The following is a 57,114-nucleotide window of genomic DNA, read 5'->3' as shown; positions in this document are numbered from 1 at the left end:
CGGCAGCCGTCCGTCGCCATTCGCTCTCTGGCCCCGTCCCGTGCCGCACCAACCGAAGGGCCGGAGCAAACGTGGTCACCACCTCGTGGAGCTCGTTGCCAAAGTCCCGCTCGCTGCGTGTCCTCCGGCTCGCGAGCGTTGCGGATGCGCCACAGGATCAGCCGAACGGTACGGCCACGCCACAAACGCACCGCGAAAAAAGAATGCTCCACGTGGAACATCGTTCTCTCGCCCAAAAAGAAACCCGGCAATGCCGGGCTTCTCAGAACCACTCGGTTCCACGTGGAACCTACACCTCGCAGGTCACAGACGCAGCGGCATCACCACGTGACGTGACTTCTCGCTGCTGGCCTCACGGACCAGGGCAGAGGAGTTCGAATCGCGTAGCTGGATCACGACGTGCTCGTCGCGCAGTGCGGACAACGCGTCCAGCAGGTAGTTCACGTTGAAGCCAATGGCCAGATCGCTGACCGTGGTATCGGCCTCGATCTCTTCCTGGGCTTCTTCCTGCTCCGGGTTGTGCGCGCTGATTTTCAGGTTGCCCGGCGAGACTTCCACGCGGATGCCGCGGTACTTCTCGTTGGACAGAATCGCAGCGCGCTGCAGCGAGGCACGCAGGGCTTCGCGATCCACCTTCACTTCGCGGTCGGCACCGATCGGAATCACAGCCTCGTAATCCGGGAACCGGCCGTCGATCAGCTTGGAGGTGAAGGTCACATCGTCGCGCTTGACGCGAACGTGGCTGCGGCCGACTTCCAGCTCGATCTCACGATCGCCGCTTTCCAGCAGACGCTGCAGCTCGGTCACGCCCTTGCGCGGCACGATGATCTGACGCTTGGCGCCGCTGGCTTTTTCCAGCTCGGTTTCGCACAGCGCCAGGCGGTGACCGTCGGTCGCCACGGTACGCAGGGCATCGCCACGCAGGTCGAACAGCAGGCCGTTGAGGTAGTACCGCACGTCCTGCTGGGCCATCGCGAACGCGGTGCGTTCGATCAGTTCCTTCAGGGTCGCTTCGCCGATGGCCACGCGTTCGGTCGCTTCGACTTCGTCGACAGACGGGAAGTCGTTGGCCGGCAGCGTTGCCAGGGTGAAGCGGCTGCGCCCGGCCTGCACGGTGATCTTGTCACCGGTCTGCGAGACGGTGATCCGGCTGCCGTCGGGCAGGGCGCGGATGATCTCGAACAACTTGCGGGCGGGGATGGTGGTCTCGCCGTCCTGGGCATCTTCCACCGCGATCCGCGACACCATTTCCACTTCCAGGTCCGTACCGGTCAGCGACAGCTGCCCGTTCTGGACCTGAACCAGGAAATTAGCCAGAACCGGCAGGGTCTGGCGGCGTTCGACCACGTTGACGACTTGTGCCAACGGCTTGAGAAAGGCTTCGCGCTGCAGTGTGAAACGCATGTGGTTCCGTGCCCCTATGCTTTAAAAAAATGTGGAATAAATCAAAAGCTTGGTGGTGCTGGTAGGGCCAGAATCGCGGGAAAACACGACTAAGCCTTTGTAAACAAAAGGATTTCTGACCTCGAAACCCTCTGCATTACTAGCCCCCAAGGGGTGGGGAAAGGTGTGGATAACTTTGCCGTCGAATCGAGCGGCTTTTTTATCCACAACCTATCCCGCGCTTACTACCGGATTCTGCACCGTTTTATGCGATGACGCCTTAGCGGCGTACATGCATCATTCGCTCAACTTCCGGATCAGCTTGTCCCAGTCTTCCCGCAACTTGCCGTCTGCTTCCATCAACGTCCGGATCTGCCGGCAGGCATGCAGCACCGTGGTGTGGTCCCGGCCGGCAAAGGCGTCGCCGATTTCCGGCAGGCTGTGTTCGGTCAGTTCCTTGGTCAGGGCCATGGCAACCTGACGGGGACGGGCCAGCGACCGGGTCCGACGCTTGGACAGCAGATCCTTGATCTGCAGCCCGTAGTAGTCGGCCACGGTTTTCTGGATGTTGGGAATGCTGATCGCCTGCTGCTGGGCGCGAAGCAGGTCGCGCAGGGTTTCCTGGGCGAAATCAGTGGTGATCGCACGGCCGGTGAAGTTGGCGCGTGCGGCCAGGGTATTCAACGCACCTTCGAGGTCGCGGACATTGGAGCGCATCTTCTTGGCAATCAGAAACGCCACATCGTCGGGGATATCGGTGCCACGCTCGCGGGCCTTGGCCAGCACGATCGCTGCGCGCGTCTCGAAGTCCGGCGGTTCGATCGCCACCGACAGGCCCCAGGCCAGGCGCGACTTCAGCCGTGCTTCCAGGCCTTCGACTTCGCGCGGGTACCGGTCGCAGGTCAGGATGATCTGCTGCTTGCCGTCGAACAGGGCGTTGAACGTATGGAAGAACTCTTCCTGGGTACGGTCCTTGCCGGCGAAGAACTGGATGTCATCGATCAGCAGCGCGTCCACCTGCTGGAACTGGCGCTTGAACTGGTCCATGGTTTTTTCCTGCAGCGCACGGATCATCGCGCTGAAGAACTGTTCCGAACGCAGGTACAGCACCTTGGCCGCCGGATTGGCCTGACGCATCGCATTGCCGGCCGCGAACATCAGGTGGGTCTTGCCCAGGCCGGTCCCGCCGTACAGCAGCAACGGGTTGTGGGCCCGGTCGCCCGGTTTCTGCGCCGCCTGGAACGCCGCGGCCAGGCCCAGCTGATTGCTGCGGCCTTCCACGAAGTTGGCGAAGGTGTAGTGCGAATCCATGTTGCCGGCGAACGGCACCAGGGGTTCGGCCGGCGCCGCGGGTGCGGACAGGCCCGGAATCGGCGCGATCTGCGCCTCTACCGGACGCGGACGCGAGCCGATTTCAAGAAAAACGTCGCCGAACCCGGCGAAGTGCGCCAGCAGTTCCTTGATGCGCGGCAGATACAGCTCGCGCACCTGGTCGACGATGAAGGCGTTTGGCGCATAAAGCACCAGGCTGTCCGCGCGCAGATCTGCCTGCAGCGGCTTCAACCAGGTGTGAACATCCTCGGGCGGAAACTCCGCTTCGAGGCGTTCGAGAGAACGAGACCAGGCATCCATCGGCAATAATCGTCTGGGGCCAGCGGATAGGCGAACAAAAGCGCCGCACCGCAGGCCGGAAGGGGGGGAAGAATGGATGGCGCAGACTACCACCGACGAGGGGGGCCGGGAATGGTTGTCCCAAAGTTATTCACAAAACGATCCACAGCTATTGCACAGCCCGGTGAATTCCCGTAGTGACAGACACTTGACGGGACCTCGATGAGGTCTATAGAATTTCCGGTTCTTTCCGTCCCCTTCATATAGAGGCCCGCATGGCCACCAAGCGCACTTTCCAACCCAGCAACCTCAAGCGTAAGCGCGACCATGGCTTCCGTGCCCGTATGAAGACCGCTGACGGCCGCAAGATCCTGTCGCGTCGCCGCGCCAAGGGCCGTAAAGTCCTGAGCGCTTGATTGCAATGCCGCTTTCCGCGGCAGACGCAATCCTGACTGTGAGCAGTTCCGACCCGCGCAAGCGATTTCCTCGCTCTGCGCGGGTTCGTACGCGTGCCGAATATACAACGGTCTTCAACGGCGCCCGCCGTGTGTCCGATCCGCTGATGACCCTGCACTGGCTGAAGAGCGATACGCCAGCCAGGTTGGGTCTTGCGGTGTCGCGCAAAGTCGATCCCCGAGCCGTGGGTCGCAACCGAGTGAAGCGTGTGTTGCGCGATGCCACACGCCACGTACGGCCGTGGATGAGTGCCGGCGATTACGTCGTCGTTGCCCGCAGTGCCGCCCGTACCGCCAGCAATTCAGAACTCCGCCAGGCCTTTGAACGCCTGTTGCGCCGCCTTGGCGCATTGCCCATGCCGGGCGCGGACGGCACAATGCCGCCGCCCCTGGGCGTTGCACCCCTTTCCCAGTCCGAGCCGGCATTGCGTGCCGGCCCCGTCGAGCCTGCACGCTGATGAACCAGACCCGCGTTTTCCTGATTTTTGCCTGGCTGATGGTGGCCGTGTTGCTGTGGATGGAGTGGGGCCGCGATAAAGCCGCGCCGCCGACCCCGGCCGTGGCCACCCAGACTACCCAGGCCAGCGTGCCGGGTGCGGCTGCCGGCAGCATCCCCGGTGCGCCCGTGCCCCAGGCGGACGGTTCCCTGCCGGCGGCACAGCCGGCCGCACAGACCGAGGCCGGTCCGGCCCGCGTGACCATCACCACCGACGTCCTGCGTCTGGTGCTGGACGGTGGCACGGTGCTGGATGCCGAGCTGCTGCAGTTCCCGCAGACCAAGGAAGAAGGCAGCCCGCCGGTCCGCCTGCTGACCGAAGAAGCGACCCACCCGTACCGCGCGGTGAGTGGCTGGATCAGCGAAGACAAGACCATGCCGGTGCCGGCCGCCAACGGCTTCAAGCTGGTCGGCGACAACCACGACTTCGTGCTGGCCAAGGGCCAGGACGAGGTCACGGTGCCTTTCGAATGGACCGGCCCGAACGGCGTGACCATCCGCCGCACCTACTCGCTGGGTCGCAACGAGTACGCGATCACGGTGAAGGATGAAGTGGTCAACGGTGGCAGCGCCCCGTGGAGCGGCTACGTGTTCCGCACCCTGGACCGCACCCCGACCATCCTCTCGCGCAGCATGACCAACCCGGACTCGTTCAGCTTCAACGGCGCGACCTGGTTCAGCCCGCAGGACGGTTACGAGCGTCGCGCGTTCAAGGATTACCTGGACGACGGCCACCTCAACCGCACCATCACCGGCGGCTGGCTGGCGATGCTGCAGCACCACTTCTTCACCGCGTGGATTCCGCAGGCCGACCAGGCCGCGCAGTACTCGCTGGCGCAGAACAACGGCCGCGACCAGATCGAAGCGCGTGGCCCGGCCTTCACCGTGGCCCCGGGCCAGCAGGTCAGCACCGAAGCCCGCCTGTGGGTCGGCCCGAAGCTGGTCAACCTGATCGCCAAGGAAGACGTGAAGGGCCTGGACCGCGTGGTCGACTACAGCCGCTTCTCGCTGATGGCGATCATCGGCCAGGGCCTGTTCTGGGTCCTCAACCAGGTCCACAAGGTCGTCAACAACTGGGGCTGGGCGATCGTCGGCCTGGTGGTGCTGCTGAAGCTGGTGCTGTATCCGCTCTCGGCCGTGCAGTACAAGTCCGGCGCCAAGATGCGTCGCTTCCAGCCGCGCATCGCGCAGCTCAAGGAACGCTATGGCGATGACCGCCAGAAGTTCCAGACCGCGATGATGGAGCTGTACAAGAAAGAGAAGATCAACCCGATGGGCGGCTGTCTGCCGATCCTCATCCAGATGCCGATCTTCTTCGCGCTGTACTGGGTGCTGGTGGAATCGGTGGAACTGCGCCAGGCCCCGTGGCTGGGCTGGATCCAGGATCTGACCGCACGTGACCCGTACTTCATCCTGCCGGTGATCAACGTGGCGGTGATGTGGGCCACCCAGAAGCTGACCCCGGCACCGGGCATGGACCCGATGCAGGCCAAGATGATGCAGCTGATGCCGCTGGTGTTCGGCGTCATGATGGCCTTCATGCCGTCCGGTCTGGTGCTGTACTGGGTCGTCAACGGTGGCCTGGGCCTGCTCCAGCAGTGGTGGATGACCAAGCGTCATGGCAGCGATCCGCTGCCGGTCGTCACCGCCAAGAAGTAAGCCACACAGGAGACCCGCCGCAAGGCGGGTTTCCTGCATCTGCGGTCCGGCCAACCGTGCGGTCCGTAGAATGCCCCCTGATTCCCCGCACCCTGCAGTGAGCCCGACATGACCCATGCCCCCGACACCATCGTGGCCATCGCCACCGCGCCCGGCGCTGGCGGCGTCGGCATGCTGCGGCTGTCCGGCCCGCAGGCGCGGCCCATCGCCGAGGCGATCGGCGTGCGCGCGATGCAGCCACGGCATGCACACTACGCGCGCTTCCGCGATGCGGGCGACGAGGTGATCGACGACGGCATCGCGCTGTGGTTCCCGGCGCCGAACAGCTTCACCGGCGAAGAGGTGGTGGAACTGCAGGGGCACGGCAGCCCGGTGGTGCTGCAGCAGCTGGTCGCGCGCTGCATTGCCTTGGGCGCACGCCAGGCACGACCCGGTGAGTTCAGCGAGCGCGCCTTCCTCAACGGCAAGCTCGACCTGGCCCAGGCCGAGGCGATCGCCGACCTGATCGCTGCCAGCGATACCCGCGCAGCGCGCGCGGCGCGCCGCTCGCTGGACGGCGTGTTCTCGCGCCGTGTGGACGAGGTCGCAGAACAGCTTGTTCTGCTGCGGATCCACGTGGAGGCGGCAATCGATTTCGCCGACGAACCGCTCGATACCCTCGGCGGGGCGCAGGTGCGCAGTGGCCTGGTCACCGCCCTGCAGGCGTTGATCCGGCTCCGCGAGGATGCCGAACGCGGCCGCAAACTGCGCGACGGCCTGCACGCCGTGCTGGTCGGGCCGCCGAACGCCGGCAAGAGTTCGTTGCTCAATGCGCTGGCCGGCAGTGAACGGGCGATCGTCACCGACATCGCCGGGACCACCCGCGACACCCTGCGCGAGACCATCCGCATCGACGGTCTTGAGCTCACGCTGGTCGACACCGCCGGCCTGCGCGACGGCGGCGACGCGATCGAGCGCGAAGGCATGCGCCGGGCGCGCGTGGAGATGCAGCGCACCGACCTGGCCATCGTGGTGGTCGATGCACGCGATCCGCAGGCCGGCCGCGACGCGGTGGGCGACAGCATCGACGATGTGCCGCAGCAGCTGTGGATCCACAACAAGAGCGATCTGCTGGCCGCGATGCCGTCCGACGCTCGTGCAGACGTGGTGCATGTCTCGGCCGCGACCGGCCTCGGCCTGGATCAGCTGCACGCACGCCTGCGCGCGCTGGCCAGCGGCAGTGCCGGCGACAGCGTGGACGGTGAGTTCTCCGCGCGCGCCCGCCACGTCGAGGCGATCAGCCAGGCCATCGGCCATGCCGAGCGCGCCGAATCGGAGCTGGTCCACGAGCATCTGGAGCTGGCGGCGGAGGAACTGCGCCTGGCCCATGAGGCGCTGGGCGAGATTACCGGGCGGATGAGCGCCGATGACCTGCTGGGGCGGATTTTCTCGAGCTTCTGTATCGGGAAGTAGGCACGCGGCCTTTCTTCGCGCTGTCACAGCCTTGCAGCAGACTGACCGGGTTCTTTATCGACAGGGGTTTGCAGTGTCCAAGCAGTTGTGGGGAGGTGTGTTGCTGGTGTCGCTGGCCGTGGCACCATCGGTGGCCATGAGCGCTGAATCGTCTTCCTCCACGCCGGCCAGGGCCGCCGTCTACGGCCACCGCGGCGCCAGTGCGCTGCTGCCTGAGCACACGCTCGCCGCGTACGCGCAGGCCATCGCCGATGGCGCCGACTATATCGAGCCGGACCTGGTGATGACCAAGGACGGCGTGCTGGTATCGCGGCACGAGAACGAGATCGGCGGCACCACCGATGTGGCCGCGCACCCCGAATTCGCCAGCCGCAAGACCGTCAAGACCATCGACGGCGAGCGCATCGAAGGCTGGTTCACCGAAGACTTCAGCCTGGCCGAACTGAAGACGCTGTACGCCCGCGAGCGCCTGCCGCAGCTGCGCAGCACCGCGTTCGACGGCCAGTTCCGCATCGCCACGCTGGACGAAATCATCGCCTTCCTGGTGCAGCAGGCCGGCCGCGCCAACCGCGGCATCGGGCTGGTGCCCGAGATCAAACACGGCACCTACTTCAAGGGCATCGGCCTGCCGATGGAAGACAAGGTGCTGGCCACGCTGCAGGGCAACGCCTATACCCGCGTGGCGCCGGTGACGATCCAGTCCTTCGAGGTCGGCAACCTGCGTTACCTGCGCGGCAAGCTCGGCCGCGACAGCAATATCCGCCTGCTGCAGCTGCTCGGCGATCCCAAGCAGCAGCCCGGTGATGTACTCGCGGCCAAGGGCAGCCAGCGCTATGCCGACCTGATCACCCCGGCCGGGCTGCGCGACGTGGCCACCTACGCCGACGGCATCGGCCCAAGCCTGCGCATGGTCATTCCGCTGGACGCCCAGGGGAAGCTCGGCACCCCGACTTCCCTGGTGCGTGATGCGCATGCGGCCGGCTTGATGGTGGTGCCGTATACGTTCCGGCCGGAAAACTACTTCCAGGCCGCGGAGTTCCGCAGCGGCGAGCCGAATACCCGCAACGCGGAAGGTTCGGTCGCCGAGATGCGGGCCTATCTGGCCACCGGCATCGATGCCTTCTTCACCGATGACCCGGCGCTGGGCAGGCGTGCGGTGGATGGGGATGGCGCACCGGCGAGCCGGTAGGTACCGACCGTTGGTCGGTACGCTCGTGATCGGCGCGATATCGGAATGTCCGGCGCACGGCAGCCACGCATGGCGTGGCTCTACCCCGGCATGCCATCAGATGGCGTCGCCGGTCAATCCAGCGATGACCCTTCATCGCGCCGCCGGAACGGCAGCACCACGAAGTCGCGGCCCTCGCGCGGTTGCCACAGCACCGGCACGCGGGTCGGGGAGGGCGGCTCCAGATCGGCGTCGCGCGCTGCCTCGATGTCGTCCTCTTCCTCATCCTCCCAGCTGTAGCGTTTGCGCGGCGCCATCGGGTCGGAGAGGCGGAACAGCAGCGCGCTGATGATGCCGGCAAAGGCACCGCCCATATGCGATTGCCAGGACACGCCCGGCTCGTGCGGCAGGATGGTCAGCAGCATGCTGCCGTAGAACAGGAAGGCGATCAGCCCGGCAGCGATCGCTGGCCGGTCGCGGCGCAGCAGGCCGAGCACGAACACCAGGAACATCAGGCCGTGGGTGATGCCACTGGCGCCCAGATGGCGGCTGCCCAGATCGCCGAGCAACCAGGCACCCAGGCCCGAGCCGAGCCACAGCAGGGGCAGCGCGCGCAGCGTTGCTTTGGGATACACGCTGCCGGCCAGGGTGCCGAGGATCAGCAGGGCTGCCGCGTTGGCACCCAGATGCTGGATCGAGCCGTGCAGCAGCGGTGCACCGAGAAGGCCGAGCAGGCCGGCCTTGTCCAGCGGGGCCACGGCCCACGGACGCCAGTCGAAGTGGCCCTGGGCGGTATACACCGCGACCAGCAGCACCACGAAGGCCAGGCTCAGGTTGAACGCCCGCAGTACACCACCACGGTCGTTGCGGGACGGAACCGGCGGCGCGCCGGTGGGCTGGGGCAGGTTGGCGTTCATACCCTTAGGGATGGCGTCGCCCCGGATGAACACAAGGGCAACGTCGTGGGAGAGAGAGGTACCGCCTGCGGGACAATCCCGCAGGCGGCACGGTCGGTCAGGCGTGGCCGCCTTCTTTCGGCGGGTTCTTCAGGCTCAACACCACGGTCGCGGCGATGATCACCGCCACCACGCCCAGCGAGATCGGGGTGGGGATCTTGAAGAGGTCGATCAGCATCATCTTGATGCCGATGAAGGCCAGCACCAGGGCCAGGCCGTACGGCAACAGGTGGAAGCGATCGGCCATGCCGGCCAGCAGGAAGAACATCGCGCGCAGGCCCAGCACCGCGAAGACGTTGGAGGTCAGCACGATGAACGGGTCGGTGGTGATGGCAAAGATCGCCGGGATGCTGTCCACCGCGAAGATCACGTCGGTGACCGCGATCAGGATCAGCACCACGAACAGCGGCGTGAACCAGCGCTTGCCATCGCGCATGACGCTCATGGCGTTGCCGGCATAGTCGGGCAGCAGGCGCAGGTGCTTGCGCATCCAGCGCAGGGCGGGGTTGGTCTCTAGATCCGGCTCGCTGCCGGCCGAGAACCACATCTTCCAGCCGGTGAAGAGCAGGAACGCGCCGAACACGTAGAGCAGCCAGTGGAACTTGGTCAGCAGCACGCTGCCGGCGAAGATCATGATCGTACGCAGCACGATCGCGCCCAGGATGCCGATGATCAATACCTTCTGACGCTGTTCCTCGGGCACTGCGAAGTAGCCCATGATCATCAGGAACACGAAGATGTTGTCCACCGCCAGGGCTTTCTCGACCAGGTAACCGGTCAGGAACTCCAGGCCGACCTTGTTGGCCACCACCTGGCCGGCAGTCTCGTTCAGGTAATACCAGAGGCCACCGTTGAAGGCCAGGGCCAGGGCGACCCAGCCGATGGACCACCACAGGGCCTCCTTGAAGGTGACCTTGTGGGGGCCGCCGTGTCGCATCAAGACGAGGTCGACCAGCAGCGCGATGATCACCACCGCGCCGAAGCCGCCCCACAACCACACATTACCGATCGTCTGCATTGGGTTTATCCGTTGGAAAAATAGATTGCCTCAAGCCGGATGGCGAGGATCTGCAACGGAGGATCGGGGGGATCCAGGGACAGAGCTTCGCCATACGGCGAAGGTCTCGCTCGCAGTCCCGATGGGTGGGACTGCCGTTGCACCGGAGCCTGCGGGCTCGAATTGACGGCGACAACGTCTGGGAGCTACTCCCCTTCTGGGGCCGATTCTGCGGGGTGCCGGGGCCGGCGTCAAATCCTTTCCATGCCCCGGTGCGGCTGAACGAAACGCCCCAACCGGTAGTGACGGCCGCTGGCCATCAACCACGTAGCGGCCGGGTTTAGCGCGCTGACGGCCAGCGGCCGTCACCACCAGAGCGCCAGCGGCGTCGCTCCCAGCGCCGAGGGCTGCAGGCTTCCCGTTTACAATACGCCCATGAATACCCCTGCCCCCGTTGTCCGCCTCAAGAACGCCTGGCGCTCCAGCCACCCGTGGATATTCCAGAAACTGGTCGAAAAGCCGGCCGTCCGTCCCAAACCCGGTGCCATCGTCGACGTTGTCGGCGTGGACGGCGAGTGGATCGGGCGTGGCTTCTACAACGGTCATTCGCGCATTGCCGTGCGCATCCTGGAGACCGATCAGGGCATCCCGGTCGACGCCGGCTGGTTCTCGCGCAAGATCGCCCAGGCGGTGTCGCTGCGCCGTGAGGTGCTCAAGCTGGACGAGATCTCCGATGCCTGGCGCGTGGTCCACAGCGAAGGTGACGGTCTGTCCGGCCTGGTCGTGGATCGCTATGGCGACCTGGTCGTGGTCGAATTCTTCGCCGCCGGCATGTTCCGCCACCGCGAGTGGGTGTATGAAGCCCTGCGCGAACAATTCCCGGGCTGCCGTTTCCACAGCTTCGCCGACGAACACGTGCAGAAGCAGGAAAGCTTCGACTTCCACGGCAACACCACCACCGAAGCCTCGGTGATCACCGAGTACGGCGTGAAGTTCCGCGCCGACCCGGCCGGTGCGCACAAGACCGGCTTCTTCGCCGATCAGCGTGAGAACCGCCAATGGCTGAGCCAGCAGGTGGAAGGCAAGACCGTGCTGGACCTGTGCTGCAACACCGGTGGCTTTGCGGTGTACGCCGCCGCGCGCGGTGCGGCCGAGGTGGTCGGCATCGACATCGATGAAGACGTGATCGCCATCGCCAAGGGCAACGCCAAGCTCAACAACGTGCGCCCGAAGTTCATCCAGTCCGACATCTTCCCGTGGCTGCGCGATGCTTCCAACCGCGGCGAGCAGTTCGACGTGGTGATCCTGGACCCGGCCAAGATGACCCGCGACCGCGATCAGGTCATCACCGCGCTGAAGAAGTATCTGGACATGAACAAGCTGGCGCTGGGGGTGGTCAAGCCCGGTGGCCTGCTCGCCACGTTCTCGTGCACCGGCCTGGTGGCCGAAGATCAGTTCCTGGACATGCTGCGCCGCGCCGCCTTCTACGCCGGCCGCACCATCCAGATCCTGAAGGTGGCCGGCGCCGGTCCGGATCACCCGTTCATGGCCCACGTGCAGGAATCGCGGTATCTCAAGGCGGTGTTCTGCCGCGTGGTGGATTGAGGTCTGACCGGGCCAGACCCGTTGAACCCGGGACCGTAGAGCCACGCCATGCGTGGCTTCGCGGGCCAGATCAAGCCCAGCCACGCATGGCGTGGCTCTACAACCCAAGGTGAGGCGTCATGACGTTGCGCAGTCTGTCTTTGCTGGTCTCGCTGGCGTTGTGCACGCCACTGGCCGCCCACGCGGTCGACTTCACCCCGCAGGAACTGGCCAGGGCGTCCACGCTGCAGCAGCGGCTGCTCACCCTGGACAGCCATCTGGATACGCCGGCCAACTTCCACCGCGCCGGCTTCGACATCACCCAGCGGCACGACCACAACGCACTGTCGCAGGTGGACTACCCGCGCATGGTCGAAGGCGCGCTCGACGGCGGCTTCTGGGCGATCTACACCGATCAGGGCGACCGCAGCGCGCAGGCGCACCAGCATGACCGCGATGCCGGCCTGCTGCGGCTGACCGAGATCCGCGAGATGCTCGCCGCGCATCCGGACACCTTCCAGCTCGCGCTGACCGCCGCCGATGCCGCGCGCATCAAGGCCGCCGGCAAGCGCGTGGTCTACATCAGCATGGAGAACGCCAGCCCGCTGGTCGACGATCCCACGCTGCTCAGCTACTACCACCTGGCCGGCCTGCGCCTGCTCAGCACGGTGCATTTCGCCAACAACGAGTTCGCCGATTCGGCCACCGATCCCAAGGGCGCCGAGTGGAAGGGCCTGAGTCCGGCCGGCAAGGCGCTGGTGGATGAAGCGGTGCGGCTGGGCATCGTGATCGATCAGTCGCATGCCGCCGATGCGGTGTTCGATGATCTGATCGAGCGCATGCCGGTGCCGTTCGTGCTCTCGCACAGCTCGGCCAAGGCGATCTACAACCATCCGCGCAACCTCGACGATGCGCGTCTGAAGCGGCTGGCCAAGGCCGGCGGCGTGATCCAGGTCAACGCCTATGGTGGTTATCTGATCGACACCGCCAAGAGTGAGGCGCGCAAGGCGGCCGAGACGGCGCTGATGGCGCAGCTGGGCACCGATTACGACGGCATGAGCATCCAGCAGGGTGTCGCGCTGAAGAAGGGATTGGAGGAAATCGACCAGCGCATTCCGCTGCGCAAGGCCACGCTCGACGATTTCTTCGCGCATTTCGAGCACATCCTCACGGTGGTCGGCCCCGAACACGTGGGCATCGGGCTGGACTGGGATGGCGGCGGCGGCCTGGCTGATCTGCCCGACGTGAGCCAGCTGCCGAAGATCACCGCGTGGCTGCTGCGCAAGGGCTACAGCGAGAAACAGATCGCCGGTATCTGGGGCGGCAACCTGCTGCGCGTCATGCAGCAGGCGCAGGATCACGCGGCCAAGGTCGCCGCCGCGAAACCCTGAGGCCAGTGGCGCGTCGCGCGCTGCGCGGCAGGGTGGCGTCACCGCTGCCAACAACGAAAAAGGCAGGCCCTGGGCCTGCCTTTTTCATCCCCGCTCATCGCCGGCCCGGTGGCCGGCGCGATAGCTCAGCGTTTGCCCAGGACCGCATTGCGACGCCCGTAGGCGAAGTAGGCGATCAGGCCCAGAACGTTCCACGCCAGGAAGTACAACTGCGTGGTGCTCGGCAGGCTGAAGAACAGGTACACACAGCCGATCACCGCCAGCGGGCCGACCACGTAGGCCAGCGGCGTGCGGAACTTGCGCACGCGGTTCGGCTCGCGCTTGCGCAGCACCACCAGGCACAGGCCCACCGCGGTGAACGCGGCCAGCGTGCCGGCGTTGGCCAGCGCGGCGATCTCGTCCAGACGTGCCACGCCGGCCAGCGCGGCCACCAGCACCGCGGTGAACAGCGTGGTGGCGACCGGCGTGCCGGTGCGCGCGCTGACCTTGGAAAGACCGCGCGGCAGCAGGCCATCGCGCGACATGACGAAGAAGATGCGGCTCTGGCCGTACAGGAAGGCCAGCAGCACGGTCGGCAGCGCGATCACGGCGGCAGCGCCGATCCACTTGGCCGCACCCGGGCTGCCCAGCTCGCGCAGGATCAGCGCCAGCGGCTCGGCGCTCTGGCCGAAGATCGTGTAGCTCATCGCACCCACGGCGGCCAGCGCCACCAGCACGTAGATGATGGTGCAACCGACCATCGAGCCGATGATGCCGATCGCCAGGTCGCGCTCGGGCTTCTTGGTTTCTTCAGCGGCGGTGGAGATCGCATCGAAGCCGTAGAACGCGAAGAAGATGATCGCGGCGGCCGCCATCACCCCGCGTTCCACGCCATCGGCGCCCAGCGACTTGACGAAGCCGAACGGCATGAACGGCTCCATGTGGCCGGTATCGAAGTGCGGCAGGGCGATCGCCACGAACACGGTCAGCGCGATGATCTTGATCACCACCAGGACTGCGTTGAGGGTCGCGCTTTCCTTGGTGCCGGCCATCAGCATGCCGGCCACCAGGAAGGTGATCAGCACCGCCGGCAGGTTGATGAAGCCGCCTTCCACGTGGGGGCCGGCGGTCAGCATCAAGGGCAGGTCGATCCCGAAGCCGTGCAGGAAGCCGACCGCGTAGCCGGACCACCCGACCGCGACCGTGCTCACCACCAGCGAGTACTCCAGGATCAGGCTCCAGCCGACCACCCAGGCCACCACCTCGCCCAGGGCGGTGTAGCTGTAGGTGTAGGCGCTGCCGGCGGCCGGCATCATCGTCGACAGCTCGGCATAGGACAGGGCCGCGCAGGCGCAGACCGCGCCGGCGATGGCGAAGGAAATCAGCACCGCGGGGCCGGCCAGGTTCGCGCCGACACCGATCAGGGTGTAGATGCCGGTGCCGACGATGGCGCCGATGCCCAGCGCGATCAGGTGCGGCCAACTCAGGGTCGGGATCAGTTGCCTGCCGGCTTCATGGACGGTGACAGTGTCTAGGGACTTGCGCCGGAGCAATGACATGGGGCCTCGCGGTGGATGACTGTGAACGACAAGTCTGCGAGTTTTACCGAACGCGGCGCAGCATTACTACTGCCAAGCGTCGTAAGCGGCTGCACGGCCCGCATGACTGAGGCGAAGGTGACGAAACCGGCACAAAGGCCGGACGCTCATTCCCAGTGGCAGCCCGTGTCGGTCATCGCACCGACGTCTTCACCGAACACGGTCTGCTGGCCCGTCCGCGCGTTGGTGTAGGAGAAGCCATAGATGCGCGCGCCCTGGGTGCTGATCGCATAGTGGCCGATGACCTTGCCGTCCAGGTGCTCGTCCCACACCGTATCGAACTGCCAAGGGCGATCCTCGGCCAGTACGGTGCTCTCCTGCGAGGCCAGGGTCAGCCGCAGCCACGCGGTCTTGCCGGCGTAACGCACATGGCTGACCCGCTCACCGTCGGCAGTGCCCTCGGGGAGTTTCCATTCAAGGTGGATCTGTTGGCGGCTGCCGCCGGTCAGGCAGCGGATCTCATCGGCGTGTGCCGGCGCGATGGCCAGCAGCAGCAACAGCGGGGCGAGCCAGCGCATGGGGCAGGGTCCAACCAGGCAGAAAGAGGGCCATTGTCCTCCCCCGCGCACGCTGTCGGCAGCCTCGGCCGGATCGAGCATGCCGATCCGGCCGGTGGAGGTCAGCGGTTCAACGTTGCCATGGCCGCAGGGGCATAACGCGGGCCGGCGGCGGCATGGGCCGGGAAGATCGCATCGATCCGGGCCAGCGCGTCGGCGCTCAGCTGCACCTGCAGCGCGCCGAGGTTCTCTTCCAGATAGGCCAGCCGCTTGGTGCCCGGGATCGGCACCAGGTCTTCGCCCTGCGCCAGCACCCAGGCCAGGGCCAGCTGCCCGGGGCTCACGCCCTGGGTCTTGGCCATCGCGGTGACCGCGTCGACCAGCGCCAGGTTGCGGTCGAAGTTCTCGCCCTGGAAACGCGGCGATTGGCGGCGGTAGTCATCGGCGTCGAAATCGGCCGGGCTGCGGATCGCGCCGGTCAGGAAGCCACGGCCCAGCGGCGAGTAGGGCACGAAGCCGATGCCGAGCTCGCGCACCGTCGCCAGCACACCGTTGGCTTCCGGATCGCGCGACCACAGCGAGTACTCGGTCTGCACCGCGGTGATCGGATGCACCGCATGGGCGCGGCGGATCGTGCTTGCCGAGGCTTCGGAGAGGCCGAGGAAGCGCACCTTGCCCTGTTCGACCAGCCGCGCCATCGCCCCCACGGTGTCCTCGATCGGCACCGTGCCGTCCACGCGGTGCTGGTAGTACAGGTCGATGTGGTCCACGCCCAGCCGCTGCAGGCTGGCCTCGCAGGCGGCGATCACGTACTCGGGGCGGCCATCGACGCTGCGCGCGGCGGTGTCGCTCGGCTCCAGCCTGATCCCGAACTTGGTGGCGAGGAACACCTGGTCGCGGCGGCCGGCGATCGCCTTGCCGACCAGCACCTCGTTGGTGTGCGGGCCGTACATGTCGGCGGTGTCGAGCAGGGTGACGCCGCGTTCCAGCGCGCGGTGGATGACCGCGATCGCGTCGGCATCGCTGCCGCGGCCGCCATAGAAGGCGCTCATGCCCATGCAGCCCAGGCCGAGCGCGGAAACGGTGGGGCCATCACGGCCAAGGGTGCGGGTCTGCATGAAGTACTCCGGGGAAGGGAAGGAACAGGACCAGCATCCTCCTGCGGACTATGTGGATAAACTGGCCGCTCCTGCATCATCTTTGAAGCAAGCCTTCACAATGAGCGCTCAGCATCCCCTGCCCGCCGTGGTTGCCTTCGCCCGCGTCGCGCACCATGCCAGCTTCACCCGGGCCGCCGACGAGCTGGGCGTATCGCCCTCGGCGCTCTCGCAGACGGTGCGCGCGCTGGAGGCCCACCTTGGCGTGCGGCTGCTGCACCGGACCACGCGCCGGGTCGGCCTGACCGAGCAGGGCGCACGCTTCCTGGCGCAGGTACGCGAGGGCCTGGCCCGGATCGACGCCGCGTTCGACGACCTGGACCAGGTGCGCGATGTCCCCGCCGGCAAGCTGCGCATCAACGTGCCGCGGATCGCTGCCGAACTGCTGGTGCTGCCGCACCTGCCCGGCTTCCTGGCGCGTTATCCACAGATCGAGGTGGAGCTGTTCGTGGAAACCGCGCTGACCGATCTGGTCGCCGGCGGCTTCGACGCGGGGATCCGCTTGGGCGAAAGCCTGGCCCGCGGCATGATCGCGGTGCCGATCGGGCCGCTGGAACGCCAGGTGGTGGTGGCCACGCCGGACTATCTGGCCACGCACGGCGTGCCCGCGACCCCGGCCGACCTGGTCGCGCACGAGTGCATCGTGCACCGGCTCAGCACCGGCCGGCGGATGGCGTGGGAGTTCACCGGCGAGGGTCGCGATTTCGAGGTCGAGGTGGCGGGCCGGCTGGTGTTCAACGACGCCGGGCTGATCCATGCCGCCGTCACCCGGGGCATTGGCCTGGCCCAGGGATTCGAGGCGCTGTACGCCGGCGATGTGGCGGCCGGCCGGCTGCAGTGCGTGCTGCAGGACTGGCAGCAGCCGTTCGCCGGTTTCCACCTTTACTACCCGGCACGTGAGCAGATGGCGCCCAAGCTGCGGGTGTTCATCGACCACCTGCGTGAGGTGATGCGGCGCTGACGCGCGCGGCTGGGCCGGTGCCGGGCAGCAGGGCGCGTGCCCAGTCTGCCTGCGGTGGATGGCCCTGTGGATAGATCACCTGCGCATCCCCGGGGAAGCGCTTGCAGCACAACACGCCGTCGGCATCGAACAGACGCCAGCCCTGCGCCGCCGCTTCGGCCTCGGCGATGCGATGGCGCAGCCCAAGCACCAGGCTGGCGTGGCAGTCGAACAGGCACGTACGCAGATCGATCCGGTCCAGCGGCTGAAGCCCCGCGACGATGCGGGTCACGGCGGGATGGGCCAGATCGATGCGCCGGGTGTGCATGCCGAGCAGGCGCTCGTCATGACCGCTCAGGTGCTGCACGAAGTAGACAGGTGGCGGCATGGGTCCCCGCAGTGTTGCGCACGCGCCGGTGAGGCGACGTTGGACGATGGCGCCGATTGGACACCTCGCCGGTACGCAGGGGAATCTCAATGTTTGAATGAAAACCGAGCGTCGCGATGATGCTGCCTATCCGCAGCCGAACACGACGCGCGCTGTCATCGTGCACCCTGCCGGCCTGCAAGGGTTCAGCCGCTCGCGCCCAGCCGCACACCGAACCCGACTAGGAACACCCCTGCGACCCGCCTCAGCCAAAGCCCGACACGCGGGTGCTGCAGAATCCGACGGCGCAGCAGGTTGCCCACCCCGATCAGCACCGAGCAGTAGGCCAGCCCCATGACGAAGATGATCAGCGCCATGGTCGCAAACGTCACCACACCCTGGTGCCGTGCCGGATCGATGAACAACGGCAGGAAGGCCATGTAGAAGATGATCGCCTTCGGGTTGAGCAGGTTGATCAGCACCGCCTGGCGGAAGTAGTGGCCCGGCGTGAGGCGGATGCCACCTTCCTCGCCCTGGGCGCGCGGTGCGCGCAGCAGGCCGATGCCGATCCACACCAGGTACGCCGCGCCGAGGTACTGCACCGCGTGGAACACCAGCGGGTTGGCCTTGAGCAGCGCCGCCACACCGGCTACCGCCAGCCACATCAGGATCTGGTCGCCCAGCAGCAGGCCGAACAGCGCCGTGTAACCGCCGCGCACCCCGCCGCGCCCGGTGGCGGTGAGCAGGGTGAAGGTGCCTGGGCCCGGCAGTGCAAGGAACACCAGCACGGCAGCAACAAAGGTCCACAGATCCTGGATGCCCATCCACGGCATGGCGGCGACTCGACTACGGGGGGAGGGGCATTGTCCGGCAGCCGCGCGCCGGGCGATAGCGTCAGCGCGCGCCGGCCGGCAACCCGGCGAGCAGTGGCTGCAGCCGTTGCGCAAACATTGCATGCAGCTGCCGGATGGCGGGCGAGAACTGCTTGCGGTGCGGGCACACCAGGTTCAACGGAAGACTGTCGCCGGCCCCGTCCAGCAGTACCTGCAGGCGCCCGGCCTGCACATCGGCGCAGATATCCAGCCACGACTTGAACACGATGCCTTCCCCCGCCACTGCCCAGCGCCGGACCACGTCGGCATCGTCGCAGACCATGTTGCCGCGCACCGGGATCACCGTGCGCCGACCATCGGCCTCGAAGCTCCAGCGGTCATAGGCACGCCCAGCGAGTTGATAGAGCAGGCAGTGGTGCTCCTTCAGCGCTTCCAGGTTGTCCGGCGTACCGTGCCGGGCCAGGTAGTCCGGTGATGCGGCCAGCACCCGGCGATTGCCGGGCAGCAGGGGCAGGGCGACATAGCTGGCGTTGTCGAAGCGGCCCAGGCGGAAGGCGATGTCGACCGGATCGCGGAACACATCGGCCACCTGGTCGGACAACTGCAGGCGCAGCTGCAGCTTCGGGTGCGCGGCGCGGAACTCGGTCAGCCATGGCAGCAGCAGGTTGCGGCCCAGATCCGAGGGTGCGGCCACCTGCAGCGTGCCGCGCAGTTCGGCATCCTCGCCGCGCACCCGGGCCTCGCCCTCGCGCAGCGCGGCCAGCACCTCCTGCGCATAGGGCAGGTACAGCGCGCCCTCGGCGGTCAGGCGCAGGCTGCGGGTGGAGCGCACGAACAGGCGCAGGTCCAGCTCGCGTTCCAGCCGCGCCACCGCCGCAGCAACCTGGCCGGGCAGCAGATCCGCCTCGCGTGCGGCGTTGGAAAAGCTGCCCAGCGCGGCGGTGCGGACGAACAGGGCGAGGTCGTCGAACCGGATCATTTTCATTCCTGCAGTGAAAGTGCTGCCCGATTTTGCGCCTTTCTCCACCCCGCCGTGAAGCGCACGCTGTCCGCCTTCCCCACTGGATCTCCCCCGATGAAAGCCGTCGCCTATACCCAGCATGGCCTGCCGATCAGCGACCCCGCCGCGCTGGTGGACATCACCCTGCCGATCCCCACCCCCGGCCCGCGCGATCTGCGGGTCGAGGTCCGCGCGATCTCGGTGAACCCGGTCGATACCAAGGTCCGCACCGGCGTGGCGGTCACCGAGCCGCGCGTACTGGGCTTCGACGCGGTCGGCATCGTGGATGCGGTGGGCGACGCGGTGACCCTGTTCCAGCCCGGCGACGCGGTCTTCTATGCGGGCGCGATCGGCCGCGCCGGCAGCAATGCCGAGTACCAGCTGGTGGACGAGCGCATCGTCGGCCACAAGCCGGCCAGCCTGGATGACGCCGCCGCCGCGGCGTTGCCGCTGACCGCGATCACGGCCTGGGAGCTGCTGTTCGATCGCCTGCGCATCGCGGAAAACGGCGGCGAAGGGCAGACCCTGCTGGTGATCGGTGCCGCCGGTGGCGTCGGCTCGATCCTGGTCCAGTTGGCTCGCCAGCTGACCCGCCTGACCGTGATCGGCACCGCCTCGCGCCCAGATACCCAGGACTGGGTCTACGCGCTGGGCGCGCACCACGTGATCGACCACACCCAGCCGCTGAGCGAAGGCCTGCAGCGCCTGGGCATCGCCGAGGTCAGCCACGTGGCCAGCCTGACCCATACCGACCAGCACTACGACCAGATCGTCGCGGTGCTCGCGCCGCAGGGCCAGCTGGCGCTGATCGACGATCCCGGCCAGCTCGATGTGATGGCGCTCAAGCGCAAGAGCCTGTCCCTGCACTGGGAATCGATGTTCACCCGCTCCAGCTTCAACACCCCCGATGTGCAGCGCCAGCACGAGCTGCTCGAGCGCGTCGCCGCGCTGATCGACGCGGGCGTGCTGCGCACCACGCTGGGCGAACACTACGGCCGCATCAACGCCGCCAACCTGCGTCAGGCGCACGCCCTGATCGAGAGCCACCGCGCGCGCGGCAAGCTCGTGCTCGAAGGGTTCTGACGCAGCCAATGAGACCGCCGCGGCCTACACTTGGCGCATGCAAACCGAATTCCTCATTCTCGGCGGCCTGGTGTGTGCCGTCCTCGTGCTGCAGCTGCTCGCGCTGCTGCGGCGTTCCGGCAACGGCGGCCTCGAACAGACCCTGCGCGAGGAAGCGCGGGTCGGCCGCAGCGAACTGCGTGAGCAGCTCGAAGGCCTGGGCCGCCAGCAGGATGCCCGGCTGGAGAGTTTCGCGCGCGCGCTGACCGATCTCTCCACCCGCACCGACCAGCGCCTGGACCTGCTGCGCGATGCGCTCGGTGAAGACGCGCGCAAGGCACGCGAGGAAAGCACGCTCAGCCAGCAGCGCACCGGCGACCTGCTGGCACTGCGCATGCAGGAAGTGCGTGCGCAGCTGGAAGCATTCGGGCAACAGCAGCAGGCGCGCATTGAAGCGTTCGGCCAGCAGCTGGTGGACCTGACCACGCGCACCGACAGCCACATGGCCGCGCTGCGCCAGGCTCTGGCCGAAGACGCGCGCCTGGGCCGCGAGGAAACCGGGCAGTCGCAGCAGCGCCTGGGTGAATCGCTGGGCCTGCGCCTGCAGGAAATGACCCAGCGCAACGAGCAGCGTATCGGCGAGATGCGCGCCACGCTCGAGCAGCAGCTCAAGAGCCTGCAGAGCGACAACGCCGAGAAGCTCGACCAGATGCGCGTGACCGTGGACGAGAAGCTGCAGACCACCCTGGAAACCCGCCTGGGTGCTTCGTTCCAGCTGGTCTCCGAGCGGCTGGAGCAGGTCCAGCGCGGGCTTGGCGAGATGCAGCAGCTGGCCACCGGCGTGGGCGACCTCAAGCGCGTGCTGACCAACGTCAAGAACCGCGGCAGCTGGGGCGAAGTGCAGCTGGACAACATCCTCGAGCAGACGCTCACCCAGGAGCAGTACGCGCGCGGCGTCAAAGTGCGCCCGGACAGCAACGAGATCGTCGATATCGCCGTGCGCCTGCCGGGCCGCGGCCATGAAGACACCCCGGTGTGGTTGCCGATCGATTCCAAGTTCCCGCGCGAGGATTACGAGCGCCTGCTCGATGCGCAGGAGCAGGGCGACGTCGAGGGCGTGCGCGTGCAGGGCGCGCAGCTCGAGCGCGCGATCCGCATCCAGGCCAAATCGATCTGCGACAAGTACATCGCCCCGCCACACACCACCGATTTCGCGGTGATGTTCCTGCCCACTGAAAGCCTGTACGCCGAAGTGATCCGCCGCCCCGGCCTGATCGACCTGCTGCAGCGCGACCATCGCGTGGTGGTGGCCGGCCCGACCACCGTGACCGCGCTGCTCAACAGCCTGCAGATGGGCTTCCGCACGCTGGCCATCGAACAGCGCTCCAGTGAAGTGTGGGGCCTGCTCGGTGCGGTCAAGAGCGAGTTCGGCAAGTTCGCCGGCATCCTGGAAAAGGCCGAGAAGCAGATCACCACCGTCGGCCGCAGCCTCGGCGAAGCCAGCCGCAAGACGCGCACCATTGAGCGCCGCCTGCGCAGCGTGGAAACGCTGGGCAGTGAACAGACCCAGGACCTGCTCGGCGACATGAGCGGCGAGGACGAGGACGTGGCCGGCGACGAAGCCAGCCCGCCGCAGGACTAAGCGCCGACGCCCTGCATGCACGCGATCGCGCATGCTGCGGGGCACGTCTTTTCCCTGCTTTCTCCCATCCTTCAAGGAACCGTCCATGCGCCTGCCCCTGATGCTGTCTCTCCTGTTCGCCCTGGCCGGGTGCAGCAGTGCCCCACCTGCAGACACCACCGCAGCGACACCGACAACGCCCAGCGCCGCCGAATGCACCGCCGCCGGTGGCAGCCTGCAGCCGCTGGGCCGCCTGCAGCGCGTGCAGTGCGTGGTGCCCTACGCCGATGCCGGCAAGGTCTGCAGCGCCAAGGCCGACTGCAGTGGCCAGTGCCTGGCCACCAGTGATGTCGCGCCGGGAACGGCCGCGCGCGGCGTCTGCCAGCGCGATGTCAGCCAGAACTTCGGCTGCCGCCAGCGCATCGATGGCGGTGTGGCGATGGGCACGATCTGCGTCGATTGACGCCCCCCGGGCACGGCTATGCTGTGCCTCCCCTGATCCAACGCAAGGAATCTGCAGTGAGCCAGACCGTCTACGACATCCCCGTGACCACCATCGAAGGTCAGCCGACCTCGCTGGCCGACTACCGCGGCAAGGTGCTGCTGGTCGTCAACGTCGCCTCCAAGTGTGGCCTGACCCCGCAGTACGAAGGCCTGCAGGCGCTGTACGCCGACAAGCAGGCCGCCGGCCTGGAAGTGCTGGGGTTCCCGGCCAACAACTTCCTGGCCCAGGAGCCGGGCAGCGAAGCGGACATCCAGCAGTTCTGCCAGCTGGAATACAACGTCAGCTTCCCGATGTTCGCCAAGATCAGCGTGGCCGGTGAGGACACCCATCCGCTGTACCAGCAGCTGACCGCCGCGCAGCCGGCCGCCACCGGCGAAGGCCCGATGCGCGAGAAGCTGCAGGGCGCCGTGGCCAAGTATCCGGAGCTGGTGGTCAACGCCGCCCCGGGCGTGCTGTGGAACTTCGAGAAGTTCCTGATCGGCCGCGACGGCCAGGTCATTGCCCGCTTCGCCCCGGACGTGCCGGCCGACGATGCCCGCCTGGTGGCCGCGATCGACGCCGCGCTGGCGGCCTGATCGGCGGACCCGGAAACAAAAAAAAGCCCCGCTTCGGCGGGGCTTTTTCTGTGCTCGCACCACGACCAACGGTCGTGGTCTACCAACTCGGTAGGTACCGACCGTTGGTCGGTACTCCGATCAGTTACCCCAGTTCGGCATCGGCATCGCATCGACCGGAATCGGTGCGTCCGGATCGTCCTTGCCGCGCGCATGCTTGCCACGCAGGTCATTCTCGATCTGGTAGTTGCGGCGCTGCAGCCACGCATCACGGACCAGCGAGTACTCGTCCACGGCGTTGTCGCGCATGTCGTCCACTGCCAGCAGCTGCGACCGCATGTCCACCAGCTGCAGGCCCTGCAGGCCGATGCGGATCTTGTCCTCTTCGATCGTACGGATCGGCGAGAGCGGCATGTCGCCGGCCAGGCCGAACACGTCACGCACGGTACGCGGGCCGAAGAACGGCAGTTCCACGTAGCGCGAACGGCGCCAGCCCCACGTGCCCAGGGTCTGGCCGAAGTCTTCCTTGCGACGCGGCACCATCGCCTTGCTGGCCGGATCGAACAGACCGCCGATACCCAGCGTGGAGTTCATCAGGAAACGGCCCAGGCTGTCCCAGGCGTCGTCCGGACGGCCCTGCAGCAGCTGGTTGGTGATCGTCACCGGCGCGCGCAGGTTGCTGAAGAAGTTGCTCACGCCGGTGCGTGCGAAGCGTGGCACCACGTTGGTGTAAGCCACCGCCAGCGGGCGTGCGACCGCACGGTCGACCACGTTGTTGAAGCTGTGCACCTTGCGGTTGAACGGTTCCCACGGATCGTACGGCGCGCCGGTGGGCTCGGTGCCGTCCGCGGTCGGGGCCGGGCCGCCGTACAGCGCGGCGAAGTCGTCCTCGGCGTTGGTCGGCGCGGTGCCGCCGGTGACCGGTGCGGTCGCCGGATCGGTGCTGGCCTGCGTTGCTTCGGTGGCCGTGTCGGCGCCGGCCTCGGCCGGTACCGCATCGGTGTTGGCCACATCGGCGGCCGGTGCCGCCGCCGGGGCGACCTCGACGCTGACCGGTGCGCTGTCGCGTGCCGGCTTGCCGGCACAGGCGCTCAGGGCCAGCGCCAGCACAAGGAGGGGGAGGGTGCGTATGACGTTCATGTCAGCTCGCCGCAGAAAGGGCATGGAAATCCAGGGTGGGTGCCAGCCGGTAGGCGGCACTGAGGTCGGTGAAACCGTCCGGGCTGCCGACGATCGTCGGCGTTGTCCCGTTTGCACGCAGGCGTGCGGCCAGCTCGGCCAGCAGCGCCAGACCGGCGCTGTCGAGCCGGCTCACTGCCGCCAGATCCACCTGCTGCACGCCGTCCAGCGCGGTCAGCGAGGGCCACAGGGCCGTCACCGCCGCGCGGTCGAGCGGCCCGCTGAACACCAGCGAGCTGCCGTTGCGCTGCACGCTGGCGTTGTTACTTGCCACGCGGGGCCTGCCCGGCCTGCATGCTGCCGTTGCGCAGTTCGGTGGCCACCTGCTGGATCGACTTCTGGCGCAGGGGGGCGTCGAACTGGGTCTTGAAGGTCTGCACGTAGGAGATGCCTTCGATCATCACATCGAAGATCTTCCACTGGCCGTTGACGTTGCGCATCAGGTAGTCGACCGGGGTCGGCTCGTTGCCGGCGCGGATCAGCTCGGTGGACACGCGCACGCCGCGGTTGCCCGGCAGCGGCGACTCGCTCTTCAGGCGGAAGGTCGGCTTGCCCTGGATCTCGAGCAGCGCCGAACCGTAGCGCTGCATCAGGTTGTCGGCCATCGCATCGGCGAACAGCTTGACGTCGGCATCGGACGCGCCGCGGCCGTGCACGCCCAGCACCAGGCGGGCGGCGTAGTCGCGGTCGAAGGTCTTGTTGAGCTCGCTGTTGATGAAGTCACGCAGCACGGCCGGGTTGGCCCGGAACTCGGTGCGGCGCTGCTGCAGCGAGGTCAGGATGCGGGTGCTGGCGTCCATCACGGCCTTGCTGGCCTGGCCCTGCTGGGCGGCAGCGGCCGCCGGGGCCGCCTGGGCGAAGGAGAGCGAGGGCGTGGCGGCGAGCAGGGCCGAGGCCAGCAGCGCCGGGATCAGGGTCTTTTTCATGGTTGCGGTTCCGTTGCAGGCGCGGGCGCGCCGTTGCCATCGTGGGAGTCAGCGCCACCGGTGTTGGCCGGACCGCTGAACATGTACTTGCCGACCAGCTGGAGCAGGTCCACCGCCGGCTGGGTGAAGACGATCTCGTCGCCGGACTTGAGCACGTCCGGATCTCCGCCCGGCTGCAGTCCGATATAGCTCTCGCCGAGCAAACCGCTGGTGAAGATGCCGGCCGAGGTGTCGGCGGGCAGATCCTTGAACTTGCCGTCGAGCTTGAGGGTCACGATCGAGTCGAACTTCTGGGGATCCAGTTCGATGCCCGAGACCTGGCCGATGGTGACGCCGCCGATCTTGACCGGGGCCTGCTTGCGCAGCTGGCCGATCTGGGTGAAGCGCGCCTTGAGTTCGTAGCCGCTGCCACCGGTGCCCCACCGTTGATTGGTGGAGGCCACGGCCAGCACCAGCAGCGAGGCCAGCGCCAGCAGCAGGAACGCGCCGACGGAAAATTCGAGTCTGGGACCGCGGATGGCCATGGGATATCTCACTGTTCTTTGTCAGGTGCCTGGACAGGTGTCCGGGCGGGAAGTCTTTGCGTACCGAAGAAGCGCACCGAAGAAGCGTACCGACCAACGGTCGGTACCTACTGGAACATCATGGCGGACAGCACGAAGTTGAAGACCAGCACCAGCAGCGAGGCGTTGACCACCGCACGCGTGGTGGCGACCGAGGTGCCTTCGATGGTGGGTTCGGCATGGAAACCGACATAGGAGGCCACCAGGGCCGCCGTGCCGCCGAAGATCGCCGACTTCAGCATCGCCACGCCGAAGTCGTCCCAGAAGTCCACGCTGTTGCTCAGCGCCGACCAGAACACGCCATTGTCCAGGCCGAGCACGTGCACGGCCTCGAAGTAGCTGGCACTGATCGCCAGTGAACAGAAGATGCCGGTCAGCAGTGGAACGGTCAGTACCGCCGCCCAGAAGCGCGGGGCAACGACCTTGGCGACCGGGTCGATCGCCATCAGCTCCAGGGCCTTGATCTGATCGGTGGCCCGCATCAGGCCCAGCTCGGCGGCGATCGAGCTGCCGGCGCGGCCGATGAACAGCAGCGCGGTCAGCACCGGGGCCAGTTCGCGGTACAGCGACAGGCCAAGCAGGGTGGACAAGGCGTCCGCAGCACCGAAGGTGGTCAGCGTGCGGTAACCCTGCAGGGTCAGCACCAGGCCCACGAAGGCACCGCCCACGGCGATGATCGGCAGCGAACGTGCGCCGATCTTGTAGATCTCGCGGGTCAGCTCGGCCAGGAAATCGGCGGTCGGCAGCGAGCCGCGCAGCACCGTCAGCGAGAACAGGCCGGCGCGACCGAGCGAGCGGGTGGCGTCAACGAACGGCATCAGGCAACCCTCGCACGCGGTGCGGCATCAAACGGGATCGGGCCGTCCGGCTCACCATGCAGGAACTGCCGCAGCAGCGGGTCCTGGCTGGATTCGAGCGCGGCCGGGCTGCCCTGGAACACGATGCCGCCGTTGGCGATCGCGATCACCTGGTCGCAGATCGGCAGGGTCTCGTGCACGTGGTGGCTGACGATGATGCTGGTCAGCCCCAGGCTGTGGTTGAGGCGCTGGATCAGGCTCATGATCACGCCCGAGGCGATCGGGTCCAGCCCGGTCAGCGGCTCGTCGTAGATCATCAGCGGCGGGTCCAGTGCCAGCGCGCGGGCCAGGGCCACACGGCGCGCCATGCCGCCGGACAGCTCGCGCGGCCAGGCATCGGCAGCGGCCAGCAGGCCGACCGCGTGCAGCTTCATCTGCACCAGGCGGCGCAACACGGGTTTGGGCAGGCGGGTATGGGTGCGCAGCGGCAGGGCCACGTTCTCGGCCACGGTCAGATCGGTCAGCAGGCCGTTGCCCTGCAGCAGCACGCCCACGCTCTTGCGCATCTCCAACAGCGCGCGTGCGCCGGTCGGGATGGGCTGGCCGAACAGGGTGACCTCGCCGGCAACCGGCCGCAGCTCACCGGTCAGCGCGGCCAGCAGGGTGGACTTGCCACTGCCCGACGGGCCGAGCACGGCGGTGATGCTGCCGCGCGGAACGGTCAGCGAAACGTCGCGCAGGATCGTACGTCCGCCGCGGTCGATGCGGACGTTGGACAACTGCACCAGACTCTCTTCGGAAACCGTCATGGGCGCCATTAACAAAATTCCAACGTTGTAAGATCGTGGTGAACGGCTGAACATAACCGAACTGCACCGTGCAGTATTGTTGCACGGGCAGGTGAGGGCAGCGCCCCGACGGCCACGCCGTGGGCTGCAACACAGCGTGTCGGGCCGGTATCGGCCATGGCCTCTTCCGTGTCCTGACACCCGTCAGCGCTGCGTTCGTGCGCGGGCTGCGGCACACTCCTGCGATGACCGACGCCGCTTCAGACTTCCGCCTGTACCACTCCAACTCGCTCGATGTGCTGGCCGCCCTGCTGGCCACGACGCTGCGCACGCCCGTGCCGGGCCAATCGATCCTGGTGCCGGAGGTGGTCCTGATCCCGCAGGTCGCGATGCGCCGCTGGCTGCAATCGACCCTGGCGGCCGAGTATGGCATTGCCGCCAATCTCGAGTTCCTCACCCCCGGCGAGCTGGTCGCCCGCGCCCTCAACGCCAACGTGCCCGGCGAACATGACGATCTCAATGCCGAGGGCCTGCGCTGGGGACTGTATGCCGCGCTGCGCGACCCGGTGCTGATGGCGCAGCCGCCGATGGCGGCCCTGCAGGCCTACCTGTCCGCGGCCGATCCGCTCAAGCCGTGGGCGCTGGCCGCCGAGCTGGCGGCGGTGTTCGAGAAGTACCAGGCCTGGCGTCGCGATTGGCTGCTGCGGTGGGAGGCCGGCGCGGCACCGAACGACCCGCAGGCGATCCTGTGGCGGCATATCGCCAGCGGCAAGCAGTACCGTGCGCGCCGCATCGATGCCTATCTCGCCCGTTTCGAGGGCGCGGGCCAGCCGCTTCCGCAGGGCCTACCGGCGCGGGTGTTCGCCTTCGCCACGCTCAACATCTCCCCGGACGTGCTGCGGGTGATGGCCACCCAGGCGCGGGTCGGCACGATGCACTTCTATCTGCCCACGCCGACCCAGGCCTACTGGGGCGATCTGCAGACGCTGGGCGAGAAGCTGCGCAGTGGCGCGCCCGATCCGTTCGGCGAGGCGGCCGGCGAGAACCGCCTGCTGCAGGCCTGGGGCGCGGCGGGCCGCGACTTCATGGCGGTGCTGGGCAGCTACGAGGTCGTGCACCCCTCCGGTGAGATCGCCGCCTACGACGATCCCGAAGAGGACGCGCGCCCGGACATGGACGCCGGTGGCCTGTCCGACAGCCTGCTGCATCGCCTGCAGCGCGACCTGTTCCACCGCCGCGGGCAGCCCGCCGGCCCTCTGCGCGAGGCACTGCGCTACGACGACCCGAGCCTGCAGGTGCATGCCTGCCATACCCGCCTGCGCGAGCTGCAGGTGCTGCACGACCAGCTGCGCGGCCTGCTCCAGGACCCGCGCTTCGATCCGCCGCTGCAGGCGCGCGACATCGCGGTGCTGGCGCCGGACATCGATCCCTACGTGCCCTACCTGGAAGCGGTGTTCGGCGGGCGCGGCGGCGGCGATGACCACATTCCCTATGCGCTGGCCGACACCAGCCCGCTGGCGGGTGAACCCCTGGCCGATGTGTTCGTGCACCTGCTCGGGTTGCCGGTCTCGCGCTTCGGCTTGAACGAAGTGCTGGATCTGCTCGCCAGCGCGCCGCTGGCCGAAGCGGCCGGTCTGGATGCGGCGGCGTTCGACCGCCTGCACGATTGGCTGCAGGCCGCCGGCGCACGCTGGGGGCTGGATGCGACCCATCGCGGCCAGCACCAGGCCCCGGTCGATGATGCCTTCACCTGGCAGTTCGCACTCGATCGCCTGCTGCTAGGCCATGCCAGCGGCAGCGACGGCGACATCGCCGGGGTCGCGCCGTGGCCGGAGCTGGAAGGCAGCGCGCTGGATGCGCTGGACCGCCTGCTCGGCCTGCTGCGGGTGCTGGCGCGCTACCAGAAGGCGTTGGGAGAGGCGATGTCGCCTGGCCAGTGGCGGCAGCGTCTGCTGGGGCTGCTCGATGCGCTGCTGCCGGCGCCGCCGCAGGCCGCCAACAGCCAGCGCGCGCTGGAGCGGCTGCGCAAACTGATTAACGAGTTCGCCCGTGACGCCGACATCGCCGGCTTCGAGGGCGACGTGCCGCCGGAGGTGCTGCGCGCGCATTTCGCCGGCGTGCTTGCCGAGGCCGATACACGTGCGCCGCTGCTGACCGGCGGCGTCAGCTTCGGGCGGATGGTGCCGATGCGCCTGCTGCCGTTCCGGGTGATCTGCGTGCTGGGCCTGAACGATGGCGATTTCCCGCGCCGCGACCCGGCTGCCGGGCTCAACCAGCTCACCGCCGAACTGGGCACCGACAAGCGCCGGCATGGCGACCGTTCGCTGCGCGAGGACGACCGCTTCCTGTTCCTGCAGCTGTTCGCCTCGGCGCAGGACGTGTTCTACCTGAGCTACCTGGGCGCCGATCCGCGCGATGGCAGCGTGCGCGAACCCTCTGTGCTGGTCAGCGAGCTGATCGATGCCGCTGCCGAGTACCACCTGGATCCGCCCGCGGCGGCCAAGCGGATGACGGTGCGGCACTCGCTGCAGCCGTTCGCCCCGGCGGCATTCGGTGGCGGTGAGGAACCGCGACGTTTCAGCTACCGCCAGCAATGGCACCCGGCTGCCGGCTCGCTTGGCGGCGCACGGCGCGCGTTGGCGCCCTGGTTCGCACGGCCCCTGCCGCCGATGGAGAGCGTGGTGGGCGAGGCGGAACTGAGCGTGGATGCGCTGCGTCGGTTCCTCACCGATCCGGCCAGCCAGTTCCTCTCGCAACGGCTCGGCCTGCGCCTGCCCGACGAGGTGGACAACGCCGAGGATGTGGAGCCGCTGGTGATGGCGGCGCGCGGTGGCGATACCGTACTGCTGCAGCAGGCGGTGATCGAGGCCACCCTCGACGAGGAGGCCGCGCCGCTCTACCCCCGGCTGCGCGCGCGTGCGCTGCTGCCCTCCGGTGCACTGGGCGAGCGTCAGTTCGCGCTGCTGCAGGCGCAGACCGAACCCTACGCACAGGCGCTGGCGCGGTGGCAGGCCGGTACCGCTGCCGGCAGCCGCCGCTACGACGTGGATATCGACGGGGTGCGCCTGCATGGCCGGGTCGAGGGCCTGCACCCGCATGGCCTGGTGCGCCTGCGCCCGGGCCCGCTCACTGGCCGCGCCGCGATCCGCCAGGGCCTGGACTGGCTGCTCGCCAACGCCGCCGGTGACCCGCAGCCACTGGTCCAGTTCCACGACGCGGGCGATGACGGGCTCGGCCCGCACACGCTGCCGCCGCTGGAGGCCGAACGCGCGCACGAGGTATTGCGGCGCCTGCTGCAGCTGCGCAGCGAGGGGCTGCGCGCGCCGCTGTTGTATGGCCCGTCCACGGGCTGGGTGCTGTACACCGCCGCCGAGGCCAAGCGCGAAGCCGAGGGCCGCGCCAAATGGCACGGCAGCGACCGCACCTGGGGCGAATCCACGGGCGCCGGCTACCCGCTTGCGTTGCGCGGGCACGATCCGTTCGCCAGCGCGGACAGCTACCGGCAATTGCTGCACAACAGCTTCGTGGTGTTCACCGCGGTGCGCGAAGGCCGGGTCTTCCCGGGCTTTGACGAGGAAGGAGCCCTGCGATGATCGACCACGACCTGCTCAACGATCCCTACCTGGCGCTGCCGCTGGAGGGCGTGCGCCTGATCGAGGCCAGCGCCGGTACCGGCAAGACCTTCACCCTGGCCACGCTGTTCACCCGGCTGGTGGTGGAGAAGGGCTGGCGCATCGGCCAGATCCTGGCGGTCACCTTCACCGATGCCGCGACGCAGGAACTGCGCAAGCGCATCCGCGAGCGCCTTGCCTTGGCCGCACAGCTGGTCGAGCGCGCGCCGAGCGAACAGGACAGCCCGGAGGTCGTCCTGACCCGGGTGATCCTGCACCGCCAGCTCGCCCTCGGTGAAGAAACGCCGGCCGCGCTGGCGCGTCGGCTGCAGACCGCGGCCGACGAAATCGACCTCGCCTCGATCTTCACCATCCATGGCTTCTGCACCCGCGTGCTGCGTGAGCATGCCCTGGAGAGCGGACATACCTTCGATCCGCCGACCCTGCTGCCGAGCGAACGCGCGCTGCACGAGGAACTCGCCGCCGACCTGTGGCGGGTGCATGCCAACGACCCGGCCACGGTCGATGCGCTGACCTGGCTGTGGTCCTCGCCCGAGGCGTTGGCCGGCGATCTCGCCACGCTGATCAAGCCGTTGCCGCTGTTGCCGGCGCGACCCACCCACAGCGTCGACGACCCCGCGCCGCAGCTGCGGCTCGCCGCGGCCGCGCTGGCCGAGGCGATCGAGACCCACGCCGAACACGCGCAGGCGCAGATCGCCGTCGCCTTCGATCGCAAGATCTTCGACGGTCGCCGTGCCAAACGGCCCAGCTTCGACAAGGCCTTCGGCGAGCTGTTCGCCGGCCGCAGCGCGCAGCACTGGCCGCGCGGCGACAAGAGCCACCTGGGCAAGCTGCTGCCAGTGCAGCTGCTGGCCTTCTGCAAGGACGGCATGGACGGCCAGTGCCCGGTCTCGCCGCTGTTCGATGCACTGCAACGCTGGTGGCACGCCGCCGACGCGCGCGAGCAGTGGCTGCGCCAGCAGGCCACCGCGTTCCTGCATGACCTGCGCGATGAAGCGCGTGCGCGCCTGGCCGATCTCAAGCGGATCGGACGCGTGCAGACCTACGATGACCTGATCGACGGTGTCGCCGATGCACTCGACGGCCCGCACCGCGCCACCCTGGTGCAGCAGCTGCGCGCGCAGTACGCGATCGCGCTGGTGGACGAGTTCCAGGATACCGACGACCGCCAATGGGGCATCTTCCAACGCGTGTTCGGCGATTCGCAGGAGACCCGCGAGGCCGGCCTGGCACCGGCGCTGTTCCTGATCGGCGATCCGAAGCAGGCGATCTACGGTTTCCGCGGCGGCGATATCCACACCTACCTCAAGGCCAAGCGCCAGGCCGATGCAGCGCCTGCGCTGGACCGCAACTTCCGCTCGCGTCCGGCGGTGCTGCACGCGATCGAAGCGCTGTACGCCAATGCCGGCGAACGTGCCTTCCTCGAAGCCGACATCGCCTTCGAGCCGGTGCACCCCGGCAGCACCCGCGTGGATGCGGATTTCCTGCGCGACGGGATTCCCGCACCCGGCCTGACCGTGCGCGTGCTGCACAACACCGAGGCGGGCGATCTCAAGGCCGATCCCTCGCGCCAGCAGGCCAGCGACGCCTGTGTCGCCGCGATCCACCAGATCCTCGGCGAGGCCCGGCAAGGGCGCGCGCTGCTGCGCGACGTGCCGGTGCAACCCGGCGACATCGCGGTCCTGGTGCGCTCGCACAAGGAGGCCACGCGCATCCAGCAGGCGCTCGGTGCGGTGGGCATTCCCGCCGTCGCCGCGGGCAAGCAGAGCCTGTACGCCACGCCCGAGGCACACGACCTGCGCCTGCTGTTGCTGGCCCTGCTGCAGCCGGCCGATGAAGGACGCCTGCGCGCGGCGCTGTCGACCGTGCTGCTTGGCGAAGATGCCGAGGCGATCGACGCGCTGGAACGCGAAGGCGATGCGCAGCGCTCGTTCCAGGTGCGGTTGCTGGAATGGCGCGAGCGCTGGCAGCGCGGCGGTCCGTTCGCGGTGATCGCCGATCTCTGCGCCGAACATGCCGAGCGCCTGCTCGGTCTGCTGGATGGCGAGCGCCGCCTGACCAACTACCTGCAGCTGGGCGAACTGCTGCAGCAGGCGGCCGGGCAGACCCTGGGCATGCACGGCCTGCTCGACTGGCTGCAGGTGCAGATGGCGCATGCCGATCAGAACGACGAGCAGCAGCTGCTGCGCCTGGAATCGGATGCGCGCCGCGTGCAGATCATCACCCTGCACAAGAGCAAGGGCCTAGAGTATCCGCTGGTGTTCCTGCCGTTCGTGGGCATCGGTGGTGGCGCGCCGAACACCGAGGCCAACTGCACGGTATACGCCAACGGCCGCCGCGAGCTGCACTGGAAGCTGGACAAGGACGACAGCTGGAGCGCGGCCAGCACGCGCAGCGCGCAGGAGCAGGAGGCCGAAGACGCGCGCCTGCTCTACGTCGGGTTGACCCGCGCCGAGCACGCGCTGTGGATCGCCGCCGGCGATCTCGCCGGCCTGGCGAAGACCCGCCTGGCACCGATGCTGTCGAACATCGCCGCCCTGCGTGACCACCCGGACATCGCCGTGATCGAAGGCCCGGTGGAGACCCGGCCGGCACAGCTCGCCTTCGAACGCGAGGGCGAACTGCCGCCGGTGCGCGCGCTGACCCGCCGTGTGCCGCACGACTGGTGGGTGTACAGCTTCACCCAGCTGGCACATGCCGATGCGGGCCACGATACCGATGCCGCCGCGACCGAAGTGCCGGCCCCCGCGGCCGATGAACCGGCCGGCGTGGACCTCTCCCTGGACGCCGAGCAACCGGCTGTGCCTTTGGAAGAGATCGACCCGCGGTTCATGGGCAGCCGCTTCGGCAATGTGCTGCACGATGCACTGGAAAACACCGATTTCGCGCTGTGGGGCGACTGGCATGCCGGGCAGCCCGCACCCGGCGAGGAGGCCGAGGTCCTGCGTGCTTCGCTGCGCGTGGAAGGCTATGCCGAGCAAGACCTGGACGATGGCGTGGCCATGTTGACCGCGCTGGTCGGCCAGACCCTGACCGTGCCCTTGCCGGAAGGTGGCGCACTGCACGACCTGCCGGCCGATGCACGGCGCGCCGAGATCGAGTTCCACTTCGCGATGCAACCGACCGCCGTTCCCGCCCTGCTGGCCCTGCTGCACGCGCACGGACTGGTCCGTGACCGCCATGGCTTCGGCACCCGCCGGCGGCTGGAGGGCCTGATGACCGGCAAGATCGATCTCACCTACGTGCGTGCGGACCGCTGGTACGTGCTCGATTACAAATCCAACCGCCTGCCCAGCTACGACGCGGCCCGGCTGACGAGCGCCATGCAGCACAGCGAGTACGACCTGCAGGCGCTGATCTACACCGTGGCGCTGCATCGCTGGCTGCGCTTCCGGCTGGGCGCGCAGTACGACTACACGCGCGACATGGGTGGCATCCGCTACCTGTTCTGCCGCGGCCTGGATGCGGGCCGCGACGACAGCCCTGGCTTGTACGCGCATCGCTTCGATCCGGCCCTGGTGGATGCACTGGATGCGTTGTTCGCCGGTGGCGAACACGCCCAGGCCCGCATGGCGGCCCGCGCACGGGGGGACGCATGAGCCTGCTCACCACGCTGTACCGCGGCAACGCGCTGCGCACACTCGATCACGCGCTGGCGCAGAGCCTGCGCCGGCTGCGCCCGGACACGCCCGAAGCGGTGCTGCTCGGTGCTGCACTGGCGTCGCTGGCGGTCTCGGAAGGCCATGCCGGCCTGGACCCGAGCCAGCCGCAGCGGCTGATCGACGCCGAGATCGAGTGGCCCGCGCCCGGGGGTTGGCTGGCGCAGCTGCGCACCTCGCCGTGGGTGGAGGTGCCGGGCGCAGATGACGTGGTCGCCGGGGATGCACCGCTGGTGCTGGAGAACGGGCTGCTCTATCTGCGCCGCTACCGCGAGTACGAGCGCCGCCTTGCGCAGGGCCTGCAACGCATCGCCACGCATCCGCTGGCGCAGGCCGATCCCGGTACCTTGGCCACCCTGTTTGGCCAGCTGTTCCCGCAGGCGCGCGAGGGCATCGATCACCAGGCGCGTGCCGCGGCGGTCGCGCTGCGCCATCCGCTGGTGCTGGTGACCGGTGGTCCCGGTACGGGCAAGACCACCACCATCGCACGCCTGTTGGTGCTGCTGGCGGCCCAGGCGGTCCAGGCGGACCAGGCATTGCCACGGGTCGCGCTGGCCGCGCCCACCGGCCGCGCCGCCGAACGCATGGCCGAGAGCCTGCGCCTGGCCGTGCAGCGGCTGCGGCTGGTCGGCATCGCGCCGGCCCTGTGCGATGCGATGCCGAGCACCGGCACCACCCTGCATCGCCTGCTCGGGGTGATCCCGGATTCGCCGCGTTTCCGCCATCACGCCGACAACCCGCTGCCGTATGACGTGGTGGTGGTGGACGAGGCCTCGATGATCGATCTGCCGTTGATGACCAAGCTGGTCGAGGCGGTCGCCGATGGCAGCCGGCTGGTGCTGCTCGGCGATCCGGACCAGCTCCCCTCGGTGGAAGCCGGTGATGTGCTCAGTGCGATCCTGCGCGCCAGTGGCGATGGCCTGGGCACCCAGGCCGATGATGCGCAGGCATTGCGCGCGCTGCTGGCGCCCGACGCGCTGCAACCGCTGGCACCGCCACGCCGGTTCGCGGGCCGGCGCGTGCAGCTGCAGCGCGGCTACCGGCAGACCGACGCGCTCGATCTGGCGCCGTTGGCGCATGCCGTGCGCGAGGGCAACAGTGGCACCGCACTGGCGCTGCTGCGCGTGGGCACGCTGGCCGGTGTGCACTTCCACGAGGACCAGAGCGACCCGCTGCAGCATCATCGCGAGCACCTGCTCGGGCATTGGCGTGGCCTCGGCGAAGCCGTCGATCCCGGCGTCGCGCTGGCCAATGCCGGACGCATCCGCCTGCTCACCGCCGTGCGCGAAGGTCCGCAGGGTGCGCGCGGGCTCAACGCGCGCATCGAAGCCCTGTTGGCCGGTGTGCCGCGGCCGGGCATGGCGCCGGGCTATTTCCACGGTCGGCTGCTGCTGATCACTGAAAACAGCTACCGGCACCGCCTGTTCAACGGCGACATCGGCATCTGCCTGATTGATCGGCACGGCAGCGTCACGGCGTGGTTTCCCGGTGAGACGCCGGACCAGCCGCGCGGCTTCCATCCGGGTGCGTTGCCCGCACATGAGAGTGCGTTCGCCATGACTGTGCACAAGGCACAGGGCTCGGAGTTCGATGAGGTCTGGCTGCAGTTGCCACGGCGCGACAACCGCGTGCTCTCGCGTGAGCTGATCTACACGGGTATGACCCGCGCGCGGCAGTCGCTGCACGTGCTCGGCAGTGCGGACGTGTTGGAGGCCGCGTTGGCGCGGCATGCCAGCCGTTTGTCGGGCCTGGCGGCGCGCCTGCAGGGCGGCCAGGGGGACGCAGTGGCCGACGCCGTGGTGACGGCGCCGGCCCAGGGGCAGTTGTTCTAGCCCCGTCGCCGGTCTTACTCCGGAATCACCACGGTGCCATCGGGGAACACGATGGCGCCGTCACCGCTGACATCGAAGAAGCCCAGCTGGTGGGTGTTGGCCAGCACCTGCACCAGGCCGTGCGCGTTCTCGGCCACCTCGTCATCGAACGAGGCGTAGACCACGTGCTGGCCGATGCTGTAGTCGGTCACTTCCGGGCGGTCGTCTTCCTCATCGGACAGCGGGCCGTCCATCGGCGGGTAATGCTCGGCCAATGCGGCGAAGAATGCCTGCAGCGCCGGCACCGACACCTTCGGGTCGTCGTAGTCGTGCGTCTCGTTCCATTCGGTCTGCGCGTCATACCACTGCAGGAAGGCCTCGGCCTCGCGCGGGGCGACGGCGGGGTCGAACACCATCAGGTCGTAACTCATCGGAAATCACCTTGATCCATGCGCAAATGCATGCGTCAGGATAGCCCTGATCGGTGTGGGCCGGCCGGTCTGCGGCCAGGCCGGTTCAGCGCGGCGCGGGCAGGCCAGGGGCCGCTGCGGAGGGCTGGGCAGGGGTATCGACCACCGGCGCCTCGGGGAACAGGGCATAGCGCAGCCCGATCAGGCCCATCAGCGCTTCATCGCGGGCCTTGCCGGCCGCCACGGTCTGCACGCGCTTGAGCGAGGCCTCCAGCCGGGTCTGCAGCCCGGCCGGGGCAGGCACTGGCCGGCGCTGCGCGGCCTGGGCGCGGTAATGGCGGGCGATGTCGTCCAGGATCGCGTCGATCGCGGCCACGCTGGCCGGCGGCAGGCCATGCCGTGAGCGGCGCAGCTGCAGGATGTTCAGGCCGATCCGCGCTTCGGTGAGCATGTCCACCGAGGCGATGTCGCTGCCTTCCGGCGTCGCCGCCAGGCGCGGTGCCAGCAGGCCGAGCAGATCGAGCATGCGCGCGGCGAACTGCTGGCGGTCCTGCTGGCCACGGCCCTCGGCCGCATCGGCCAGCGTGTTCCAGCCTTGGCGTACCAGCCGGCGTGCGGTCCACTCGGCACCCACCGAGCGGAACAGCCGCGTCATCACCACCGCAAAGCCAATGCCGATGAACATCGCCACGGCCGAGTTGATGAAGCTCTGGATGTTGGCGCTGTAGGTGTTCTGCACGTTCAACAGCGCGACCAGGTTCACCGTGAGCGGCAGGCCGATCAATGCGGTCTTGGGCCGATGCAGCAGCAGGCCCAGCGGCAGGAAGATCACCGCTAGCACCAGCACCAGGCTGCCGAAGTCGTGTACGGCCGGGAAGATCCCGAACAGGTACACGCCGGCCACCAGGCTGGCCACGATGGCCCAGAGCAGGAAGGACAGCATGCTCGGCGCCGGATCATCCTGCGCGGCGAAGAACGCGGCGGCCACCGCGGCCATCATCGCGCCGTTGCCGCCGCCCTCCCAGCCGAGCCCGATCCACAGCACGCAGTACGTCATCAGGGCGACGCCGGCACTGGCGGCGGAGAACAGCGCCATGCCGTAGTCCACATGGCGCACGTGATCCACGCGCTGGGTGCGCACGCGGTAATGCGCGGTATCGCTCGGCGCGGTGCCGGCATCGATGGCGGCATGCAGGGTGGTGCAGTCCTGCCAGAGGTCGACCAGCTCTTCCAGCCGCAGCAGCAGGGTCACCAGCAGCAGGTGGTCCAGCTCACCATCCACCGCCGGCTTGAGCGCGACGATGCGTGCGCGCAGTGTGGCGTACGCACTGGCGCTGGAGCGGCCGGGCTGTTCCAGCCACTGGGCCAGATCGGCGATCAGCGTCTCCAGCCCGGGCGGCAGCGCACGGCCACCCGCACGCAACGCCCCGAGCCGGTCGGCGATCGAAGAGAGCACCGGCAGCATCAGCAGCATGCGCTCGCGTAGTCGCTCCATCGAGACCGCCGCGCCGGCATGGCGCGGATCATCGCGACGCATGAATTCGATCAGCGCCTCGAACTGGACCAGATCGGCGGCCAACCGGTTGCGCGGGCCATGCGCATGGCCGCGCGTCAGGATCTGCCGGCACCAGTCGGCCGCATCGCCCATCCAGCTGCCGATCCGCGAGCGCAGCATCGGCCGCACCGAGGCCGGGAAGAACAGCGAGGCGAACAGCACCGCCACCACCGTGCCGAGGATGATCTCCTCGCTGCGCGCCACCACGGTGTCGAAGATGGTGTCCGGCGAGGTCACCGCCGGGAAGCCGATGAAGGCGGTGGTGTACCCGGCCAGCAGGAACGCGTAGCCGCGCGGGCCGCGGTTGAGCAGGGCGATGAACAGACACCCGGACAGCCACAGCGACATCGCCGCGCTGAGCAGCAAGGGGGTTTCCACCAGGTGCGGCAGCATCCACAGCGTCGCCGCACCGGCGATCAGCGTGCCGAGGATGCGATAGGCGCCCTTGGCGCGGGTCGGGCCCAGCATCGGTTGGGTCACGATGTAGACCGTGGCCATCGCCCAGTACGGCCGCGAAAGATTGCCGGCCAGGCCGATGTACAGCGCCGCGATCGCCGCCAGGAAGGTCTTGACCGAGAACAACCAGGCCTGTCTGTCCAGCAGCAGCATGGCTTACCTCGCGGCCGTGCCGGTGGCGACGGCGTCGGCATTCCAGCCGCCGCCGAGCACCAGGAACAGCTGGATCTGGTCGCGCGAGACCTGCGCCTGGGCCTCGGCCAGGGTCGCATCGGCGCTGGCCAGGCTGCGGTCGGCATCCAGGCTGGCCAGGTAGGGCGTGCGCCCGCCCTGATAGAGGCGGCGGTTCTGGCTGGCGGCCAGGTCGGCCTGCTGCTGGGCCTGCTGCAGGAACTGCAGGCGCTGCAGATCCTGGGCATAGCGGCTCAGCGCGGTCTGGGTTTCGCGCAGGGCCTGCAGCACGCTGTGATCGAACTCGGCCAGCGCGGCGTCGGCGCTGGCTTCGGTGGCGTGGATGCGCGCATGCGTACCGGAAGAGGGCAGCGTCCAGGAAATCAGTGGGCCGATCGACCACTGCTGGGTCAGCGGCGTACCGAAGTCTTCCAGCAGGCCGGCGGCACCCACCGAGGCACCGAGGCGGATGTCCGGGTACAGCTCGGCGGTGGCCACCCCGATCCGCGCGGTGGCGGCGGCCAGTTTGCGCTCGGCCTGGCGGATGTCCGGGCGGCGCTGCAGCAGCGCGCGGCCATCACCGATCGGCAGCGCCTGCGCCAGGGTCGGGGCCTGGCTGCAGTCGCTCACGCCCTCGGGCAGTTGCCCCGGGGTGCGGCCGAGCAGGGCGGCCAGCTGGTATTCGGAGGCCTGGCGGTGCGCGCGCAGCGGCGGCAGCGCGGCCTGCAGCATCGCCACCTGGGCGTTGGCGCGGGCCAGCTCCGGCGGGGTGCCGCGGCCGGCCGTGATCAAGCGCTGGGTGACCTCGCGGCTGCGCTGCTGCAGCTGCAGCGAGTGCTCGGCCACGTGCAGCTCGTGGTTGGCGTGGCAGATGTCGACGTAGCTGCCGGCCACCTGCGCCACCAGCGACACGCGCGCCAGGTCCATCGCGGCGGCGGTGGCCTGCTCGTCGGCATGCGCGGCCTCGGAGGCGCGCTTGAGCTTGCCGAACAGATCGAACTGATAGGACACCGCGAATTTGCCGTCGGCCAGGTTGATCGGCGGCAGTTCGTGCTCCAGCAGGAACGATTCGGCGGACAGCTGCGCGCGGCTCACGCCGGCCTCGGCCTCGTACTCGAAGCCACCGGCATCCAGCGCCTGCTCGTACACGGCGGCGGCGCGGCGCAGGTTGGCATCGGCCACCTTCAGTTCCACGTTGTCGCGCAGCGCCTGCTGCACCAGCGCATTGAGGGTGTCGTCCTGGTACAGCTCCCACCAGCGCGCGGGCAGCGCGGCCCCAGCGGCGACCTGCGGGTTACCGGTCTCGAGGAAGGCGGCATTCGCCTCCGGCCGCTGGAAGGCGGACCCGGCCGGCACCGCATAGTCCGGGCCGACCGTGCGACACGCGGCCAGCGTGGTCAGGGCCAACCCCAGGGCGATGCGGTGCAGCGCCGGGCGGTTCACAGCGCCGTCCGTGCCGGTTGCGCCGGCGTGGCCGGGGCGGTGTCCGGCTGGATGGTGACCGTGGCGGTACGCCCGGCGATCAGGTTGACGCCGGCCGGCACGCGGTCGATATGGATGCGCACCGGGATGCGCTGGGCCAGCCGCACCCAGTCGAAGGCCGGGGTCACGTTCGGCAGCAGGCTGCTGCCTTCGCTGCGGTAACGGTCTTCGATGCCGGCGGCGATGCTCTGGACGTGGCCCTGCAGCGGCTGCGCTTCGCCCATCAGGCGGATGTCGACCTTCTGCCCGGCATGCACGCCCTGCAGGCGGGTTTCCTCGAAGTAGCCGTCCACGCGGAACGAGCCGGTATCGAGCACGGCCATCACCGGCCGCCCAGCGGTCACGTAGTCGCCGGCACGCACGGTGCGGTCGTTGACGTGGCCATCGCTGGGGCTGCGCACTTCGGTGCGGGCCAGATTGAGCTTTGCCAGATCCACGGCCGCCTGCGCGGTGGCCATCGAAGCCTGCGCGGCGAGCAGCTTGGCCCGGCGCACTTCGGCATCTTCTGCAGCGACCAGGTCCTGCAGGCTGCGGTCGCGGGCGATCTCGCGGCGCAGCTGGTCCAGCGTGGCGCGGCGCTCGCCCAAAGCGGCCTGGGACTGCTCCAGCGCGATCTCATAGCGCGCGCGATCGACCACGAACAGCACCTCACCGCGCTTGACCGGCTGGTTGTCGGCCACCTTCACTGCCTCCACCAGCCCGGACACGTCCGGCGCGACCTGGACCACGTCGGCACTGACGTGCGCATCGCGCGTCCACGGCTCATCCATGTAATAGGCCCACAGGTGGCGCAGCACCAGCACGGCGGCCACTACGGCCACGGCGGTCAATACGACCGGGAATGTCTGCTTGAGGATCTTGTTCACGATTGCATCCAACGCATCAGGGAAAACAACCCGCCGAGCACGATCACGTACACGGCCAGGTTGAACAGGGCGGGGTGCCAGATGTGGCGGTAGGCGCCGGTGCGCTGCAGGACCACGCGCAACCCGCTCTTGAGCAGGTAGGCAAGCAGCATCAGCCCGAGCAGGGTCGGGACGAACACACCATAGAGACTGAATTCACCGTACATCGAGGCAGAGGGTTCACTGGAAAAAGGTAGGCGACGACCGTGGGTCGTCGTACGTCATGCCGTCGCAGTACGACACCGGGCCGTACAACGGGAGAGCAGGCTTACGTCACGCGGTCGGCAGCATCGGCCAGCAGCTGCCACAGCTTCAGCACGGTGCGCAGTTCATCCAGGGTCAACGCGCCGAACACGTCCTGGCGCAGCCCGATCAATTGGGTCTCCAGCTGGCTGACCAGGGCCTCGCCCTTGTCGGTCAGCCACAGCAGGTTGGCGCGGCGGTCGCTGGCATCGCATTCGCGGCGGACCAGGTCGCTGGCGGCCAGCTTGTCCAGCAGGCGGACCAGCGAAGGGCCTTCCATGCCCAGCTGGTGGGCCAGCGCCACCTGGCGGATACCCCCGCCGGCGCGCCCGATCATCAGCAGCGGCATGGTGCAGGCAGCGGAAATGCCGTAGCTGCCCAGGGCCTGGTCGGCCAGGCGCTGCCACTGCCGCCCTGCGTATAGCAGGCCGGAACTGAGCTGCATCTGCAGCTGGGTACGTTCGTCGAGGGATCGGTTCATCAGAATAGATAGGATACTACTAATTCGTCTCCTATCAATACCCGTGGCACAACCGCGGCCCAATGACTGCCTGTCCGGACACGGCCCGGGCGCCCCGGCGCAGGACGCCCGAGGGGTCTGTCGGGTACGATGCTTGCCCCCCTTCGGGTGCTGTATGTAATGAGCAAGCAAGACAACGACGCCAACCCCGTCACCCAGGCCGAGGCCGAATCGGCGGTGCGCACCCTGCTGCGCTGGGCCGGTGAAGATCCGACCCGTGAAGGCCTGCTGGATACCCCGCGCCGCGTCGCCGAAGCCTATGGCGACTGGTTCAGCGGCTACCGCGACGACCCGCGCGCCTATATGGAGCGGACCTTCGAGGAAGTGGCCGGCTACGACGAACTGATCGTGCTGCGCGACATCGAGTACGAAAGCCACTGCGAACACCACATGGCGCCGATCATCGGCCGCGTGCACGTCGGCTATCTGCCGGCTGGCAAGGTGGTGGGCATCAGCAAGCTGGCCCGTGTGGTCGAGGCGTACGCACGCCGCTTCCAGGTCCAGGAAAAGATGACCGCGCAGATCGCCCAGTGCATCCAGGACGTGCTGCAGCCGGTCGGCGTGGGCGTGGTGGTGGAAGGTGCGCATGAGTGCATGACCACCCGCGGCATCCACAAGCGCGGCGTCAGCATGGTCACCTCCAAGATGCTGGGCAGCTTCCGCGAGGACGCGCGCACCCGCGCCGAGTTCCTGCGTTTCATCGAAGTGGGCGGCAAGCGCTGATTCCCCGCGCTGTCGCGCGCGGCCGGCAGGCGCTGGGCTTCGGCCCGGCCCTGCGGGTGCGTGCGCGTCCCGTTTCCCTCCCGGCCGCCGCGACCCGCGCGGCCTGTCTTCCTGTCCCCGGTCTCGAATGAAACATCGCGAGCGCATTACCCGTTACCGCCACCTGCGCGAACAATCGCAGTGGAAGCTGCTGGCGGCCGATCACGCGCCGGAGATCATCGGCCTGCTGCAGAGCCTGCTGATGCAGGACGAGCGCACCCTGTCCACCGCGGTGCTGCACGAACGCCTGCAGCGCGCGCTGGATGATCTGAAGGCCGATGAGCTGTCGCGCGATCTGCCGCGCACCGCACAGGCCTACATCGCGCATTGGCTGGCCCAGGGCTGGCTGGAACGCCGCTTGCCCGACGGCGCCGACCAGGAACAGTACGAACTGTCCACCCAGGCCGCGCAGGCGATCCGCTTCGCCGACAGCCTGGAGCAGGCGCGCGCTGCCGCCACCGAGAGCCGCCTGGCCCTGGTGATCGAGCAGCTCTCGCAGCTGGCCGCGCTGACCGAATCCAATCCGGATGCACGCCTGTCCGCGCTGCGCGACGAGCGCGACCGCATCGATGCCGAGATCGCCCGCGTCAGCGGCGGCAAGGTGTCCTCGCTGGATGGCAAGCGCGCGCTGGAACGGACCCGCCAGATCATCGGCCTGGCCGACGAACTGACCGAAGATTTCCGCCGCGTGCGCGATGACTTCGAACGCCTCAACCGTGAATTCCGCGAACGCATCATCGATGACGAAGGCGAGCGCGGCGACGTGCTGTCCAAGCTGTTCGAAGGCGTGGACGTGATCGGCGACAGCGACGCCGGGCGCAGCTTCGAGGCGTTCTGGCGCCTGCTCAATGATGCCGAACAGAGCGCCCAGCTCGATGCCGCGCTCGAGACCGTGCTCGCGCGTGGCTTCGCCCGCAAGCTGGATCGCAACGAGCGCACCTTCCTGCGCGGCTTCACCACCACCATGCTCGAGCGCGGTGGCCAGGTCCACGATGTGCTGCAGCACTTCGCCCGCAGCCTGCGCGGCTTCGTGCAGAGCCGTGGCTACCTGGAACAGCGCCGCCTCAACCAGCTGCTCAAGCAGGCCCAGGGCGAGGCGCTGGGCCTGCGCGACCACATCCCGGCGCAGCGCGGCATCGGCCGCGACCTGCAGCTCACCACCAGCCGGCTGCGCTCGCTGTCGCAATGGAAGCTGCACGACCCGCGCCAGGCGCAGGTGGATGGCAGCGTGCAGCGCAACGACACCGCCGCGATCTCGCTGGAGAGTGTTGGTGATCTGGTGGCCGCCTCTGAAATCGACTTCCGCACCCTGCGCCGCGATCTGCACGACCTGCTCGGCGAGCAGCCGCGGCTGTCGATCGCGCAGGTGCTTGAGCACCGTGAGGCCCCGCAGGGGCTGGGCAGCATCATCGGCTACCTCTCTCTTGGCACCCGCCACGGCGAGGTCGCCACCGATCAACAGGAGATCGCGCAATGGCGCGGCGGCGATGGCCAATGGCGTCGCGCCCGCATTCCGCTGATCTGGTTCACCCAGGAGAAACGCCATGAGCTGGCATGAACAATCCACCGACACCCCGATCGACGGCGGCGCAGACGGGCACGACGACGAACCGGTCGTGGTGACGCCCGTCCTGCGGCGTAACAATGACGTGTTCTACATGGGCGACACCGGCCGGCTGCCGCTCGATGGCCGCCGCGCGCTGTGCCAGCTGCTGATCGGCCCGAGCATCGACCAGCTGCGTCACGCCAAGCTGTGGCCGGCGCTGATCCGCAGCGAAGCGGCGATCCGCTCGGCGCTCTCGGACCTGTTCCTGGAACTGGTGCTGGACCGCGAGAGTGGCGTGGCGTTCACCCGCCAGGCCGATACCGAAGATATCGATGCACCGGTGCTGCTGCGTACCTCGCCGCTGACCTTCATCGACTCGGTGCTGCTGCTGCACCTGCGCCAGCAGTTGGCCGAAGCCGATGCGCGCGGCGTGCGCGCGGTGGTCGAGGATGCCGAGCTGGCCGAAGCACTGGCCGTGTACGAGCGCCACCTGTCCACCGACCGCGCCGGCTTCAACCGCCGCGTCGCCAGTGCCGTGCAGAAGATGAAGGACAACCACATCCTCACCCGCCTCGGCGGCGACGATGCGCGTCATGAAGTCTCGCCGGCACTGAAACTGATGTTCTCCGCCGAAGATGTCGCCGCCCTGGCCCAGGTGTACCGCCGCCTGCGCGAAGCGCCGGCCGACCTCGACGCCTGAGCGCGCGCCCGCGCGCCGCTGCCCTGCCTGGATTGCTAGCCCTGCCATGACCGTCCACATTCCCGCACCCGCCCTGTTCCCCGGCGACCAGCCCGACCCGCGCGCGCAGCAGTTCCGCATGCGCCGCCTGCAGGTCCACAACTGGGGCACCTTCTCCGGCCTGACCGAAGTGCCGATCGCCGAGCGCGGCTTCCTGTTCGTCGGCCGCTCCGGCTCGGGCAAGTCGACCCTGCTCGATGCGATGTCCGCGCTGCTGGTGCCGCCGGCCCTGGTCGACTTCAACGCCGCCGCGCGCGAAGCCGAACGCAGTGGCCGCGACCGCAACCTGGTCTCCTACGTGCGGGGCGCCTGGGCCGACCAGCAGGACAGCGGCACCGGTGAAATCGCCACCCAGTACCTGCGCAAAGGCGCTACCTGGACCGCCCTGGTGCTGGAATACCGCAGCAATGACGGCCGCATCGTCAGCCTGGTGCGCCTGTTCTGGATTGCCGGCAACGGCGCGGCCGCGGCCGATGTGCGCAAGCACTACATGGTGGCCGAGCGCAGTTTCGACATCGCACGTGACCTCGGTGGCTTCGACCTGGACCTGCGCAAGCTCAAGCAGCGCCTGGGCGATGTGCATCACTTCGACAGCTTCGCCAGCTATGCCGAACGGTTCCGCCATGTGCTCGGGATCGAGAACGAGATGGCGCTGCGCCTGCTGCACAAGACGCAGTCGGCGAAGAACCTCGGCGATCTGAACGTGTTCCTGCGCGACTTCATGCTCGATGCACCGCGCACCTTCGATGCGGCCGAGCGGCTGGTCGATGATTTCGCCGAACTCGATGGCGCCCATCAGGCCGTGGTCACCGCGCGCCGCCAGGTCGAAACCCTGCTGCCCGCACGCGGCCACTACGCCGATCTGCAGGCACTGCGCCGCCAGCGCGAAGACCTGGACGAGATGAAGCTGGGCATCGACGGCGTGCGCGAGCAGCGTCGCCTGGCCCTGCTTGAGGCACGCCTGCTGGAACTGGATACCCGCGACCGCGGTCTGTCCGGGGAAGAAGGCCAGCGCCGCAGCGCGCTGGAGAATCATGAAAGCCACCTCGCCGAGCTGGAAGCGCAGCGTCGCCAGCAGGGCGGTGAGCGCATCGAAGAACTGGAGCGCGAACAGGGCCGTGTCGCCCAGGAACGCGACCGCCGGCTGGCCAAGCGCAGCCAGGCCAACCATGCCAGCCGCGAACTGGGGGAAACCCTGGCCGAGACCGCGCACGGGTTTGCCGAGCAGCTCGCCCGCGCCCAAGCCCGCTTGGACGACGGCCAGCGCGCCGCGGCCGAGCTGGATGAAGCCATCGCCGAGCGCATGGGCGGCAAGCGCGACGACGAACGCCGCTTCGCCGAAGTGCGGTCGGAACTGGAGGCGCTCAAGCGCACCCCGTCCAGCATTCCCGCGCCGATGCAGCAGCTGCGCGCGCGCCTGAGCAGCGACACCGGCATTCCCGAGGCGGCACTGCCGTTCGTGGGCGAACTGCTGCAGGTCCGCGACGAAGACGCCGCATGGCAGGGCGCCATCGAGCGCGTGCTGCACGGCTTCGCGCAGTCGCTGCTGGTCGATGAGCGCCACCACGCCGAGGTCTCGGCGTGGATCAACCAGACCCACCTCGGGACCCGCCTGGTCTATTACCGGGTGCGCCGCAACGACGACGCACTGCATGGCCGCGAGCCGGGCGCACGTTCGCTGCTGCACAAGCTGGTGCTGCGCGAGCACGGCTATGCCGGCTGGCTGCGCCGCGAGCTGGGCAAGCGCTTCGACTACGAGTGCGTGGATGCACGCCATCTGCGCGATACCGACCGCGGCATCACAAAGGAAGGCCAGGTCAAGCACCCGGGCGAGCGCTTCGAGAAGGACGATCGCCACAACATCAGCGACCGCCGCCGCTGGCTGCTCGGCTTCAACAACCGCGACAAACTGGACCTGTACGAGCGCGAAGCGATCGAACTGGCCCAGCGCATCGCTGCCTGCGACAGCGACGTGGCCGGCCTGCGCGCGCAGCGCGAACAGGACGGCAAGGCCCGACTGGCCTGCCATCAGCTGTGCACGCTGGGCTGGGACGAGATCGATGTGGCCGCACCGCTGCAGCGCCTGGACGACATCGCCCAGGCCCTGCACGACCTGCGCGAAGGCAATGCCGATCTGCGCAGGCTGGGCGAACAGATCGAGAAGACCCGGGCCGATGTGGCCCAGGCCAAGCGCACCTATGAAGACGTACGCGTGGAGCGCGGCCAGCTCGGCCGTGAACACGAACGCCTGGAACGCCTGCACGAGCAGTGCGCGCCGCTGGCCAAGCGCGTGGTCACGCCGCTGCAGCAGCAGGGCCTGGACGAACGCCTGAAAGCGCTCGGCGTGCTCAGCCTGGAGAACCTGGAAGCCCACTTCCGGCAGATCAGCAACACCCTCAACGAACAGCTCGGCGGTGCCCAGGCCGAACACAACCGGCTGGAAAACCTGCTGCTCGGCTGCTTCCGCCGCTACTGCCAGGCCTGGCCGGAAGACAGCGGCGACTTCACCGTCAGCCTGTCCAGCGCCGAAGATTTCCTGGCCCGCCTGCAACGGCTGGAGAACGATGGCCTGCCGCAGCACGAGGCACGCTTCTTCGATCTGCTGCAGAGCCAGAGCAAGAACAACCTGTTGGCCCTGCAGCGGCACACGGCCGAGGCGCGCAAGTCGATCGCCCAGCGCCTGGACGAGGTCAATGCCTCGCTGGAGCAGGTACCGTTCAATCGCGGCACCCTGCTGACCATCGAACTCACCGACCGCCGCCTGCCCGAGGTACTGGATTTCCACCAGCGCCTGCGTGACGTGCTGTCCCAGCAGCAGACCGAGCAGCGCGAACTGGCCGAAGCGCAGTTCGCGGTGCTGCGTGAGCTGGTCGCCAAGCTCGGCTCGCAGGAAGGCGAGGACAAGCGCTGGCGCGAGCTGGTGCTGGACGTGCGCCTGCATGTGGAATTCGTCGGCGTCGAACTCGACGCCGCCACCCGCCAGCAGGTCGAGATCTACCGCAGCGGTGCGGGCAAGTCCGGCGGTCAGCGCCAGAAGCTGGCCACCACCTGCCTGGCGGCCGCGCTGCGCTACCAGCTCGGTGGCGCCGACGGCCAGCTGCCCAGCTACGCGGCGGTGGTGCTCGATGAAGCCTTCGACAAGGCCGACAACGAGTTCACCGCGTTGGCGATGAACATCTTCGACAACTTCGGGTTCCAGATGGTCGTGGCCACCCCGCTGAAGTCGGTGATGACGCTGGAGCCGTTCATCGGCGGTGCCTGCTTCGTGGAGATCAGCGGTCGCCACGACTCCGGCGTCCTGTTGATCGAGTACGACGACGAAGGCAAGCGCCTGAAGCTGCCCGAGCGTGCCCGCGCCGGCGAGACGACGGCGGCACCGGCACCGGCTGTGATTGCCCCGCCTGCCGTAGTGGATGCCCCCGAGGCGATGGCCACTGAAGTGATGGCGGCCTCGATCGACGAGGACGCCCACGTCGAGGCCGAGGTCGTGGCGGCGCCGGCAGCGGCGTCGGCATCCCGCCCGAAGAAGGCTGTGCCCCAGGTGCCGGCAAAGAAAGCGGCAAAGAAGACGGCCACCAAGGCCGCGCCCAAGGCGCCCGCAAAGAAGCCCGCCAAGCCCAAGCGCTGAGCAACCGACGGGTCAGCCCCAGGGCTGGCCCGTCCTGCTAACCGGCGAAGGTGTCCCAGCCCATCCGGGCGATCAGCACCACCACCAGGCCGACGAACAGCTTGCGGATGAAGGGCGTGCCACCGCGCAGCGCCATCCGCGTGCCGACCACCGAGCCGATGATGTTGGCCGCGGCCATCGGCAGTGCGAACAGCCACAGGATGTTGCCGGTCGGCACGAAGAAGGAGATCGCCGCCACGTTGGTCGCCAGGTTCACCACCTTGGAGGCGGCCGACGCACGCAGGAAGTCCAGCCCGAAGAAGCGCACGAACAGGAAGATCAGGAAGCTGCCGGTGCCGGGCCCGAAGAAGCCGTCGTAAAACCCGATCACCGCACCGATCGCCAACGCGGTCACCAGTTCCTTGCGGCCGATCTCGCGCGGGCGGTGCAGGGCACCGAAATCCTTCTTCCACAGCGTGTAGCCGAGCATCGCCACCAGCAGCACCAGCACCAGCGGGCGTACCGCGTCCTTGGGCAGCAGGCTGACCGCCGTGGCCCCGGCAAACGAGAACACAAACGCCGTGCCCGCCGCGAACAGTACCGGCCGCCACGGGAAGCGCACATTGCGCGCGTAGCGGAATGCGGCAGCCGCCGTGCCGAACATCGAGCTGAACTTGTTGGTGCCGAACAGCATCGCCGGCGTGTGCTGCGGCAAGACGGTGAACAACCCGGGCAACTGCACCAGCCCACCGCCGCCGACGGCGGCATCGACCAGGCCGGCGATGAAGGCGATCGCCACCAACCACAACAGCTCAGGGGGAACCAGCTCAAGCACGGCAGCACATCGCGGCAGAAGGCGCGCCAGCATACGCCCGGTCATCGCGCGACAATACCCCCATGACCACCGCCATCTCCGATCCCTGTCCCTGCGGCCGCCCACTGGCCTACACCGCCTGCTGCGGCCGCTACCACGCCGGCACACCCGCGCCGGATGCCGAAGCGCTGATGCGCTCGCGCTACAGCGCCTACGTGCGCCACCTGGCCGGGTACCTGCTGGCCAGCTGGCACCCGTCCACGCGCCCGGCCGAGCTGTCGCTGGACGAAGCACCCGGCCAGCGCACGCAGTGGCTGGGGCTGACGATCCACGCACATACCCGCTCAGATGCCGACCACGCCCAGGTCCGTTTCACCGCGCGCTACAAGGTCGGCGGCGGCAGTGCGGTGAAAATGCTCGAACACAGCCGCTTCGTCCGCGAAGACGGCCGCTGGTTCTATCTCGACGCATTCTGAGCGTTGTCACCCGATCCATGCCGTGCCATGACGTGGCGCTCACCCCGGCTGGCCGATCCTGATCGCGATGACTACCGCCGTTGCTGCCGCACCTCCGCATACTGCCGCCCCGCCGACGTCGCTGGCCGCCCGCTACGCCAGCGTGCGCGCCCGCACGGTCGCGCTGGCCGCCCCCCTCAGTGCGGAAGACGCCATGGTGCAGAGCATGGCCGACGCCAGTCCGGCCAAATGGCACCTGGCCCACACCACGTGGTTCTTCGAGCGCTTCGTGCTGGCCACCCGGCCCGGCTACGCACCGGTCGATGCGGACTGGCATTACCTGTTCAACAGCTACTACCAGAGCATCGGCCCGGCCCATGCGCGCCCCCAGCGCGGTCTGCTCTCGCGGCCCTCGCTGGATGAAGTGCTGCATTTCCGCGCCGAGATCGACCAGCGCGTGATCGCTGCGCTGCAGGCCGGCAGCCTGAGTGAGCAGGCCCAGCAGCAGCTGCTGCTCGGCCTGCACCATGAGCAGCAGCACCAGGAACTCCTGCTGACCGATATCAAGCACGCGTTCTGGTCCAACCCGCTGCAGCCGGCCTACCGCGAGGATCTTGTCGTGGCGCCGGCCCGTGCGCTGCCGCTGCAGTGGCTCAGCAGTCCCGAACAGATCGTGGAGATCGGCGCGCCGGTCTGGCCCACCCGCCCCACGTTCGCCTATGACAACGAATCGCCGGTCCACCGCGTATTGGTGCCCGCGCATGCGCTGGCCAACCGCCCGGTCAGCAATGAGGAGTACCGCCAGTTCGTGCAGGCCGGTGGCTACCGCGAGCCGCGTTGGTGGATGAGCGAAGGCTGGACGCTGTGTCAGGAGCAGCACTGGGAGCATCCACTCTATTGGGATGACGCGCTGGAGCGGGAGTTCACCCTGGGCGGCTGGCGTGCGCTCGACCCCCACGCACCGGTCTGCCATCTCAGTTACTTCGAAGCCGACGCCTACGCACGCTGGCAGGACGCCAGGCTGCCCACCGAATTCGAATGGGAGGCCGCCACCGCCGGCCGGCCGCTGCGGGGTCGCTTCGCCGATACCGATCACCTCCACCCGGGCGGGGCGGCGGAAGAAGGCGATCTCGTCCAGCTGTTTGGCGATGTATGGGAATGGACCAGCAGCGCCTACGGGGCGTATCCCGGCTTCCGCACCTTCCCGGGCAACCTCGGTGAGTACAACGGCAAATTCATGTGCGGGCAGTGGGTGCTGCGCGGAGGCAGCTGCGCCACCCCGGCCGATCACCTGCGCGCCAGCTACCGCAATTTCTTCGCGCCGTCGGCCCGGTGGCAGTTCGCCGGCCTGCGCCTGGCCCGGGATGCCGCATGAGTTCGGTCCGTGATGCACTCCAAGCGTTGACCGATCTGCAGCCGGATCGGGACCAGATCACCGCCGACATCCTGCGTGGTCTGTCCACCACCCCGCGGCAGCTGCCCTCCAAGTACTTCTACGATGCGCAGGGCTCGGCGCTGTTCGAGCAGATCACCCAGCAGCCGGAGTACTACCCGACCCGCACCGAGCTGGAGCTGCTGCAGGACTGCGCGCGTGACATCGCCAAGGTGGTCGGCCCGCGACTGCATGTGGTCGAGCTGGGCAGTGGCAGCGGGCGCAAGACCGAACTGCTGCTGCATGCGCTGCGGGACCCGGTCGCTTACACCCCGATCGAAATCTCCCGCGCCGCGCTGCTGGACAGCATCACCCGGCTGGCCCCCTCGCTGCCGGACATCGAAATGCTGCCGGTCTGCGCGGATTTCACCCAGCCGGTGCAGTTGCCATCGCCGCAGCGCGAGCCGGCCCGCCACCTGGTGTTCTTCCCTGGATCGACCTTGGGCAACTTCGCCCACGACGACGCCGTCGCCCTGTTGAAGGCGATGCGCCAGACCATGGGCCCGGATGGCATGGCCCTGATCGGCATCGACCTGCACAAGGACGCGGCGTTGATCGAAGCGGCGTACAACGATGCCGCCGGGGTCACCGCCGAGTTCACCCTCAATCTGCTGCGTCGGCTCAACCGCGACATCGGCAGCGATTTCGATCTGGACGGCTTCCGCCATCGTGCCCGCTACAGCGTGCCGCGGCTGCGCATCGAAACCGAGCTGGTCAGCCAGCGCGACCAGCGCGTGCAGGTGGGGGGGCAGAGCTTCGACTTCGCCGAAGGCGAGGCGATGACCGTCGAGTACAGTCACAAGTACACCGATGCGGTGTTCGCCGCGATGGCCGCCGCCGCCGGCCTGCGCGTGACCGCCCACTGGAACGCCACCGATCCCGCCTTCGGCCTGCGTCTGCTGCAGCCGGCCTGACCTGCGCGGCATTGCCGCTATGATGCAGGTCCACTGGCTGCAAGGATTCCGCCAATGCGATGGTCGCCCCTGTTGTTGGCCGGGCTGTGGCTCGGCGCACCGTCGATCGCGGTCGCCGCGCCGGACGCATTCGCCACCTGCCTGGTCACGCTGAAGGCGCAGGCCGGCAAGCAGGGCATCAGCGCCGAGCGCTTCGAGGTGCTCACCGCCGGGCTGACCCCCGACCCCAGCGTGTTGCCGCTGCTGGATGCACAGCCGGAGTTCACCACTCCGTTGTGGGATTACCTGGCCGCGCTGGTGGATACCCAGCGCGTTGATGACGGGCGCGCCCGTCTGATCGAGCACCGTGATCTGCTGGCCCGTGTTTCGGCCGAGTACGGTGTCGATGCCGCCACCATTGTCGCGGTGTGGGGCGTAGAGAGCGATTACGGCCGCGTGTTCGGCAAGCGCCCGCTGCTGCAGTCGTTGGCCACGCTCTCCTGCGAAGGCCGCCGCCAGCCCTTCTTCCGCGGTGAACTGCTGGCCCTGCTCAAGCTGATCGATGCCGGCGACCTGCGCGCCGAGGGCCTGACCGGCTCGTGGGCCGGCGCCTTCGGCCACACCCAGTTCATGCCCTCCACCTATGCGCGCATCGCGGTGGATGGCGACGGCGATGGTCGCCGCGATCTGGTCGCCTCGATTCCCGATGCGCTGGCCTCCACCGCCAACTACCTCAAGAAGGCGGGCTGGCGAACCGGGCAGCCATGGGGCCTCGAAGTAAAGATTCCCGCTGGCTTCAACGCCAGCGTGGCCGGGCGTACCCAGCGCAAGCCACTGGCCGACTGGCGCGCGCTGGGCATCGTCCCGGTCGCCGGGGGGGGGCTGGCGCCTGCGGGGCTCCCGGCCGACAGCAACGCGGCACTGCTACTCCCGACCGGTGCCAAGGGCCCGGCGTGGCTGGTGTTCCGCAATTACGATGCGATCTACGCCTACAACGCCGCCGAGAGCTACGCGCTGGCGATCGCGACACTGGCCGATCGCCTGCGTGGTGGAACCGGCATTGCCGCCGCCTGGCCAACCGATGATCCCGGCATCGGCCGTACCGAACGTCGAGAGCTGCAGACCCTGTTGCTGGCCCGCGGCCACGATATCGGTACGGCCGACGGCATGATCGGTACCGCCACCCGCCGCGCCATCCAGGCCGAGCAGCAGCGCCTGGGCTGGACCCCCGCCGATGGCCGTGCCGGCCAGCGCATTCTCACCGCCCTTCGCGGTGCTCCTCCTTCTTCCACACCGACCATGCCCGCATCCACCGTGTTCACCCTGCCGCCCAATCACGCCCAGTACGTCCAATCCCCGGCGGCGCCCCGCGCGGCCCTGCCCAAGGTGCCCGGGCTCAGCCTGGCCGACATCCAGGGCTTCCCCGCGTGGACGGTCCAGACCCCGTTCGCCACCGCCGCGATCAGCGTATTCGGCGGCCAGCTCCTGTCCTATGTGCCCAAGGGCGGGCAGGACGTCATGTGGCTCTCGCCGAGCGCCCAGCCGCTGCCGACCCCGATCCGCGGGGGCAGCCCCGTGTGCTGGCCGTACTTCGGCCGCCAGGGGCAGGGCAATGACGTGCCCTCGCATGGCTTCGTCCGCAACGTGCCATGGACCCTGCAGCAGGCCCGTCGCGAGGCCGACGGCACCATGGTGCTGACCCTGGCGCCGCCGGTGCTGGAGAACCTGGACCTGCGCCTGCGCATGGAGCTGCGCATCGGCCGGACCCTGGAACAGCGCCTGATCACCGAAAACACCGGCCGCCAGCCGGTCGCCTTCACCCAGGCCCTGCACAACTACTTCCATGTCAGCGATGCGATGCAGGTCAGCGTGGAGGGCCTGGATGGCCTGTCCTACCTGGACAAGTTCGAGAATTACGCGACCCCGCGCCAGCAGCAGGGCGACTGGAACCTGCGCGACCCGCGCGATCCCGGCCGCAGCGACCGCATCTATACGCAGGCCGGCGGCCGCTACGTGCTCAAGGACCCGGGCCTGAAGCGCCGCATCGAGATCACCACCACCGGCAGCCGCTCGCTGGTCGCCTGGAACCCGGGCGAGGCCGGCGCCAGCAAGATGGCCGATGTCGGGGCCGGCTGGCGCAACTATGTGTGCCTGGAAGCGGCCAATGCCGGCCCGGATGTGGTGACCCTGGCACCGGGTGCGCAGCACGTGCTGCAGCAGACGCTGGCGGTTCGCCCGCTATGAGTACGGTTCCGTCCCCGGCCCGGCCGGACGAGACGGCCGAGGATCCTTATCGCGCGCCCAGCACCGCCCTGCACGAGGCCATGATCGACGCCCAGATCGATGCGGCCGTGGCGGTGCATGACCGCCATCCGCTGCTGGCGAAGGCGGTGGGCGACAACTTCGCGTTGTATGCCCGTCGCTGGCATCTCGATGAGGCCGGTGGCCGCTGGCCGCGCCCGTGGCACTGGCCGGCCGTCCTGTTTGGCTTCCACTGGCTCATGTACCGGCGTATGTACCTGGTGGCATTCGCGGTGCTCATGGCCGATTTCGCCATTGGCATGGCGATGGTCCTGCTGGACCTGGCGGTGGGCGGCGTCGTGTTATCGCTGGGTGTGCGGCTCTCGCTGGGCATCTTCGGCAATGCGCTGTACCGCTGGCATTGCCGCCGCATGGTAGCGCGGGCGCAGGCCCGTTTTACCGGGCAGCCGGAGCGGATCAACGCCGAACTGGTACGCCGCGGGGGTACCAGCCGGCTTGCCCTGGGCCTGGGCCTGGCACTGTTCGTCGTACTGCGTATCTTCGAAGGCGCGTGAGGCGTCAGCGGGCGACCGGACGCGGTCGCAGTGCTGCCAGGCAGATGCCGCCGGCGACCAACCCCCAGAACGCCGAGCCGATCCCGGCCAGCGACAGGCCCGAGGCGGTGACCAGGAAGGTCACCAGCGCCGCTTCGCGATCGGCCTCCTCACGCAGGGCCGTCGCCAGGCTGTTGGCGATGGTGCCCAACAGTGCGATGCCGGCCACGCAGGCCACCAGTTCCTTGGGGAAGGCGGCGAACACGGCCGCCACCGTCGCCCCGAACAGGCCCACCACGATATAGAAGGCGCCCGCGGCCACCGCGGCGGTATAACGGCGGGCCGGATCCTCGTGTGCCTCACGGCCCATGCAGATCGCGGCGGTGATCGCGGCCAGGTTGAGCCCATAGGCGCCAAACGGGGCGAGCAGCGTGTTGACCACCCCGATCCAGCCGATCACCGGCGATACCGGTGTGTCGTAGCCGGAGGCACGGATCACCGCTACGCCCGGGATGTTCTGCGAGGCCATGGTGACCACGAACAGGGGCAGGGCGATGCCGAACACCGCCGACCACGACAGCGTTGGCCAGGTGAATACCGGCGTGGCCAGTTCCAGCCGCACGTCCTGCATATGAAGCAGGCCCTGACCGGCCGCCACCATGACACCGACAAGCAGGGTGGCGATCACCGCATAGCGCGGGAACAGCCGTCGCCCGATCAGCCAGGTGGCGAACATCGCCAGTGCCATGCCCAGCTGGGTGCCCATCGAGACGAACACATCCAGCCCGAAGCGCAGCAAGACGCCAGCAAGCATGCCCGCGGCCAGCGCCATCGGCACACGCTTCATCAGCTTCGCGAAGATCCCCGAGAAGCCGGCAAGCATCCCGAGCACGGCAGCCAGAACAAACGCACCGATTGCATCGCTGTAGCCGGCCGCGCCCGCACCCACCACGAGCATGGCCGCACCCGGCGTGGACCATGCAGTGACGACCGGCATCCGATAGCGCAGTGACAGACCAATACAGGTCACGCCCATGCCAAGGCCCAACGCCCATATCCACGAGGCGATCTGCGCCTGGTCGGCGCCTACCGCGCGTGCGGCCTGGAACACGATCACCGCCGAACTGGCGAAGCCCACCAGTACCGTAATGAAGCCCGCCATCACCGCAGGCAGGGAGAGATCGCGCCACAACGAACGTTTGCCTACCGCGGACATCGCATGCATTCCTGATGACTAGAGATGCATTGTTAGCAAGCCAGCGGCAGCACGCGCAACGCGCGTGCTGCCGCGCTTGTTGATGAGCAGCACGTATGGATGACGCGTTGATGAAAAAGATCGACGAAAACGCTTGACGAATTTTCAGAAGTCTTTAGTATTCGCTCCCTCGCTGCGACGCGGTCTTCACCCCGGTGAACACCCACCCGCAGCGACGGCAACAAGCTTCGAAAGAAGGTGTTGACGGAAACGAAAAGCCTGACATAATAGGCGGCTCGCAACGACGAAAGCCTCTGAGGCGAACAACGAAGCGGCATCGGCAACAACGGTTCACTTCGGTGAAACGGCCTTGAAAAAAGGTGTTGACGGAGCAGATAAGCCGGTCTACAATGGGCGGCTCGCAACGACGGAAACGTCGGGGCAAACGGAAGAAGGCGCTGAGGCCGATTCCAAAGTTCTTTGACAGTATGCGCAGGTATCTTGTGAAGGCGCC

General features: G+C 68.2%; 47 protein-coding genes and 1 pseudogene. 24 read left to right on the top strand and 24 right to left on the bottom strand.

Features of this window, described 5'->3' with window-relative positions:
• Positions 1–303: 303 nt before the first annotated feature.
• Both dnaN and dnaA read right to left on the bottom strand, forming a co-directional pair.
• Entirely contained in the window at positions 304–1,404 is a 1,101-nt protein-coding gene (dnaN, locus tag ABE472_RS01995) for a DNA polymerase III subunit beta (RefSeq protein ID WP_019184048.1), read from the bottom strand.
• A gap of 276 nt (positions 1,405–1,680) precedes the next feature.
• Positions 1,681–3,015 (bottom strand): chromosomal replication initiator protein DnaA, encoded by a 1,335-nt coding sequence (gene dnaA / locus ABE472_RS01990; RefSeq protein ID WP_046272260.1) that lies wholly within the window; start codon positions 3,013–3,015, stop codon positions 1,681–1,683.
• 254 nt (positions 3,016–3,269) lie between these two features.
• On the opposite strand from dnaA, the gene rpmH reads away from it, so the two are divergent.
• The 5 genes from rpmH (at position 3,270) to ABE472_RS01965 (ending at position 8,245) form a co-directional block, all read left to right on the top strand.
• On the top strand, positions 3,270–3,410 hold the full coding sequence (gene rpmH, locus ABE472_RS01985; protein WP_006404565.1) for a 50S ribosomal protein L34: 141 nt from the start codon (positions 3,270–3,272) through the stop codon (positions 3,408–3,410).
• A 5-nt stretch (positions 3,411–3,415) separates the two neighbouring features.
• Entirely contained in the window at positions 3,416–3,907 is a 492-nt protein-coding gene (rnpA, locus tag ABE472_RS01980; RefSeq protein ID WP_313211276.1) for a ribonuclease P protein component, read from the top strand.
• Positions 3,907–5,604, top strand: a complete 1,698-nt coding sequence (gene yidC, locus ABE472_RS01975; protein ID WP_088435262.1) for a membrane protein insertase YidC — start codon at positions 3,907–3,909, stop codon at positions 5,602–5,604. The genes rnpA and yidC overlap by 1 nt, the downstream gene beginning before the upstream one ends.
• A gap of 108 nt (positions 5,605–5,712) precedes the next feature.
• Entirely contained in the window at positions 5,713–7,056 is a 1,344-nt protein-coding gene (gene mnmE, locus ABE472_RS01970; RefSeq protein ID WP_313219799.1) for a tRNA uridine-5-carboxymethylaminomethyl(34) synthesis GTPase MnmE, read from the top strand.
• A gap of 136 nt (positions 7,057–7,192) precedes the next feature.
• A complete protein-coding gene (locus ABE472_RS01965) occupies positions 7,193–8,245 on the top strand; it encodes a glycerophosphodiester phosphodiesterase (RefSeq protein WP_346465429.1) in 1,053 nt (350 codons plus the stop codon).
• Between the two features lie 113 nt (positions 8,246–8,358).
• Here ABE472_RS01965 and ABE472_RS01960 read toward each other — a convergent pair whose 3' ends face one another.
• Both ABE472_RS01960 and ABE472_RS01955 read right to left on the bottom strand, forming a co-directional pair.
• Complete coding sequence (locus tag ABE472_RS01960; protein ID WP_346465269.1) at positions 8,359–9,141, bottom strand: rhomboid family intramembrane serine protease; 783 nt, start codon at positions 9,139–9,141, stop codon at positions 8,359–8,361.
• Between the two features lie 97 nt (positions 9,142–9,238).
• Positions 9,239–10,198, bottom strand: a complete 960-nt coding sequence (locus tag ABE472_RS01955; RefSeq protein WP_070474178.1) for a TerC family protein — start codon at positions 10,196–10,198, stop codon at positions 9,239–9,241.
• 414 nt (positions 10,199–10,612) lie between these two features.
• Here ABE472_RS01955 and ABE472_RS01950 point away from each other — a divergent pair, with 414 nt between their 5' ends.
• Both ABE472_RS01950 and ABE472_RS01945 read left to right on the top strand, forming a co-directional pair.
• Positions 10,613–11,782 carry a class I SAM-dependent rRNA methyltransferase gene (locus ABE472_RS01950; protein ID WP_313211278.1) on the top strand — a complete coding sequence of 390 codons (1,170 nt, stop codon included), beginning with the start codon at positions 10,613–10,615 and terminating at the stop codon, positions 11,780–11,782.
• A gap of 119 nt (positions 11,783–11,901) precedes the next feature.
• The gene (locus tag ABE472_RS01945) at positions 11,902–13,152 is read left to right on the top strand and encodes a dipeptidase (RefSeq protein WP_346462796.1); all 1,251 of its coding nucleotides are present in this window, start codon (positions 11,902–11,904) and stop codon (positions 13,150–13,152) included.
• 125 nt (positions 13,153–13,277) lie between these two features.
• On the opposite strand, the gene ABE472_RS01940 is transcribed toward ABE472_RS01945, so the two are convergent.
• The 3 genes from ABE472_RS01940 to ABE472_RS01930 form a co-directional block, all read right to left on the bottom strand.
• Positions 13,278–14,690: an amino acid permease gene (locus ABE472_RS01940; RefSeq protein ID WP_313211280.1), complete on the bottom strand. Its 1,413-nt coding sequence runs from the start codon at positions 14,688–14,690 to the stop codon at positions 13,278–13,280.
• 146 nt (positions 14,691–14,836) lie between these two features.
• A complete protein-coding gene (locus tag ABE472_RS01935) occupies positions 14,837–15,247 on the bottom strand; it encodes a hypothetical protein (protein ID WP_313211281.1) in 411 nt (136 codons plus the stop codon).
• Between the two features lie 101 nt (positions 15,248–15,348).
• Positions 15,349–16,344: an aldo/keto reductase gene (locus ABE472_RS01930; protein ID WP_313211282.1), complete on the bottom strand. Its 996-nt coding sequence runs from the start codon at positions 16,342–16,344 to the stop codon at positions 15,349–15,351.
• 100 nt (positions 16,345–16,444) lie between these two features.
• Here ABE472_RS01930 and ABE472_RS01925 point away from each other — a divergent pair, with 100 nt between their 5' ends.
• The gene (locus ABE472_RS01925; RefSeq protein ID WP_346465267.1) at positions 16,445–17,344 is read left to right on the top strand and encodes a LysR family transcriptional regulator; all 900 of its coding nucleotides are present in this window, start codon (positions 16,445–16,447) and stop codon (positions 17,342–17,344) included.
• Here the strand turns inward: ABE472_RS01925 and ABE472_RS01920 are convergent.
• The 3 genes from ABE472_RS01920 to ABE472_RS01910 form a co-directional block, all read right to left on the bottom strand.
• Positions 17,310–17,711, bottom strand: coding sequence for a hypothetical protein (locus ABE472_RS01920; protein ID WP_070474169.1), 402 nt, complete (start codon positions 17,709–17,711; stop codon positions 17,310–17,312). The two genes, ABE472_RS01925 and ABE472_RS01920, sit on opposite strands and share 35 nt — an antisense overlap.
• Positions 17,712–17,896: 185 nt before the next feature.
• A complete protein-coding gene (leuE, locus tag ABE472_RS01915) occupies positions 17,897–18,523 on the bottom strand; it encodes a leucine efflux protein LeuE (protein ID WP_346462800.1) in 627 nt (208 codons plus the stop codon).
• Between the two features lie 61 nt (positions 18,524–18,584).
• The gene (locus ABE472_RS01910) at positions 18,585–19,508 is read right to left on the bottom strand and encodes a LysR family transcriptional regulator (RefSeq protein ID WP_313211285.1); all 924 of its coding nucleotides are present in this window, start codon (positions 19,506–19,508) and stop codon (positions 18,585–18,587) included.
• Between the two features lie 90 nt (positions 19,509–19,598).
• Between ABE472_RS01910 and ABE472_RS01905 the strand changes: the two genes are divergently transcribed.
• The 4 genes from ABE472_RS01905 (at position 19,599) to ABE472_RS01890 (ending at position 23,286) form a co-directional block, all read left to right on the top strand.
• Positions 19,599–20,606 carry a zinc-binding alcohol dehydrogenase family protein gene (locus tag ABE472_RS01905; protein ID WP_102788759.1) on the top strand — a complete coding sequence of 336 codons (1,008 nt, stop codon included), beginning with the start codon at positions 19,599–19,601 and terminating at the stop codon, positions 20,604–20,606.
• Between the two features lie 37 nt (positions 20,607–20,643).
• A complete protein-coding gene (rmuC, locus tag ABE472_RS01900) occupies positions 20,644–22,227 on the top strand; it encodes a DNA recombination protein RmuC (protein WP_313211286.1) in 1,584 nt (527 codons plus the stop codon).
• 85 nt (positions 22,228–22,312) lie between these two features.
• Positions 22,313–22,669, top strand: a complete 357-nt coding sequence (locus tag ABE472_RS01895; protein ID WP_346462802.1) for a hypothetical protein — start codon at positions 22,313–22,315, stop codon at positions 22,667–22,669.
• A gap of 56 nt (positions 22,670–22,725) precedes the next feature.
• Entirely contained in the window at positions 22,726–23,286 is a 561-nt protein-coding gene (locus ABE472_RS01890; RefSeq protein ID WP_088435249.1) for a glutathione peroxidase, read from the top strand.
• 120 nt (positions 23,287–23,406) lie between these two features.
• Here ABE472_RS01890 and ABE472_RS01885 read toward each other — a convergent pair whose 3' ends face one another.
• The 6 genes from ABE472_RS01885 to ABE472_RS01860 form a co-directional block, all read right to left on the bottom strand.
• Positions 23,407–24,405, bottom strand: a complete 999-nt coding sequence (locus tag ABE472_RS01885) for a VacJ family lipoprotein (RefSeq protein ID WP_346465264.1) — start codon at positions 24,403–24,405, stop codon at positions 23,407–23,409.
• A 1-nt stretch (position 24,406) separates the two neighbouring features.
• Positions 24,407–24,718 carry an STAS domain-containing protein gene (locus ABE472_RS01880; protein ID WP_313211289.1) on the bottom strand — a complete coding sequence of 104 codons (312 nt, stop codon included), beginning with the start codon at positions 24,716–24,718 and terminating at the stop codon, positions 24,407–24,409.
• On the bottom strand, positions 24,708–25,370 hold the full coding sequence (locus tag ABE472_RS01875; protein ID WP_019183995.1) for an ABC transporter substrate-binding protein: 663 nt from the start codon (positions 25,368–25,370) through the stop codon (positions 24,708–24,710). Before ABE472_RS01875 ends, ABE472_RS01880 begins: the two co-directional genes overlap by 11 nt.
• The gene (gene mlaD, locus ABE472_RS01870; RefSeq protein ID WP_019183994.1) at positions 25,367–25,894 is read right to left on the bottom strand and encodes an outer membrane lipid asymmetry maintenance protein MlaD; all 528 of its coding nucleotides are present in this window, start codon (positions 25,892–25,894) and stop codon (positions 25,367–25,369) included. Before mlaD ends, ABE472_RS01875 begins: the two co-directional genes overlap by 4 nt.
• A 107-nt stretch (positions 25,895–26,001) precedes the next feature.
• Positions 26,002–26,751 carry an MlaE family lipid ABC transporter permease subunit gene (locus ABE472_RS01865; RefSeq protein WP_019183993.1) on the bottom strand — a complete coding sequence of 250 codons (750 nt, stop codon included), beginning with the start codon at positions 26,749–26,751 and terminating at the stop codon, positions 26,002–26,004.
• Complete coding sequence (locus ABE472_RS01860; protein WP_019183992.1) at positions 26,751–27,539, bottom strand: ATP-binding cassette domain-containing protein; 789 nt, start codon at positions 27,537–27,539, stop codon at positions 26,751–26,753. The genes ABE472_RS01865 and ABE472_RS01860 overlap by 1 nt, the downstream gene beginning before the upstream one ends.
• Positions 27,540–27,763: 224 nt before the next feature.
• On the opposite strand from ABE472_RS01860, the gene recC reads away from it, so the two are divergent.
• The 3 genes from recC to recD are packed head-to-tail and all read left to right on the top strand — an operon-like array spanning position 27,764 to position 36,641.
• Complete coding sequence (gene recC / locus ABE472_RS01855) at positions 27,764–31,111, top strand: exodeoxyribonuclease V subunit gamma (protein ID WP_346465261.1); 3,348 nt, start codon at positions 27,764–27,766, stop codon at positions 31,109–31,111.
• Positions 31,108–34,749: an exodeoxyribonuclease V subunit beta gene (gene recB / locus ABE472_RS01850; protein WP_346465259.1), complete on the top strand. Its 3,642-nt coding sequence runs from the start codon at positions 31,108–31,110 to the stop codon at positions 34,747–34,749. Before recC ends, recB begins: the two co-directional genes overlap by 4 nt.
• The gene (gene recD / locus ABE472_RS01845) at positions 34,746–36,641 is read left to right on the top strand and encodes an exodeoxyribonuclease V subunit alpha (protein WP_346465257.1); all 1,896 of its coding nucleotides are present in this window, start codon (positions 34,746–34,748) and stop codon (positions 36,639–36,641) included. Before recB ends, recD begins: the two co-directional genes overlap by 4 nt.
• A 14-nt stretch (positions 36,642–36,655) precedes the next feature.
• On the opposite strand, the gene ABE472_RS01840 is transcribed toward recD, so the two are convergent.
• The 6 genes from ABE472_RS01840 to ABE472_RS01815 form a co-directional block, all read right to left on the bottom strand.
• On the bottom strand, positions 36,656–37,051 hold the full coding sequence (locus ABE472_RS01840; RefSeq protein ID WP_088435243.1) for a hypothetical protein: 396 nt from the start codon (positions 37,049–37,051) through the stop codon (positions 36,656–36,658).
• A gap of 85 nt (positions 37,052–37,136) precedes the next feature.
• Positions 37,137–39,194 carry an FUSC family protein gene (locus tag ABE472_RS01835; protein ID WP_346462809.1) on the bottom strand — a complete coding sequence of 686 codons (2,058 nt, stop codon included), beginning with the start codon at positions 39,192–39,194 and terminating at the stop codon, positions 37,137–37,139.
• A 3-nt stretch (positions 39,195–39,197) separates the two neighbouring features.
• Positions 39,198–40,655, bottom strand: coding sequence for an efflux transporter outer membrane subunit (locus tag ABE472_RS01830; RefSeq protein WP_346465255.1), 1,458 nt, complete (start codon positions 40,653–40,655; stop codon positions 39,198–39,200).
• Complete coding sequence (locus tag ABE472_RS01825; RefSeq protein ID WP_313211296.1) at positions 40,652–41,560, bottom strand: HlyD family secretion protein; 909 nt, start codon at positions 41,558–41,560, stop codon at positions 40,652–40,654. The genes ABE472_RS01830 and ABE472_RS01825 overlap by 4 nt, the downstream gene beginning before the upstream one ends.
• Entirely contained in the window at positions 41,557–41,766 is a 210-nt protein-coding gene (locus ABE472_RS01820) for a DUF1656 domain-containing protein (protein WP_019183984.1), read from the bottom strand. The genes ABE472_RS01825 and ABE472_RS01820 overlap by 4 nt, the downstream gene beginning before the upstream one ends.
• A 101-nt stretch (positions 41,767–41,867) precedes the next feature.
• A complete protein-coding gene (locus tag ABE472_RS01815) occupies positions 41,868–42,323 on the bottom strand; it encodes a MarR family transcriptional regulator (protein WP_313211297.1) in 456 nt (151 codons plus the stop codon).
• 159 nt (positions 42,324–42,482) lie between these two features.
• On the opposite strand from ABE472_RS01815, the gene folE reads away from it, so the two are divergent.
• The 4 genes and pseudogenes from folE to ABE472_RS01795 all read left to right on the top strand — a co-directional run bounded on the left by folE (position 42,483) and on the right by ABE472_RS01795 (position 49,037).
• Complete coding sequence (gene folE / locus ABE472_RS01810) at positions 42,483–43,085, top strand: GTP cyclohydrolase I FolE (protein ID WP_019183982.1); 603 nt, start codon at positions 42,483–42,485, stop codon at positions 43,083–43,085.
• A 127-nt stretch (positions 43,086–43,212) separates the two neighbouring features.
• Positions 43,213–44,682: a DUF3375 domain-containing protein gene (locus tag ABE472_RS01805; protein WP_346462810.1), complete on the top strand. Its 1,470-nt coding sequence runs from the start codon at positions 43,213–43,215 to the stop codon at positions 44,680–44,682.
• Positions 44,683–44,770: 88 nt separating this feature from the next.
• Positions 44,771–45,370 (top strand): annotated as a pseudogene (locus tag ABE472_RS01800) (DUF4194 domain-containing protein); the annotation flags it as partial.
• A 46-nt stretch (positions 45,371–45,416) separates the two neighbouring features.
• A complete protein-coding gene (locus ABE472_RS01795) occupies positions 45,417–49,037 on the top strand; it encodes an SbcC/MukB-like Walker B domain-containing protein (protein ID WP_346465253.1) in 3,621 nt (1,206 codons plus the stop codon).
• 37 nt (positions 49,038–49,074) lie between these two features.
• Here the strand turns inward: ABE472_RS01795 and ABE472_RS01790 are convergent, their stop codons facing one another.
• On the bottom strand, positions 49,075–49,851 hold the full coding sequence (locus tag ABE472_RS01790; RefSeq protein WP_070474219.1) for a TSUP family transporter: 777 nt from the start codon (positions 49,849–49,851) through the stop codon (positions 49,075–49,077).
• Between the two features lie 62 nt (positions 49,852–49,913).
• Here ABE472_RS01790 and ABE472_RS01785 point away from each other — a divergent pair, with 62 nt between their 5' ends.
• From ABE472_RS01785 to ABE472_RS01765, 5 genes are all read left to right on the top strand, one after another.
• Positions 49,914–50,306, top strand: a complete 393-nt coding sequence (locus ABE472_RS01785; RefSeq protein ID WP_346465251.1) for a YchJ family metal-binding protein — start codon at positions 49,914–49,916, stop codon at positions 50,304–50,306.
• Positions 50,307–50,373: 67 nt separating this feature from the next.
• On the top strand, positions 50,374–51,660 hold the full coding sequence (gene egtB / locus ABE472_RS01780) for an ergothioneine biosynthesis protein EgtB (protein WP_313219791.1): 1,287 nt from the start codon (positions 50,374–50,376) through the stop codon (positions 51,658–51,660).
• Positions 51,657–52,631, top strand: a complete 975-nt coding sequence (gene egtD / locus ABE472_RS01775; protein WP_346465248.1) for an L-histidine N(alpha)-methyltransferase — start codon at positions 51,657–51,659, stop codon at positions 52,629–52,631. Before egtB ends, egtD begins: the two co-directional genes overlap by 4 nt.
• A gap of 54 nt (positions 52,632–52,685) precedes the next feature.
• The gene (locus ABE472_RS01770) at positions 52,686–54,854 is read left to right on the top strand and encodes a lytic murein transglycosylase (RefSeq protein WP_346465246.1); all 2,169 of its coding nucleotides are present in this window, start codon (positions 52,686–52,688) and stop codon (positions 54,852–54,854) included.
• Positions 54,851–55,426: a DUF2628 domain-containing protein gene (locus tag ABE472_RS01765; RefSeq protein ID WP_313219788.1), complete on the top strand. Its 576-nt coding sequence runs from the start codon at positions 54,851–54,853 to the stop codon at positions 55,424–55,426. The genes ABE472_RS01770 and ABE472_RS01765 overlap by 4 nt, the downstream gene beginning before the upstream one ends.
• A 4-nt stretch (positions 55,427–55,430) precedes the next feature.
• Here ABE472_RS01765 and ABE472_RS01760 read toward each other — a convergent pair whose 3' ends face one another.
• Positions 55,431–56,621, bottom strand: a complete 1,191-nt coding sequence (locus ABE472_RS01760) for a benzoate/H(+) symporter BenE family transporter (RefSeq protein ID WP_346465244.1) — start codon at positions 56,619–56,621, stop codon at positions 55,431–55,433.
• Positions 56,622–57,114 lie beyond the last annotated feature (493 nt).

Origin of the sequence: Stenotrophomonas sp. TWI809 (assembly GCF_039673205.1) — a bacterium.
Lineage (GTDB): Bacteria > Pseudomonadota > Gammaproteobacteria > Xanthomonadales > Xanthomonadaceae > Stenotrophomonas.
Note: the sequence above shows the minus strand (reverse complement) of the source record. Positions and strands in the feature narration are given on the sequence as shown.

What these genes read in the sequence shown, in the direction of transcription:
- ABE472_RS01905 (WP_102788759.1), top strand. Translation starts at nt 19,599, where the DNA reads ATGAAAGCCGTCGCCTATACCCAGCATGGCCTGCCGATCAGCGACCCC.
- ABE472_RS01835 (WP_346462809.1), bottom strand. Translation starts at nt 39,194, where the DNA reads ATGCTGCTGCTGGACAGACAGGCCTGGTTGTTCTCGGTCAAGACCTTC.
- ABE472_RS01805 (WP_346462810.1), top strand. Translation starts at nt 43,213, where the DNA reads ATGAAACATCGCGAGCGCATTACCCGTTACCGCCACCTGCGCGAACAA.
- egtB (WP_313219791.1), top strand. Translation starts at nt 50,374, where the DNA reads ATGACTACCGCCGTTGCTGCCGCACCTCCGCATACTGCCGCCCCGCCG.
- ABE472_RS01955 (WP_070474178.1), bottom strand. Translation starts at nt 10,198, where the DNA reads ATGCAGACGATCGGTAATGTGTGGTTGTGGGGCGGCTTCGGCGCGGTG.
- ABE472_RS01940 (WP_313211280.1), bottom strand. Translation starts at nt 14,690, where the DNA reads ATGTCATTGCTCCGGCGCAAGTCCCTAGACACTGTCACCGTCCATGAA.
- ABE472_RS01860 (WP_019183992.1), bottom strand. Translation starts at nt 27,539, where the DNA reads ATGACGGTTTCCGAAGAGAGTCTGGTGCAGTTGTCCAACGTCCGCATC.
- ABE472_RS01910 (WP_313211285.1), bottom strand. Translation starts at nt 19,508, where the DNA reads ATGAAAATGATCCGGTTCGACGACCTCGCCCTGTTCGTCCGCACCGCC.
- mlaD (WP_019183994.1), bottom strand. Translation starts at nt 25,894, where the DNA reads ATGGCCATCCGCGGTCCCAGACTCGAATTTTCCGTCGGCGCGTTCCTG.
- ABE472_RS01840 (WP_088435243.1), bottom strand. Translation starts at nt 37,051, where the DNA reads ATGAGTTACGACCTGATGGTGTTCGACCCCGCCGTCGCCCCGCGCGAG.
- ABE472_RS01960 (WP_346465269.1), bottom strand. Translation starts at nt 9,141, where the DNA reads ATGAACGCCAACCTGCCCCAGCCCACCGGCGCGCCGCCGGTTCCGTCC.
- dnaA (WP_046272260.1), bottom strand. Translation starts at nt 3,015, where the DNA reads ATGGATGCCTGGTCTCGTTCTCTCGAACGCCTCGAAGCGGAGTTTCCG.
- recB (WP_346465259.1), top strand. Translation starts at nt 31,108, where the DNA reads ATGATCGACCACGACCTGCTCAACGATCCCTACCTGGCGCTGCCGCTG.
- leuE (WP_346462800.1), bottom strand. Translation starts at nt 18,523, where the DNA reads ATGCCGTGGATGGGCATCCAGGATCTGTGGACCTTTGTTGCTGCCGTG.
- recD (WP_346465257.1), top strand. Translation starts at nt 34,746, where the DNA reads ATGAGCCTGCTCACCACGCTGTACCGCGGCAACGCGCTGCGCACACTC.
- ABE472_RS01930 (WP_313211282.1), bottom strand. Translation starts at nt 16,344, where the DNA reads ATGCAGACCCGCACCCTTGGCCGTGATGGCCCCACCGTTTCCGCGCTC.
- ABE472_RS01865 (WP_019183993.1), bottom strand. Translation starts at nt 26,751, where the DNA reads ATGCCGTTCGTTGACGCCACCCGCTCGCTCGGTCGCGCCGGCCTGTTC.
- ABE472_RS01885 (WP_346465264.1), bottom strand. Translation starts at nt 24,405, where the DNA reads ATGAACGTCATACGCACCCTCCCCCTCCTTGTGCTGGCGCTGGCCCTG.
- ABE472_RS01770 (WP_346465246.1), top strand. Translation starts at nt 52,686, where the DNA reads ATGCGATGGTCGCCCCTGTTGTTGGCCGGGCTGTGGCTCGGCGCACCG.
- ABE472_RS01945 (WP_346462796.1), top strand. Translation starts at nt 11,902, where the DNA reads ATGACGTTGCGCAGTCTGTCTTTGCTGGTCTCGCTGGCGTTGTGCACG.
- recC (WP_346465261.1), top strand. Translation starts at nt 27,764, where the DNA reads ATGACCGACGCCGCTTCAGACTTCCGCCTGTACCACTCCAACTCGCTC.
- ABE472_RS01895 (WP_346462802.1), top strand. Translation starts at nt 22,313, where the DNA reads ATGCGCCTGCCCCTGATGCTGTCTCTCCTGTTCGCCCTGGCCGGGTGC.
- rmuC (WP_313211286.1), top strand. Translation starts at nt 20,644, where the DNA reads ATGCAAACCGAATTCCTCATTCTCGGCGGCCTGGTGTGTGCCGTCCTC.
- folE (WP_019183982.1), top strand. Translation starts at nt 42,483, where the DNA reads ATGAGCAAGCAAGACAACGACGCCAACCCCGTCACCCAGGCCGAGGCC.
- mnmE (WP_313219799.1), top strand. Translation starts at nt 5,713, where the DNA reads ATGACCCATGCCCCCGACACCATCGTGGCCATCGCCACCGCGCCCGGC.
- yidC (WP_088435262.1), top strand. Translation starts at nt 3,907, where the DNA reads ATGAACCAGACCCGCGTTTTCCTGATTTTTGCCTGGCTGATGGTGGCC.
- ABE472_RS01935 (WP_313211281.1), bottom strand. Translation starts at nt 15,247, where the DNA reads ATGCGCTGGCTCGCCCCGCTGTTGCTGCTGCTGGCCATCGCGCCGGCA.
- rpmH (WP_006404565.1), top strand. Translation starts at nt 3,270, where the DNA reads ATGGCCACCAAGCGCACTTTCCAACCCAGCAACCTCAAGCGTAAGCGC.
- ABE472_RS01815 (WP_313211297.1), bottom strand. Translation starts at nt 42,323, where the DNA reads ATGAACCGATCCCTCGACGAACGTACCCAGCTGCAGATGCAGCTCAGT.
- ABE472_RS01965 (WP_346465429.1), top strand. Translation starts at nt 7,193, where the DNA reads ATGAGCGCTGAATCGTCTTCCTCCACGCCGGCCAGGGCCGCCGTCTAC.
- ABE472_RS01760 (WP_346465244.1), bottom strand. Translation starts at nt 56,621, where the DNA reads ATGTCCGCGGTAGGCAAACGTTCGTTGTGGCGCGATCTCTCCCTGCCT.
- ABE472_RS01785 (WP_346465251.1), top strand. Translation starts at nt 49,914, where the DNA reads ATGACCACCGCCATCTCCGATCCCTGTCCCTGCGGCCGCCCACTGGCC.
- rnpA (WP_313211276.1), top strand. Translation starts at nt 3,416, where the DNA reads ATGCCGCTTTCCGCGGCAGACGCAATCCTGACTGTGAGCAGTTCCGAC.
- ABE472_RS01925 (WP_346465267.1), top strand. Translation starts at nt 16,445, where the DNA reads ATGAGCGCTCAGCATCCCCTGCCCGCCGTGGTTGCCTTCGCCCGCGTC.
- ABE472_RS01875 (WP_019183995.1), bottom strand. Translation starts at nt 25,370, where the DNA reads ATGAAAAAGACCCTGATCCCGGCGCTGCTGGCCTCGGCCCTGCTCGCC.
- ABE472_RS01820 (WP_019183984.1), bottom strand. Translation starts at nt 41,766, where the DNA reads ATGTACGGTGAATTCAGTCTCTATGGTGTGTTCGTCCCGACCCTGCTC.
- ABE472_RS01795 (WP_346465253.1), top strand. Translation starts at nt 45,417, where the DNA reads ATGACCGTCCACATTCCCGCACCCGCCCTGTTCCCCGGCGACCAGCCC.
- dnaN (WP_019184048.1), bottom strand. Translation starts at nt 1,404, where the DNA reads ATGCGTTTCACACTGCAGCGCGAAGCCTTTCTCAAGCCGTTGGCACAA.
- ABE472_RS01950 (WP_313211278.1), top strand. Translation starts at nt 10,613, where the DNA reads ATGAATACCCCTGCCCCCGTTGTCCGCCTCAAGAACGCCTGGCGCTCC.
- ABE472_RS01920 (WP_070474169.1), bottom strand. Translation starts at nt 17,711, where the DNA reads ATGCCGCCACCTGTCTACTTCGTGCAGCACCTGAGCGGTCATGACGAG.
- egtD (WP_346465248.1), top strand. Translation starts at nt 51,657, where the DNA reads ATGAGTTCGGTCCGTGATGCACTCCAAGCGTTGACCGATCTGCAGCCG.
- ABE472_RS01765 (WP_313219788.1), top strand. Translation starts at nt 54,851, where the DNA reads ATGAGTACGGTTCCGTCCCCGGCCCGGCCGGACGAGACGGCCGAGGAT.